This is a genomic window from Stenotrophomonas sp. STK17_22 (assembly GCF_051983905.1).
Taxonomy (GTDB): Bacteria; Pseudomonadota; Gammaproteobacteria; order Xanthomonadales; family Xanthomonadaceae; genus Stenotrophomonas; species Stenotrophomonas maltophilia_A.
In genome coordinates this window covers 2704101-2761184 of record NZ_CP197010.1, presented here as the reverse complement: position 1 = coordinate 2761184, position 57084 = coordinate 2704101, and the positions used below count along the sequence as shown (strand labels likewise).

The 57084-nt window shown below is 65.7% G+C and carries 47 protein-coding genes (2 of these 47 running past the window's edge); 19 read left to right on the top strand and 28 right to left on the bottom strand.

Annotated features, from left to right (window positions below; all coding sequences use genetic code 11):
- The 3 genes in view from ACSYS9_RS12865 to ACSYS9_RS12855 are tightly spaced (each overlapping or abutting the next) and all read right to left on the bottom strand, a layout consistent with a single transcriptional unit that may run on beyond the window.
- Positions 1-732 carry the 5' portion of an MFS transporter gene (locus tag ACSYS9_RS12865; protein ID WP_071228304.1) on the bottom strand. The gene continues 573 nt to the left of window position 1, outside the view, so 732 of the gene's 1305 nt are visible here — the first part of the coding sequence; its start codon is at positions 730-732; the stop codon falls past the left edge of the window.
- Positions 729-2957 (bottom strand): oligoalginate lyase, encoded by a 2229-nt coding sequence (locus ACSYS9_RS12860; protein ID WP_071228303.1) that lies wholly within the window; start codon positions 2955-2957, stop codon positions 729-731. Before ACSYS9_RS12860 ends, ACSYS9_RS12865 begins: the two co-directional genes overlap by 4 nt.
- Complete coding sequence (locus tag ACSYS9_RS12855) at positions 2954-4393, bottom strand: polysaccharide lyase 6 family protein (protein ID WP_071228302.1); 1440 nt, start codon at positions 4391-4393, stop codon at positions 2954-2956. The genes ACSYS9_RS12860 and ACSYS9_RS12855 overlap by 4 nt, the downstream gene beginning before the upstream one ends.
- A 241-nt stretch (positions 4394-4634) precedes the next feature.
- On the opposite strand from ACSYS9_RS12855, the gene ACSYS9_RS12850 reads away from it, so the two are divergent.
- From ACSYS9_RS12850 to ACSYS9_RS12840, 3 genes are all read left to right on the top strand, one after another.
- Positions 4635-7526: a TonB-dependent receptor gene (locus ACSYS9_RS12850; RefSeq protein ID WP_071228301.1), complete on the top strand. Its 2892-nt coding sequence runs from the start codon at positions 4635-4637 to the stop codon at positions 7524-7526.
- 102 nt (positions 7527-7628) lie between these two features.
- On the top strand, positions 7629-8372 hold the full coding sequence (locus ACSYS9_RS12845) for a FadR/GntR family transcriptional regulator (RefSeq protein WP_032127248.1): 744 nt from the start codon (positions 7629-7631) through the stop codon (positions 8370-8372).
- 178 nt (positions 8373-8550) lie between these two features.
- Positions 8551-9042 (top strand): hypothetical protein, encoded by a 492-nt coding sequence (locus ACSYS9_RS12840; RefSeq protein ID WP_071228300.1) that lies wholly within the window; start codon positions 8551-8553, stop codon positions 9040-9042.
- Positions 9043-9186: 144 nt separating this feature from the next.
- On the opposite strand, the gene ACSYS9_RS12835 is transcribed toward ACSYS9_RS12840, so the two are convergent.
- Positions 9187-10833 (bottom strand): fatty acid--CoA ligase, encoded by a 1647-nt coding sequence (locus ACSYS9_RS12835; RefSeq protein WP_071228299.1) that lies wholly within the window; start codon positions 10831-10833, stop codon positions 9187-9189.
- A gap of 129 nt (positions 10834-10962) precedes the next feature.
- Between ACSYS9_RS12835 and ACSYS9_RS12830 the strand changes: the two genes are divergently transcribed.
- Positions 10963-11637 carry a response regulator transcription factor gene (locus ACSYS9_RS12830; protein WP_032127250.1) on the top strand — a complete coding sequence of 225 codons (675 nt, stop codon included), beginning with the start codon at positions 10963-10965 and terminating at the stop codon, positions 11635-11637.
- Between the two features lie 4 nt (positions 11638-11641).
- Here the strand turns inward: ACSYS9_RS12830 and ACSYS9_RS12825 are convergent, their stop codons facing one another.
- From ACSYS9_RS12825 to ACSYS9_RS12810, 4 genes are read right to left on the bottom strand one after another with little or no spacing between them, the layout of a single operon-like run.
- Positions 11642-14971 carry a hybrid sensor histidine kinase/response regulator gene (locus ACSYS9_RS12825; RefSeq protein ID WP_071228298.1) on the bottom strand — a complete coding sequence of 1110 codons (3330 nt, stop codon included), beginning with the start codon at positions 14969-14971 and terminating at the stop codon, positions 11642-11644.
- Between the two features lie 36 nt (positions 14972-15007).
- Positions 15008-15484: a MaoC family dehydratase gene (locus ACSYS9_RS12820; protein WP_071228297.1), complete on the bottom strand. Its 477-nt coding sequence runs from the start codon at positions 15482-15484 to the stop codon at positions 15008-15010.
- Complete coding sequence (locus ACSYS9_RS12815) at positions 15481-16359, bottom strand: alpha/beta fold hydrolase (protein ID WP_049461116.1); 879 nt, start codon at positions 16357-16359, stop codon at positions 15481-15483. The genes ACSYS9_RS12820 and ACSYS9_RS12815 overlap by 4 nt, the downstream gene beginning before the upstream one ends.
- Before the next feature lie 32 nt (positions 16360-16391).
- Positions 16392-18554 (bottom strand): TonB-dependent receptor, encoded by a 2163-nt coding sequence (locus ACSYS9_RS12810; RefSeq protein WP_071228296.1) that lies wholly within the window; start codon positions 18552-18554, stop codon positions 16392-16394.
- Positions 18555-18775: 221 nt separating this feature from the next.
- Between ACSYS9_RS12810 and ACSYS9_RS12805 the strand changes: the two genes are divergently transcribed.
- On the top strand, positions 18776-19780 hold the full coding sequence (locus tag ACSYS9_RS12805; protein ID WP_071228295.1) for an extracellular catalytic domain type 1 short-chain-length polyhydroxyalkanoate depolymerase: 1005 nt from the start codon (positions 18776-18778) through the stop codon (positions 19778-19780).
- Between the two features lie 58 nt (positions 19781-19838).
- Here ACSYS9_RS12805 and ACSYS9_RS12800 read toward each other — a convergent pair whose 3' ends face one another.
- The 3 genes from ACSYS9_RS12800 to ACSYS9_RS12790 form a co-directional block, all read right to left on the bottom strand.
- Positions 19839-20693, bottom strand: a complete 855-nt coding sequence (locus tag ACSYS9_RS12800; RefSeq protein WP_071228294.1) for an AraC family transcriptional regulator — start codon at positions 20691-20693, stop codon at positions 19839-19841.
- Between the two features lie 45 nt (positions 20694-20738).
- Positions 20739-20861, bottom strand: coding sequence for a hypothetical protein (locus ACSYS9_RS12795; RefSeq protein WP_256200927.1), 123 nt, complete (start codon positions 20859-20861; stop codon positions 20739-20741).
- 138 nt (positions 20862-20999) lie between these two features.
- Complete coding sequence (locus ACSYS9_RS12790) at positions 21000-21974, bottom strand: hypothetical protein (RefSeq protein WP_256200926.1); 975 nt, start codon at positions 21972-21974, stop codon at positions 21000-21002.
- A 157-nt stretch (positions 21975-22131) separates the two neighbouring features.
- On the opposite strand from ACSYS9_RS12790, the gene ACSYS9_RS12785 reads away from it, so the two are divergent.
- The 3 genes from ACSYS9_RS12785 (at position 22132) to ACSYS9_RS12775 (ending at position 24923) form a co-directional block, all read left to right on the top strand.
- A complete protein-coding gene (locus ACSYS9_RS12785; protein WP_162292259.1) occupies positions 22132-22293 on the top strand; it encodes a hypothetical protein in 162 nt (53 codons plus the stop codon).
- 75 nt (positions 22294-22368) lie between these two features.
- Complete coding sequence (locus ACSYS9_RS12780; RefSeq protein ID WP_071228292.1) at positions 22369-23070, top strand: lasso peptide biosynthesis B2 protein; 702 nt, start codon at positions 22369-22371, stop codon at positions 23068-23070.
- A gap of 11 nt (positions 23071-23081) precedes the next feature.
- Entirely contained in the window at positions 23082-24923 is a 1842-nt protein-coding gene (locus ACSYS9_RS12775; RefSeq protein ID WP_071228291.1) for an asparagine synthase-related protein, read from the top strand.
- Here ACSYS9_RS12775 and ACSYS9_RS12770 read toward each other — a convergent pair.
- From ACSYS9_RS12770 to ACSYS9_RS12755, 4 genes are read right to left on the bottom strand one after another with little or no spacing between them, the layout of a single operon-like run.
- Positions 24920-25630 (bottom strand): ABC transporter ATP-binding protein, encoded by a 711-nt coding sequence (locus tag ACSYS9_RS12770; RefSeq protein ID WP_071228290.1) that lies wholly within the window; start codon positions 25628-25630, stop codon positions 24920-24922. The two genes, ACSYS9_RS12775 and ACSYS9_RS12770, sit on opposite strands and share 4 nt — an antisense overlap.
- Positions 25631-25642: 12 nt before the next feature.
- Positions 25643-26998, bottom strand: coding sequence for an ABC transporter permease subunit (locus ACSYS9_RS12765; protein WP_071228289.1), 1356 nt, complete (start codon positions 26996-26998; stop codon positions 25643-25645).
- The gene (locus tag ACSYS9_RS12760) at positions 26995-28458 is read right to left on the bottom strand and encodes a DUF3526 domain-containing protein (RefSeq protein ID WP_071228288.1); all 1464 of its coding nucleotides are present in this window, start codon (positions 28456-28458) and stop codon (positions 26995-26997) included. The genes ACSYS9_RS12765 and ACSYS9_RS12760 overlap by 4 nt, the downstream gene beginning before the upstream one ends.
- 6 nt (positions 28459-28464) lie before the next feature.
- The gene (locus tag ACSYS9_RS12755; RefSeq protein ID WP_256200925.1) at positions 28465-30855 is read right to left on the bottom strand and encodes a TonB-dependent receptor plug domain-containing protein; all 2391 of its coding nucleotides are present in this window, start codon (positions 30853-30855) and stop codon (positions 28465-28467) included.
- A gap of 113 nt (positions 30856-30968) precedes the next feature.
- On the opposite strand from ACSYS9_RS12755, the gene ACSYS9_RS12750 reads away from it, so the two are divergent.
- Both ACSYS9_RS12750 and ACSYS9_RS12745 read left to right on the top strand, forming a co-directional pair.
- Positions 30969-32621: an ABC transporter ATP-binding protein gene (locus ACSYS9_RS12750; RefSeq protein WP_071228286.1), complete on the top strand. Its 1653-nt coding sequence runs from the start codon at positions 30969-30971 to the stop codon at positions 32619-32621.
- 104 nt (positions 32622-32725) lie between these two features.
- The gene (locus ACSYS9_RS12745) at positions 32726-33877 is read left to right on the top strand and encodes a serine hydrolase domain-containing protein (protein WP_256200924.1); all 1152 of its coding nucleotides are present in this window, start codon (positions 32726-32728) and stop codon (positions 33875-33877) included.
- A gap of 26 nt (positions 33878-33903) precedes the next feature.
- Here ACSYS9_RS12745 and ACSYS9_RS12740 read toward each other — a convergent pair whose 3' ends face one another.
- Positions 33904-35151, bottom strand: a complete 1248-nt coding sequence (locus tag ACSYS9_RS12740) for an arsenic transporter (protein WP_071228284.1) — start codon at positions 35149-35151, stop codon at positions 33904-33906.
- 245 nt (positions 35152-35396) lie between these two features.
- Here ACSYS9_RS12740 and ACSYS9_RS12735 point away from each other — a divergent pair, with 245 nt between their 5' ends.
- The 3 genes from ACSYS9_RS12735 to ACSYS9_RS12725 all read left to right on the top strand — a co-directional run bounded on the left by ACSYS9_RS12735 (position 35397) and on the right by ACSYS9_RS12725 (position 37299).
- Positions 35397-35609, top strand: a complete 213-nt coding sequence (locus tag ACSYS9_RS12735) for a hypothetical protein (RefSeq protein WP_012511105.1) — start codon at positions 35397-35399, stop codon at positions 35607-35609.
- A 25-nt stretch (positions 35610-35634) separates the two neighbouring features.
- A complete protein-coding gene (locus ACSYS9_RS12730; RefSeq protein ID WP_256200923.1) occupies positions 35635-36156 on the top strand; it encodes a hypothetical protein in 522 nt (173 codons plus the stop codon).
- A gap of 114 nt (positions 36157-36270) precedes the next feature.
- Entirely contained in the window at positions 36271-37299 is a 1029-nt protein-coding gene (locus ACSYS9_RS12725; protein WP_049461146.1) for an SEL1-like repeat protein, read from the top strand.
- 55 nt (positions 37300-37354) lie between these two features.
- On the opposite strand, the gene ACSYS9_RS12720 is transcribed toward ACSYS9_RS12725, so the two are convergent.
- The 3 genes from ACSYS9_RS12720 to msuE are packed head-to-tail and all read right to left on the bottom strand — an operon-like array spanning position 37355 to position 40045.
- Positions 37355-38389 carry a methionine synthase gene (locus tag ACSYS9_RS12720; RefSeq protein WP_049422263.1) on the bottom strand — a complete coding sequence of 345 codons (1035 nt, stop codon included), beginning with the start codon at positions 38387-38389 and terminating at the stop codon, positions 37355-37357.
- Positions 38390-38427: 38 nt separating this feature from the next.
- Positions 38428-39405, bottom strand: a complete 978-nt coding sequence (locus ACSYS9_RS12715; protein ID WP_071228282.1) for a DUF1852 domain-containing protein — start codon at positions 39403-39405, stop codon at positions 38428-38430.
- A gap of 58 nt (positions 39406-39463) precedes the next feature.
- Positions 39464-40045 (bottom strand): FMN reductase, encoded by a 582-nt coding sequence (gene msuE, locus ACSYS9_RS12710; protein WP_071228281.1) that lies wholly within the window; start codon positions 40043-40045, stop codon positions 39464-39466.
- Positions 40046-40220: 175 nt separating this feature from the next.
- Here msuE and ACSYS9_RS12705 point away from each other — a divergent pair, with 175 nt between their 5' ends.
- Together ACSYS9_RS12705 and ACSYS9_RS12700 are read left to right on the top strand one after the other, a co-directional pair.
- Positions 40221-41135, top strand: coding sequence for a LysR family transcriptional regulator (locus ACSYS9_RS12705; RefSeq protein WP_071228280.1), 915 nt, complete (start codon positions 40221-40223; stop codon positions 41133-41135).
- Positions 41135-42004, top strand: a complete 870-nt coding sequence (locus ACSYS9_RS12700) for a methylenetetrahydrofolate reductase (protein ID WP_071228279.1) — start codon at positions 41135-41137, stop codon at positions 42002-42004. The genes ACSYS9_RS12705 and ACSYS9_RS12700 overlap by 1 nt, the downstream gene beginning before the upstream one ends.
- Here ACSYS9_RS12700 and ACSYS9_RS12695 read toward each other — a convergent pair.
- Positions 41986-43092, bottom strand: a complete 1107-nt coding sequence (locus ACSYS9_RS12695) for a serine hydrolase domain-containing protein (RefSeq protein WP_081352297.1) — start codon at positions 43090-43092, stop codon at positions 41986-41988. The genes ACSYS9_RS12700 and ACSYS9_RS12695 overlap by 19 nt on opposite strands.
- 238 nt (positions 43093-43330) lie before the next feature.
- Between ACSYS9_RS12695 and ACSYS9_RS12690 the strand changes: the two genes are divergently transcribed.
- The gene (locus ACSYS9_RS12690) at positions 43331-43858 is read left to right on the top strand and encodes a DUF6622 family protein (RefSeq protein ID WP_071228278.1); all 528 of its coding nucleotides are present in this window, start codon (positions 43331-43333) and stop codon (positions 43856-43858) included.
- Between the two features lie 75 nt (positions 43859-43933).
- On the opposite strand, the gene ACSYS9_RS12685 is transcribed toward ACSYS9_RS12690, so the two are convergent.
- The 4 genes from ACSYS9_RS12685 to ptsP all read right to left on the bottom strand — a co-directional run bounded on the left by ACSYS9_RS12685 (position 43934) and on the right by ptsP (position 50446).
- On the bottom strand, positions 43934-45187 hold the full coding sequence (locus tag ACSYS9_RS12685; protein WP_071228277.1) for a carbohydrate porin: 1254 nt from the start codon (positions 45185-45187) through the stop codon (positions 43934-43936).
- Positions 45188-45201: 14 nt separating this feature from the next.
- On the bottom strand, positions 45202-46908 hold the full coding sequence (locus ACSYS9_RS12680; RefSeq protein WP_440567961.1) for a PTS fructose transporter subunit IIC: 1707 nt from the start codon (positions 46906-46908) through the stop codon (positions 45202-45204).
- A gap of 74 nt (positions 46909-46982) precedes the next feature.
- Positions 46983-47939, bottom strand: a complete 957-nt coding sequence (pfkB, locus tag ACSYS9_RS12675) for a 1-phosphofructokinase (RefSeq protein WP_071228275.1) — start codon at positions 47937-47939, stop codon at positions 46983-46985.
- The gene (ptsP, locus tag ACSYS9_RS12670; protein ID WP_071228274.1) at positions 47936-50446 is read right to left on the bottom strand and encodes a phosphoenolpyruvate--protein phosphotransferase; all 2511 of its coding nucleotides are present in this window, start codon (positions 50444-50446) and stop codon (positions 47936-47938) included. Before ptsP ends, pfkB begins: the two co-directional genes overlap by 4 nt.
- A gap of 156 nt (positions 50447-50602) precedes the next feature.
- Between ptsP and ACSYS9_RS12665 the strand changes: the two genes are divergently transcribed.
- The 3 genes from ACSYS9_RS12665 (at position 50603) to ACSYS9_RS12655 (ending at position 53605) form a co-directional block, all read left to right on the top strand.
- A complete protein-coding gene (locus ACSYS9_RS12665) occupies positions 50603-51616 on the top strand; it encodes a LacI family DNA-binding transcriptional regulator (protein WP_071228273.1) in 1014 nt (337 codons plus the stop codon).
- Between the two features lie 32 nt (positions 51617-51648).
- Complete coding sequence (locus ACSYS9_RS12660; protein ID WP_081352296.1) at positions 51649-52056, top strand: Rap1a/Tai family immunity protein; 408 nt, start codon at positions 51649-51651, stop codon at positions 52054-52056.
- 244 nt (positions 52057-52300) lie between these two features.
- Positions 52301-53605: an NADH-quinone oxidoreductase subunit D gene (locus tag ACSYS9_RS12655; protein WP_071228352.1), complete on the top strand. Its 1305-nt coding sequence runs from the start codon at positions 52301-52303 to the stop codon at positions 53603-53605.
- Between the two features lie 9 nt (positions 53606-53614).
- Here the strand turns inward: ACSYS9_RS12655 and ACSYS9_RS12650 are convergent, their stop codons facing one another.
- The 4 genes from ACSYS9_RS12650 to ACSYS9_RS12635 form a co-directional block, all read right to left on the bottom strand.
- Positions 53615-54271, bottom strand: coding sequence for a TetR/AcrR family transcriptional regulator (locus ACSYS9_RS12650; RefSeq protein ID WP_071228271.1), 657 nt, complete (start codon positions 54269-54271; stop codon positions 53615-53617).
- Between the two features lie 56 nt (positions 54272-54327).
- Positions 54328-54903 carry a TetR/AcrR family transcriptional regulator gene (locus tag ACSYS9_RS12645; RefSeq protein WP_256200922.1) on the bottom strand — a complete coding sequence of 192 codons (576 nt, stop codon included), beginning with the start codon at positions 54901-54903 and terminating at the stop codon, positions 54328-54330.
- A gap of 76 nt (positions 54904-54979) precedes the next feature.
- Positions 54980-56509 (bottom strand): TolC family protein, encoded by a 1530-nt coding sequence (locus ACSYS9_RS12640; RefSeq protein WP_071228269.1) that lies wholly within the window; start codon positions 56507-56509, stop codon positions 54980-54982.
- A gap of 2 nt (positions 56510-56511) precedes the next feature.
- Positions 56512-57084, bottom strand: partial view of an efflux RND transporter permease subunit gene (locus ACSYS9_RS12635; protein WP_071228268.1) — the end only. Its footprint extends 2475 nt past the window's final position; only the last 573 of its 3048 coding nucleotides appear in the window; its start codon lies off the right edge, out of view; its stop codon occupies positions 56512-56514.

Below are 57084 nucleotides of genomic sequence, written 5' to 3'. Positions count from 1 at the left end.
CATGCCCCAGCTCTGGCGATGGGCCAGCAGCTCGCGCACGCTGGCTTTGGGCGCCGCCTCTGTCTGCTGCCGGGCCTGGTCTTGCTGGATCAGCCGGCGCTCGGCATCGCTCACCCACGGATGCTTGTCCGGCCCGGCGCGGTAGACAAACAGCCACGGCAGCAGCCACAGGAAGCCGATCGCACCGACCAGCACGAAGGTGCCGCGCCAGCCCAGCCACAGATAGAGGCCGGCGATGGCGGGTGCGGAGACGATCGCGCCGATCGACGCACCCGCGTTGAACACGCCCTGCGCCAACGCGCGTTCGCGCGCAGGGAACCACTCGGCATTGGCCTTGACCGCGCCGGGCCACGCACCCGCTTCGCTGATGCCGAGCATCGCCCTTACCAGGCTGAAGGAAAGCATCGAATGGGTGATCGAGTGCAGCGCGATCGAGATCGACCACACGCTGATCGACAGGGCGAAGCCCAGGCGCGTGCCGATCATGTCGAACAGGCGACCGAACAGGAACTGGCCGGCGGCGTAGAACAGCATGAACACCGTTACCAGCAGGGCATAGTCGTCCTTGGTCGCGCCTACTTCCCTGGCGATTTCCGGCCACATCACCGCCAGTGCATTGCGGTCGATGTAGTTGATGACCGTAGCGACGGCGATCAGGCCCACGATCAACCAGCGCACTGCTGAACGCACCGGCACCTTGCGCAGGTTGGCCACCACGGCAGGGCCGTTCATTTTCCGTCACCCTTGCTGCGGTCCATGCGTGCATGGCTGCCGCTCCAGCGGTAGGCATGGCCGTCCACGGTCACGCTGTGCTCGCCCTTGGCGCTGCTGTCGTCGGCCACGCCGAGGGCGATGCGTGCACCGCTGGCCAGGCGCAGTTCGATCACCTCTGCATCGCTGCCCCGGCTGCGCACGATGTCCTTGATGCGGCTGTCCGCGCCGTGCACGTACTCGGCGGTGCCGTTGTACTCGCCATGCGGCTCCAGCACACTGAAGAAGGTCACGTCCTTCTGGCCTTCCACGCGCTGCAGCAGGGCCGGTTCACGGCGCAGGTTGAACTCGGGATCGTTGGCACCACTTTCCACCAGCAGCGCCTGTGCCGGCGCACTGCTGCCGAAGCGGTAGGTGTAGAAGCGCCCATCCAGCAGCCACGCCAGCGAACGCGGTTCGCTGCCGGGCGTGCTGCGTGCATCCAGCCACAGGTGCTGGTAGCCGTTGTCCTTGCCCAGCACCGGGCGCTGGGTGGGGAAGTGTTCTGCCTCGAAGCCGGTGGTGACGATGTGGCCCTTGAAGTGCAGCGGCAGGTCGTAGCGCGCGGCCTTGTCGCCGTGCACCTGCAGTAGGTCCAGCACCACCGGCAGGCCCAGGTCGGGATGGCGCAGCAGCGCCTGGGTGCGGGTGAACACCACGCCGGGGTAGGCATCGCGCATGGTCGCCGAGGCAACCTGGGTATCGGCATCGGCCTGGAAGAAGCGCACCTGCGGGGCATGCTCCTCGCCGCGCTTCCAGTCGCCCTTGAAGTGGCTCTGTTCGTCCACCACCAGGGTGTTGTGGGCCACGGTCTGTTTGGCCCAGCTGCGGTTCTCGGCCAGGTAGATGCCCCCCCGCTTGGCTTCCACGTTGAGGAAGCGGGCAGCGCCGTAGTCAGTCACCACCGGATTGCCGTTGTCGTAGAACAGCCAGTTGAGTTTGTCGAAGTGGCCATGGCCCATGCCCTGCATCGTGTCCTTCTGCACCAGCGCCTGGCCGCGTTCGCCGTTCATGCGCAGGATCGCCAGGCCACCGCGGTCGCCGTCCGGGCCATCGCGCAGCAGCATCGGACGGTAATCGAAGGGCTTGGCCTTGTTGGCGGCCAGGGCTTGCGCCACCTGTAGTCCCTCGGGGGACAACAGCAGGCGTTTCTGCTGCTGGGCCACCGACAACAGGCGGTCGTCAGCGGTGCGCGCATAGGCAATGCCGATACCGGCCACCAGTTCCTCGGTATCGATGCCCTTGTCCAGGATGGCATCGTTGATCGGGAAGAACAGGCCGTCATAGCTGGACTGCACCAGCACATCCACGGCCTTCAGCAGCACGCCGTCGCGGCGCGCGAAGATCCTGCGCTGCGGTTCGTTGCGTTCGATGGCGTTGGCGAACAGCAGGAACGGTGCCAGTGCGTAGCGCTGGTAGTACGGGCCTTCCTCGTAATAGCCATCGGGCGAGAACAGCAGGTCGATCTGGCGAAGGAAGCCGAACTGATCGTTCTTCTGGCTGCCGCGCAACGATTTCTCCACCAGCTCAGGGTCGCGCAGCACGTAGCCGGTCATGCCAGTGGCGGCCACCGCCCAGGTGGCGTGGTTGTGGATCTGGTCGTAGTTCTTCGGCTCGCTGACGAGGAACTCGGCCATCGGCCGGAACACCTTCGATTCGATGGTGTCGCGGTCCTCGGCGGACAGCGCGTCGCGGATCGCGTCGTAGCCCTGGATGGCATTGACCAGCCACACCGAATCGTTGAGCACCTGCCAGAACACGCGGCCTGGAATCTGTCCGCGGCCTTCGGGGTGCGGGCCCAGGGTGGGGTAGAGCGTGGCGTACTGCAGCAGCATGTCGCGCGCGTAGTCGACATAGACCTTGTCGCCGGTCAGCCGGTACAGGGTGCCGGCCGCCATCAGGGCCTGGTAGTTGCGCTTGTGCTGTTCATGGGTGCGGCCGCCGCCCTTGTCCTTCGGTACCGGCACGTCGATGCCGGCCTTCATCATCTTCTTCAGCGATTTTTCCGTGCGCGCCTGTTCCTTGGCGAACCACGGGTAGCGGCCGCCTTCGCTGGCCATCCGCTGCCACTGCGCTGCGGTCACCAGCACCGGCGCGGTGTCGGCCTGCCTCGCTGCGGCAGCGGGGGCTGCGAACAGCGGCGCGGCCGGCAGCAGGGCAAAGGGGGTGGCCAGGGCCAGGGAGACGAACAGCGGCTGCAACCTCATCGATCAACTCCATTGCGGGTGCGTGACAGGGCAACTTCGCCCACCTTGGGATACCAGTCGACGCCGGCCGCCTCGCGCGCGGTCATCGCCAGGGCAGGATCGGCGCCCACGGCGGGCAGGCCGGGCGCGGCCACCCACAATCCGCTGGCAGCCTGCTGCAGGCTGACGCCACGCCCCTCTACGCCGCCCGGGAATACGGTGCTGGCTGCCGGTGACTGCACGTTGCCACTGAAGTCGATGCCGGCCAGCGAACTGGCGGCATTCGGCGGGTTCCTGCTGGTGCGGTTGACGATCAGGTTGGCGCTGAAGCGGCTGTTGCTGGCGGCGACCACGATGCCCTTGGCCTCATCATGGCCGACGCCGAAACTGATCTTCGCCACGTCCACGAAGGTATTGCGGCTGATCGTGGCATTCACCACCGGCGCATAGCCGGACAGCGGCGGATCGGCCTGCGCGTCCATCACCGCCAGCGCGGAACGGTTGCTGGAGCCGGCCAGTCGTTCGAAGTAATTGTTGCTGACGGTCTGGTCGGCATTGATGATGCGCACGCCGCCGGTGCCGGTCTTGTCGTCGCCCAGGAACACGTTGTCGATCACCCGGTTGCCGTTGCCATGGCGTAGCGTGAGCGCGCCGGCCGAACGGTAGAACACGTTGCCGCGGTAGGTATTGCCGCCGGACTTGTTGCTGATGATCTCGGTCTCGCCGTCGCAGCCTTCGAACCAGTTGTTCTCCACCGTACTGTTGGAATCGCTCAACGAAGTGTCGCTGGTGCCGACGCGGAGGGTTTCGCCGCCGTTGACGCCCAGCGCCGGGCGCGGTCCGAACCAGTTGTGGTCGATGCGGTGCTGGTTGTCCAGGCCCTGGGTGGCATCGCGCACCACCACTACCGTGGGCCCGGCGTTGGTCTTGCCGCGCAGCAGGCTGTGATCCAACCGGTTGTTGCTGCCATACAGCGATACCCAGTAGTCCTGGTCGCTGGCATCGGGGTTGGTGTAGTCATCGATCACCAGGCCGGTCACCCGGCTGTGGCGGGCCACCGCCTTGCTGGATTCGCGGAACGCCACCACCGCATCACCCGGCGTATAGCCGTTGCGGAACACCAGGTTGGACACCTGCAGGTAGCTACCCGCCAGGCGCAGGTCCGAACGTCCGCTGAGGACGACCTTGCCGGCGGTCTGCGCGCGCAACACGATCGGCGCGGCTGCCGTGCCCTGGCCTTTCAGCAGCAACCGCGCGTCGGTCCAGGTGCCGTCAGCCAACACGATCTCATCGCCGGGCTGCAGCGCCGAGGCGGCGGTAGTGAACTCAGCGACATCGTGGACGAGCCAGCTGGCTGCACTTGCCGCTGAAGTGGTCAGGCACATGGCTAGACCAGTGGTCAGGCAAAACAGTGATGGATAGTTGAGCGGATGTCGAGCAAGCGGACGAATGCGCATGAAATCCTTCCAGAGACGGCCGGGCCGTCGTTTCAGGGTGGGTCTGCATACCACTTCCGGGTCCGTTGTAAGCCAGCTTTCGCGCAAAGTCATGCTGCATGAGCACATTAAATTGCATTCAAATGGTATGGATGAAAGGCATTTGAACATTCGCATACCAATTGGTTGACATTTTCATGTCGCCGTGCCGAAGCTGCGTCCCACGCCTGGCATGCAGGCGATCCTTTGGGAGGAGGAAACCATGCGGCGACCCGCCGGAGCAGTGCACAGCATCTCGTTGTCCCCCACACCCCTGATCGTGGCGCTGCTTGCTGTGCTGGCGGGCATGCCCGCGGCCCAGGCGCAGTCCAGCAAGGACGCGTCAGGGCAGGATCCCACCACGCTGGACCAGGTGCAGGTCACCGGCATCCGCGAATCAATGCAGAGTTCGATCAACAAGAAGCGCGACGACACGGTCATCGCCGACGTGCTCTCGGCCGATGACATCGGCGACCTGCCGGCACCGTCGCTGGCCGATGCGATCGAGACCTTGACCGGCGCCGCCTCGACCCGCGACAAGACCGGCGCCTCGGAGATCTCCATCCGGGGCCTGGGCGCCTTCCTCAGCAGCACCAACTTCAATGGCCGCGAGATCACCAACGGCAGCGGCGACCGCTCGGTGAACTTCAACATGTTCCCGGCCGAGCTGATCAACACGGTGGCCATCTACAAGACCCAGCGCGCCGACATCATCGAAGGCGGCGTGGCCGGCACCATCGGCCTGGAAACAGTGCGCCCACTGGAGTACGGCAAGCGTGCAGCGCAGCTGGACCTGCGCGGCAGCTGGGCGGAGTACGACAGCAAGTACCGTGACAAGGACGGCATCGGCTATCGCGGCACCGCCAGCTACATCGATCAGTTCGAGTTCGGCAACGGGCAGAAGCTGGGCATTTCGCTGGGCTTCCAGCGCCTGGACGGCACCGATCCGGAAGAGAGCATTACCAGCGGTTCCACCTGGTATGCCTGCGATGGCACGCAGAACGTGGGCAATGCCAACTGCAACGAAGTGTCCGCGCAGGCCATCGCCAACGGCGCGCCGTACTACCTGGTGCCGAGCAGCCGCATCTACCGGCTCAAGCAGGAGCGCAACGACCGGCAGAGCGAGTTCGCCGCGCTGCAGTGGCGGCCCAATGACGTGGTCGAGCTGAATGTCGACTTCGAGCACACCGAGCGCAACTGGTATGAGAACCGCAGCGATCTGAGCCTGTCCAACGCACGACGCGGCATCACCCAGCGCGAGGTTGACGAAGACGGTATCGTGCGCCACCTGCAAGGCAGCACCTCGATTGATTCCACCTCCAACCGCTACTGGCGTGGCGAGGAATACACCGGGGGTGGCCTGAACCTGATCCTGCGCCCGACCCCGGCCTGGGAGCTGTCTACCGATCTTTCCTACTCGCACACCAATCGCCTCGACAGCGAGCGCATGACGCGCCTGCGCGCCAACCAGCGCGACGTCAACAATGCCGTCGTGCCCGGTATCAGCAGTGGTGCCACCGGCTACGTGGACTATGACTGGGACTGGCACGGCGAAGTGCCCAGTGTTGCCCTGGCGCCGAACTTCGACCCCAACAACTGGGACGCCTATACGGGGGCGGCGCGGGTGACCTCCAGCGCCACCGAGAATGACCACAGGATCAAGGCCGGCCGCTTCGATGCCAGCTTCATGCCGGAGTCCGGTTTCTTCACCCGCATCAAGGGCGGCGTGCGCGCCAGCCAGGCCGACTACCGCCTGCGCGACAACACCCTGGTAACCGACTACGACCAGCGCGTGGCGGCCGACAAAGCGAAGATCATCGCCGCCAACCAGGCCTGCCGTTCACCCTTCCCGCAGGATGACTTCATGGATGCCGCCAGCGGCAACACGATCTCCTCGTGGGCGTACTTCGATCCGAACTGCCTGTACCAGTCGTTCCGCGGCAGCCTCGACAGCGGGCTGGATCCGGGTTTCCAGGATCCGAACAATGTCGACATCACCGAGAAGACACGCGCGCTCTATCTGATGGGTGAGTTCAGCAGCACCCTGTTCGGCTTGCCGGTGACCGGCAACCTCGGCCTGCGCTGGGTCAAGACCGATGTTCGTTCTGAAGGCGTGCGTACCGGGCTGCGCATCGAGGACAACGGTGACGGGACGATCCGCCTGCAACCCACCGGCGAGTACAGCACGCAGGTGTTCAAGGCGGGCAACGACAAGCTGCTGCCCAGCCTCAACGCGGCCTTCGAGCTGCGCCCGGACGTGTTGCTGCGGGTCGGTGCATATCGCGCGATGTCACGGCCGGACATTGCCGCGCTGGGTGCCGGGCGCACCATCAACGTGAGCAGTGATGCCACCTACGGCAACCTGGCCGACGCGCTGGATGACATCAGCGCCAGCGGCAACCCCGCCGCTCAGCCGCTGATGTCCTGGAACGGCGACCTTTCCCTGGAGTGGTACCCGAACCCGGACACGATGCTGGCCGGCGCTGTGTACTGGAAGCAGTTCAACGGCGGCACCGCCACCGCACTGGTGCCGGAGACCTACACCATCGATGGCCAGAGCGTGACCGTGCCAGTGCGCCAGCAGGTGACCACCAACGAGGACAGTACGCTGACCGGTTTCGAGCTGACCGCCACCCATCGGCTGTCGTACCTGCCCAAGCCGTTCGACGGGCTGGGCTTCAAGGTCAGCTACAACTACGCCGATGCCGACTATCAGACCCAGGACTCGCGACTGGGCGAGCAGCTGGCCAGCGATGGCACGATCATTCCGGCCATCGTGCCACCGGCTGGCCTGAGTGGTTTCTCGCGGCACGTGCTGTCCGGCTCAATCTACTGGGACGTCGGGCGCTTCAACATCCAGGCCATCGGCAAGTTCCGCTCGCACTACTACCAGGACTTCACCGGCAACACCGCGCAGCAGAACCGCTACTACGATGACAACACCAGCGTGGACCTGCGCCTGCGCTACCGGGTGAACAAGCAGTTGTCGCTGTCGCTGGAGCTGATGAACCTGACCAACGAGCCGCGCGTGGCCTACCAGCCGCTTTATGGGAACTTCCGCGAAGTGGTGACCTACGGGCGGCGTGCGTATTTCGGTGTACGATACAAGTTCTGAACAGGGCGGCGCGGCCAGTGGTCGCGCCGTCGCTCCAACCGGACCCTTGCCGGCCGCGGTGGCAGGGCAGGGACCCGGAAGGAATCGCCAAGGGTCAGCCGCATGTCCGCCAACCGCCTTTACCAGACCATCGCTGCCAAGCTCCGCAAGCTGATCGAGGACGGCGAATTTCCGCCGGGCTCGCGGCTGCCGGGCGAGCGTGAGCTGGCCGAACGGTTCGGTGTCAGCCGGGTCACCATCCGCGAAGCCGAGATCGCACTGGAAGCGCAGGGCTGGATCGCCATCCGCATCGGCTCGGGCGTGCATGTGAAACCGCGCCCGACGCAGGCGTCCGGCGGGCTGCCGGATGTCAGCGCCTTCGACCTCACCGCCGCCCGCGCGGTATTCGAGGCCGAGGCCGCCGCTCTGGCTGCCAGCAATCTGGATGATGCCGGCATTGCCGAGCTGCAGGCGTTGGCCGAAGCGCTGTGCCGTCGCGACCTGAGTGACGCGGAAGCCGGCGAGTACGACCGCCGCTTCCACCTGGCCATCGCACGGCTTTCCGGCAACCCGGTGGTGGAATTCTTCGTGCAGCAGATCTGGCGCATGCGCAGCGAACTGCCGCGGGTGACCGAGGTCTATGCCCGGGTCTGCCATGATGATGGCGCCAGCCGTGCGGACGAGCACATGGCGATCTTCGAAGCCCTGCGCGCGCGTGATCCGGTGGCCGCGCGCAATGCGATGCGCCATCACTTCCAGCGCCTGTTCGAAGCCATGCTGCAGGCGACCGAAAGCCAGGCGCTGGAGGAGATCCGCCGCCGCACGCAGCAGGACCGCGAACGGTTCATGGCAACGACGCGGATCTGAGCGCCGCGTTCAACACAATCGGCGCTGCGACCTTCAGCAGGGCAGCTCGCGCTCGAAGCCTGATGGATATGAGAAATGGGCATGACTGCGCCGATGCCCAGCCTGTCCGCAATGCCTACACTGCCCGCGGGTCATAGACGGCCCGTTGAGAAAGCTGCATACGCACAAGGAGCAGGGTATGAAGTTCTCGCTGTTGGGCGCGGCGCTGCCATTGGTGCTGGCACTGAGTGGAGTCCCCGGTGGAAGCGTCAATGCAGGACCGATCGCGGGTACCACGACCGCCACTGTAGTTGCGAAGGCCACGTACGCGTCGGATTCGCTGGAAGCCGGCTACATCGTCGATTGGATCAAACGGAATTCGCCCGCCTACGCGCCGGCGTTGCAGACGGGCGAACTGGCCATCTCGCACAGCTATCAGTCTGCTGGCAGCCTGAAGCCGGCCGGTGCGGCGGGCCCGCCTGTTCCATTGCCTGCACGCGGTGTGGAGGGCGAGGTCATCTCGATCTCCAATACCTTGCCGAGCGGTGCTTCCGAGTCGTGGACATACCGATGGTCGAGTGGGGCGTGGAAGCTGATCAAGTACAGCTTTGATGCATGCCAGGGCCCGGCCGGCATCGGTGCGAAGGTGTCCGGCACGGAGACCGCTGCGAAGGGACCCTGCATCGACTGAGGGTGACCGGTCCTGGCAGAACTGAACCAGGTCTGCTGCAGAGCAGTGGTGCCCCGGGAGATCATCGTCCCGGGGCGCCGCTTCATACCTTGGCGTGCCCTGCATCGTGTCCTTCGAGCATAGACCTCGGCAATCGGGCGGAGATCACCCACGGCCCGAGCCAGTCGCTGGGTCATGCAACCCACGCAGCTTCTTCTTGTTGATCTTGCCCACGCTGGTCCGCTCGATCGATTCCACGAAACTGACCCGTTCCGGAATCGCATACCGTGAGATGTCCCCCGAGCGGCTTCGCGCAGCGACCAGTTCGATGATCTCCGCTTCGGTCACCTCACTGCCAGGCTGCCTGACCACCAGCGGCAACGGCCGCTCGCCCCATTTCGTGTCGGCGATGCCGATCACCGCGACTTCGCTGACCGCCGGATGCAGGGCGATGATGTCCTCCAGGGTGAGCGAGGAGATCCACTCACCGCCGGTCTTGATCACATCCTTGATCCGGTCGGTCACCCTCAGGTAGCCGCTTTCATCGATGTTGCCGATGTCCCCGGTATGCAGATAACCTCCCGCCCACAGTGCTGCAGATGCATCCGGGTTGTGCAGGTAGCCTTGGGTGAGCCAGGGTGCGCGCACCACGACCTCTCCGGTGGCGATGCCATCGTGGGCGACATCCTTCATGTCCGGATCGACGATGCGCAGGTCCACCAGCGGTACCGGTATGCCGGCCTTGGTGCGCAGCGACTGCACCTCATCGGCATCGGTCACGCTGTCCACGTCGATCTGGGCGATGGTGAGCAGAGGGCAGGTCTCGGACATGCCATAGCCGCCGAAGATGTCGATGCCCCGCGCCAGCGCACGCTGCGCCAGCGCACGCGGCAGGGCCGCACCGCCGATGATCACCTTCCAGCCTTCCAGGTCGGTCCGCGCCGCGTCCGCATGCTCCAGCAGCATGTGCAGGATGGTTGGCACGCAGTGCGAGAAGGTCACCTTCTCACGCGCGATCAAAGCCAGCAGTTTCGCAGGCAGGTAGCGCCCCGGATAGACCTGCCTGATGCCCATCGCCGTTGCCACGTAGGGCAGGCCCCACGCGTGCACATGGAACATCGGGGTCATGGGCATGTAGACATCGTCACGATGCAGGCGGCCTTGACGGGGTGCACCGCCAAGCGCGGCCATCGCCGCCAGCGAATGCAACACCAGCTGCCGGTGGCTGAAATACACGCCCTTGGGCAACCCGGTGGTTCCGGTGGTGTAGAACACCGTGGCACGGGCGTTCTCGTCGAAGTCCGGGAAGCGGACGATCGGCGTGGCATCGCGCAACCCCGCTTCGTACTCGGTGGCGAAGCCTGGCGGCAGCGGACCGCCTGCATCGTCCAGCAGGATGCGCGTGCGCAGGTCCGGCAGCTGCTCGTCGATGGCGTCCAGCAGCGGCAGGAACTCGCGGTTGGCCAGGATCACCCGCGCCCCGCTGTGGTTCAGCGTGTAGGCGATCTGCTCTGGGGCCAGGCGCACGTTCACCATCATCAGCACCGCACCGATCATCGGCACGGCGAAGTAGGCCTCCAGGTAGCGGTTGCTGTCCCAGTCCATCACCGCCACCGTGTCGCCGTGGCCGACTCCCAGCGAGGTCAACAGGCCGGCCAGCTGGCCGATGCGCGCCTGCAGGGTGCGGTAGTCGAATCGGACCTGGTCGCCGTAGACGATTTCCTGTTCAGGGCTCACCGCCAGCGGCATCAGCAGCAGCTGCTTGATCAGCAGTGGATAGGCATGGGCATCGGGAGTGGGAGCGGATGACATGGCATTTCCTCGTGGGCGGCGTTGCGGTCGCCGGCCTTCTCCGCACCACACTAGCAAGCCCTTCCTGCTGCACCAGCGTACCTAGGTACCTGTTCCCGCGCGCACCCGATTTGATAATCTCGCCAGGACATGCCCACCCTGCTCATCGCCGACGATCACCCCTTGTTCCGCGCGGCACTGCATCGCGCGGCGGAAGAGGCGGTCGCCGATCTGCAGATCAGCGAAGCTGATTCGCTGGACAGCGTGCTGGAGGTGATCGAGAACCAGTCGATCGATCTGATGCTGCTGGACCTGCACATGCCGGGCAACCACGGACTTGCCGGGCTGGCCACGATCCGTGCGTTGCAGCCGGGCCTGGCGATCATCATCGTCTCCGCCAACGAGGAGCCGCAGGTCATCCGGCGTGCCATCGACCTTGGCGCCGCGGGCTATCTGCCCAAGAGCTCGGGTTTGAACGAGCTGCAGTCCGCGCTGCAGTCCGTGCTGGAGGGCGAGCGCTGGATCCCGGCGCTGCTGCGCGAACCGGTGGCACGGGTGGCGACGTTCAGCAGGGATGCCGACCTGGCCGCACGCCTGGCCAGCCTGTCGGCACATCAGTACAAGGTGCTGGGCCTGGTGGCCGAGGGCCTGCTCAACAAGCAGATTGCCGACCGGCTGGGCGTACAGCTGCGCACGGTCAAGGCGCACATGACACGCATCATGGAGCGGCTGGGCGTGCGCAACCGCGCGCAGGCCATCCGCGTGCTGCACGAAATGGGATTGGCCGATCCGTCCCGGCAGATCGAAGAACTGCCTGAGCCCTGACCGGTCAGGGCGTGGTGCTGGCCGCCAGCAGGTGGTTGATCGCCCAGCGCAGCGCCAACGGTTTGAACGGCTTGTTGAGCAGGGACAGCCCAACGCCGCGCACCGCCTCGCGCGTATCGCTGCCGGCATCCGCACTGAGGATCACCGTCGGACGCGGCCCATGCATGCCTACCAGCCGCTTCCACAGCGCAACACCGGTATCGCCATCATCCAGGTGATAGTCGAACAACCACAGCGCCGCCTCGTGCGCTGACGGTCCGATGTCATCGGCTTGGCCTGCCGCGATGACATCGCAACCCCAGGAAAGCAGCAGCTGCCGCATCGCCTCCAATGCGTCCGGGTCGTTGTCGACCACCAGCACGCGGACTCCCTTGAGCGCGCTGCTGCCGGCCGCCGGCGGCGAGCTGCGCGGGGTCGCAGGGGGTGCTGCGCGTTGCACGCTGATCGAGAAGGCCGAGCCGTGCTCGGGCACGCTGCGCAGGTGCAGGGGTGCGTGCAGCAGGTCGGCGATGCGGTGCGCGATGGTCAAGCCCAGGCCCAGTCCCTGGCCGTTGCTGCGATCGACCCGGTGGAATTCCTCGAACACCACCGCCTGCTGCTCCGGAGCAATGCCGGGGCCGGTGTCATGCACACCGATCAGCAGTGCCTGTCCCTGGCGGCGCACACCGAGCAACACACCGCCATGGCGGGTGTAACGAATGGCATTGGCCAGGAAGTTCTGCAGCACCCGGCGCAGCAGCAGGGGGTCGCTATGGACCCAGGCCTGGCTCCGTACATGGCGGAACTGCAGGCCGCGCGCCGCCGCCAGTACCGCGAACTCCTGCGCGAGCGGATCCAGGACGGTAGACAGCGCGAAGGGGCGCGGATCGGCGACCAGTCCACCCGCCTCAAGCCGGGAGATATCCAGCAGCCCGGACAGCAGGTCGTCGGTGGAGTCCAGCGCACCACGGATCTGGCGCAGGAAACTGTCGAGGAACTCCGATTCGATGTGCTGCGACATCGCATCGGTCAGCAGCTGCGCCGCATGCAGTGGCTGGATCAGGTCGTGGCCGACCGCCGTCAGGAAGCGTGTCTTGGCAACGTTCGCGCGCTCGGCTTCGTGCACTGCCTGTTCCAGCCGTGCGGTGCGGTCCTGTACGCGGCGCTCCAGGGTTTCATTGCTGCGCTTGAGCGCTTCCTCGGCACGCCGGAAGGCGGTGACGTCGGTGAAGGTGGCCACGTAGCCACCGCCGGGCATTGGATTGCCACGGATCTCGACGATGGTGTTGTCGGGGAAGATCCGTTCGGACAGATGCGGCGTGCCACGCCGCATGTGTGCGGCGCGACGCTGCAGGGCCTTGTCGCGAGAGTCACCAGGGCCGTCGCCGATCTTCAGTTCGGCCAGCGCCCACGCTGTCAGATTGACCACCGGCTGCCCGACCTGCAGCAACTCGGGCGGAAACTTGAACAACGCGGCGTAGCGGCTGTTCCAGGCTACCAGCTGCAGCTGCGCGTCGACCACGCTGATGCCCTGGCTCATGTTTTCCAGCGCCGCTTCCAGCAGGCGCTGGTTGAAGCGCAGCGCCTGGGTGGCTTCGCCTACAGCACGGGTTACCGCATCCAAGGGCGCGGCACCGCCATCGCGAGCGGCCTCCACCAGCAGGCGCGCCATGCCCGCGCCGACCACGGCGCTCAGTTCGCGTTCGATGGTGATGACCCGGTCGTCGTCCAGCAGCTGTCCGGCATGCCCATCCATCAGTTGCCGGGCCCGCTCCTGGCCGAGGAAGCGTCCGGCCGTCCTGCGCAGCGAGGCTGCCGCCACCGCATCCCGTCGTCGCGGCAACGAGGGACGCACCGCGCGCGACACCAGCGCAACCGTCAGCAGGTTGACCGCCAGACTGGCGCCCATGCTGATGGCGATATGGCCCGACTGCAGGCGCAGCGAGACCACGGACAGCCAGTGCAGGTCATCGGGCCCCGAGGCGGGGGGCGTGGCAGGGATCACCATCGGCAGCAGCACCAGCCACAGCCAGGCCAACGACCCCAGCACGATGCCGGCGATGATGGCCGGAGAGGGCGTGCGCGGGCGATACACCGCCAGCAGGACCGCCGGCGCCAGCTGCGAGAGGGCGGTGAAGGACATCAGGCCGAAATCGCTGAGTGCCTCGGTGTCGCTCATCGCCCGGCTGTACAGCCACGACATCAGGAACACGGCGAGGATGCCGGCACGGCGGAAGGCCAGCACGCGTGGACGCAGGTCGGCCGCCGTGGCACCGCCGGCTATGCCGTCCAGCAACCGTGAGCCGAAGCCATGGTTGCCGAGCATGATCGACAGGGTCAGCCCGGACAGGATCATCATGCCGGTGGCGGCGCTCAGGCTGCCCAGATAGGCCAGCAAGGCCAGCAGGTGGTGGTCACCGGCCTGCGGCAGCGCCAGCACGTACAGGTCAGGCGACACCGATGCGGGCAGCTGCGCGGCACCGGCCAGCGCCATCGGCACCGACGGCAGCCCGATCAGCAGCAGGTAGACCGGGAACAACCAGCGTGCCGTCTTCAGGTCCGAGGTCTGGCGCAGTTCGACCACGCCGACATGGAACTGGTGCGGCAGGGTGAACGCGGAGATCGCGCCCAGCGCGACCATGGTCAGATAGTCCGGCATGATGGCCGGTGGCGGCAGCTGCGCCATCTTTTCCAACAGCGGCGTGTCCGCCTGGCGCACCGACAGCGCCGCATAGAGGCCAATGGCGAGCAGCGCCACCAGCTTCAACACCGACTCCAGCCCCAGGGCGACCACAATGCCACGATTGGGCTCGGTGGCCGATGCCTTGCGTGCACCGAACAGCAGGGTGAACGCGGCCATCGTCAGCGCGAACCAGAACGACATGTCCAGCTGCGCGGCAGCAGGCGCGAAACGATCGCCCAGCAGCGCGCCCAGACCCTGACTGACAGCCTTCAACTGCAGGGCGATGTAGGGAATGATGCCGAACAGTGCCACCAGGGTGATGGTGAAACCGAGGCCGCGATCGGCACGCAGTCGTGCGACGACCAGATCAGCGATGGTGGCACTGTTGTGCTGCTTGGCCAGCCGCCCCAGGCGGAGCAGGAACGGCAGGCCGAACGCAAAGATCAACGCCATGCCGGCCAGGGTGGGTGGAATCGGGAAGCCCCATTGCAGTCCCTGCGAGGCCGCGCCGTAGTAGGTCCACGCGGTGCAGTGCACGGCCAGCGACAGCGCATAGATGAGCGGCCATGCCTTCGAAAGCCGGTGCCCCCGGCGCTCACCCCACAGCGCCACGCCAAACAGCAGTGCGGTCCATGCAATGCAGGCGAAGAGGACGATGGAGGGCGTCAACATCGCTCCAGTGTAGGGAGAGAACCGGGCAGGGTGGTGCTAGGGGACGACCACGATCAGTGACAGCTGCTCAGCGACCAGTGCCAGCTCGCCATCGGCAACCCGCTCGACGGCCTTGCGCTGGGTCAGCAGCCACTGGCCGGGCTGGCGCGCGTCCAGTGACAGCAGCTGCGAGCGTACCCGCACCCCGGACCCGCTGGGTACCGGCGCCAGGAAGCGGACCTTGTTGAGGCCGTAGTTGAGCACATGGGCGATGCCGGGGAAGCCGGTGAGGGCGACCACATCGTCCTGCACGGTGAGCGAGAGCAGCAGGAAACCGTGCGCGATGGTCTGCCCGCCCGGCAGCTGCGTCTGCGCGCGGCCTGGATCGACGTGGATCCAGTTGTGGTCGCCGGTGGCGTCGGCAAAGGCATCGATGCGCGCCTGGTCCACGTGGGTCACGCCACTCACCCGCTCGCTGGCCGCCCACTGCTGCAACGCCTGCAGCGCGGGAGGCAGATTGCTCTCCGCACTCACGCCACACGCTCCAGCAAGGTCAGGATCGCGTCACGTGCCTCTGGCTCGGACAGCATCGGAGCGTGTCCCACATCCGGCACTTCCACCAGGCGGGCACTTTCCGAGGTGGCCGCCATCTGCCGCGCGACATCGGCCGGCAGGATGTCGGACAGCGCACCGCGCACCACCAGTACCGGCACCCGTGCGGTAAGCCCACGAACCGCACGCCACAGCACTGGCCGCAGCAACCACAGCAGCCAGGGACGTGTCGTCCGGATCACGGCCGGATCGTAATCCAGCTCCAGCAGTCCATCGCTGCGCGGGCGGAAGGTGCGCACCGCCATCTGCCGCCAGTCGTCGGTACTGAAGCGAGGGAACGCGGCCTTGCCGATGGATTCCACGTAAGCGGTGGCCTGCACCAGGTCCATCGGCGGCACCGGCTTGCCGGCGTACTTGCCGATCCGTGCCAGCGCCTCACGCGGCACCTTGGGGCCGGCATCGTTGAGCACCGCGCCCGCGATCCGCTCGGGCGCGCGCGAGGCGAGGGTGATGGTCACCAGCACGCCCAGCGAGGTGCCGACGAATACCGCCTTGGCGATGTTCTGCGAGCGCAGCAGCGCAACCATGTCATCCGCATAGGCACGCGGGTTGTAGCTGGACGGGTCATATGCGCGTTCCGACCCTGCGCGACCGCGCAGGTCGACCGCGATCACGCGCCAGCCCTCGGCGGTAAGCACATCGGCAAGCGCATCGAAATCAGCGCCATTGCGGGTCAGCCCGGGAATGCAGACCACCGTGCCACGCGCTGCCTGCCCCGCATCGGGTGCATGGTCGCGCGCGTGCAGGCGCAACCCATCATTGCTGTTCCAGTACAGGTCGTCGTAAGACTGCGTCATGCATAAGCTTCCTGGAGATCGTAACGGATGCGCTAGAAATCGTAACGGACGCTGAGGCTATATTGGCGTGGCGGACCATAGAAGCCAATCAGCGTGCCGACCGCCGGGATGTTGTAGCCGGTGGTGCGGTATTCCTTGTCGGCCAGGTTGGTGCCCTGCAGCGAGAAGGTCCACGCATCATCCAGGCGCCAGATGACGCCGGCATTGACCAGCCCGTAACCCTGCTGGCTGATCACCGGGCTGAGATCAGTGGTCGGCCACACTTCGCTCTGGTAGCTGTAGCTCACCCGTGCCGACAGGTTGCTGCCGTTGGCCAGGTCGGTGCGGTACTCCACGTTGAACGCGCCCGAGAACTCCGGCGCGTTGGTGAACTTCATCTGCTTGGCGACATTGACGCCACGATCCATGTACTCGTCGTACTTGGTGTCCAGCCAGGCCAGGTTGCCGGAGATCAGCCAGTGCTGGCTGGGCAGATACTGGTACTCGACCTCCAGGCCCTTGACGGTACCCGCGCCGGCATTGGTGAAATCGCCGAAGAAGGAATCGTCGATGCCATCACCATTGGTATCCAGGCCAGTGAAGACCGATAGCTGGATGTCCTTGTACTTGTTGTAGAAGGCCGACAGATTGAGGAACAGGCGCTGGTCGAGGAAGGCCATCTTGCTGCCGACCTCGTAGCTGTCCACGGTCTCGTCGTCGAACGGCTCGGCCGAGCGCGGCACGGCCACCGCGTTGGCGCGGATGTTGTAGCCACCGGACTTGAAGCCACGCGTGGCCAGGCCGTAGACCATGATGTCCGGAGTGATCTGGTAGTCCAGCGAGACCTTGGGCGAGACGTTCTTGAAGTTGGTCTTCTTGTCGAAGTCCGCGGTCACTGCCACCGGGCGGCTGAAGGCCGGGTCGGCGTACAGGCGGTTCAGCACGATCGCGCGCTTGTCCTCGTCGGTGTAACGGGCGCCTACATCCAGCTTGAGTTTGCTGGTCAGGTCGAAGGTCCAGTCCGCGTACAGCGCGATGCTGTCGGTCAACACCTTGCCCTGGTTGTCGGCGAACTGCGCACTGAAGTAGTTGTTCTGGATCTGGCCGCCCGCCTCGCCACTGAACTGGTACAGGCCGACCACACCGCGCACCCGGCCGCCGGCATCGTAGTTCAATTGCACTTCGTTGCTGACCTGGTCGTCGTGATAGGTGCCACCCACGTCGGCCAGCTTGACCGGCGCGGTATCGAAGTCGATGTTGGCCTCGCTGTCCGATTCACGCTTGGCGACCACGTACTTCAGCGCAATGTCCTCGTTCGGCCGCCAGTTCACCGTGGCCGAGGCACCCTTGCTCTCCACGTTGTTGAGGTTGCGCATGCCCGAGCGGATGTCATAGCGGCTGTCCATCGGCGGGTATGCGCGCAGGAACGGATTGGGCGCCAGCATCTTCGAACCGCGCATGCCGGACTGATCGTCGATCCAGTCCAGTGCGAACTGCACGTCGAAGTCATCGCCCGCGTACGCGCCCAGGTTCAGGCGTGCCGCGTTGATCTGCTTGTCACTGACCGGCTGGCCGTTGAAGGTGTTCTCGCCAAACCCGTCGTGGTTCATGCTGGCCACCGCCACGCGGGCGCGCAGGCCACTGTCGGCAACACCAATCGGGCCGCCGATGGCCGCTTTTGCATCCAGCTGGCTGTAGTTGCCCACGGTGATCTGGGCGAAGCCCTCGGTCTGGGTGGGCAGGCCGCGCGAGATGTACTTGATCGCGCCGCCGATGGTGTTCTTGCCGTAGAGCGTGCCCTGCGGGCCGCGCAGCACCTCGATGCGCGAGACATCGAACACATCCAGCAGCGCACCCTGCGGGCGTGCGATGTAGACGTCATCCAGGTAGATGCCTACACCCGGATCGGCGCCCCAGGTGGGATCGGACTGGCCGATGCCGCGGATGTAGGCGGTGACCGTGCTGCTGGCGCCGCGCGCCGCGTAGATGGTCAGGTTGGGCACCTGCGCGTCCAGGTCGCTGATGTCCTGGACATTCATCTTGTCCAGCGCCTCGGAGGTAAATGCGGTGACGGCAACCGGCACTTCCTGCAGGGTTTCCTCACGCTTGCGCGCGGTGACCTTGATGCTGTCCAGGTTGGTCGGCGAAGCGGATCTGCCTGCCGTCGGTGATTCCTGTGCCAGTACCGGCCCCGTGGCCAGCAGCGCGCCGATCATGAGACTCAAACAATTCCGTTTCATTCGGTCCTCCCCCAGGCATGAGCGTGCGGATGGCCCATTGCCACCCCTGCAGCCAAGGCTAGCGGTGTCATCGGCCAGCAGCGAGTGGACCTAGGTCCAGTCGGCAGCGGCCGGTGGATGCGGATACTGGGCGCGCCCCCAGCCGGAAGCGGTCCCCGGTACTCCTTCATCCACGACTCACGCACGAGGATCTGGTCATGAAATCCGGAATCGATTCGATCAAGGTGGTACTGCTGGTGTTGTGCAGCTGGCTGGCGATGGCGGGCAGCGCGGTTGCCGCTGGCCCGGCCGGGCATTGGGATATCGGCCTGTACGGCAATCTGTTCGGCGCCCGCGAGTACCAGGTATGGGTGCCGGCCGGCTATGACGACAGCCGGCCGCTGCCGCTGCTGCTGGTGCTGCATGGCTGTGTGACCGGGCCGAACCTGATGGGCGAGGCGTCAGGCTTCAATGATGTGGCCGACACGGAGGGGTTCATCGTGGTCTACCCCCGGCAGAACGTCACCTCCAATCCGGCCCGCTGCTGGAACTGGCAGCTGCCGATCAACCAGGCCCGCGACAGCGGCGAAGCATCGATCTTGGCCGGCATCGTGGACATGGTGAAAGCGGGCTACAGCGTGGATCCGCACCGGGTCTATGTCACCGGCATTTCCGCGGGCGGCGCGATGACCTCGATCATGCTGGCCTGCTATTCGGATGTGTTCGCTGCCGGCGCCATCCATTCCGGTGGCATGTTCAAGGGTGCGACCACGATTTCCGGTAGCGCCTATGCGTTGCTGGCCGGCAGCATCTATTCGCCGGACAGCAATGGCCGTCTGGCCTGGCAGTGTTCGGGCTCGCCGTCACCGCGTCCGATCCCGGTGCTGGTGTTCCATGGCAGCGCCGATCTCACCGTCAATCCGGTGAACGGCCAGCAGGCCGTGCGCCAGTTCCTGCAGACCAATGATCTGGCCGACGACGGCCTGGACAACGACTCGGTGAAGTACCTGCCGACCAGCACCTACCAGGGGCAGGTGCCGGGTGGGCGCGCTTACACCGTGGACACCTATGCCTATGGTGGCAGGACGCTGGTGCAGCACTACGTGGTGCAGGGCATGGGGCATGCCTGGAGCGGCAGCCAGTCCGGCCTGCCGTTCACCGACCCGAAGGGACCGGATGCCACGCTGATCACGTGGTTGTTCCTGAAGGATCAGCAGCGCTGAGTGATCGCTGCGCCCGGGCGCAGCCTGGGCGTGCCCTTGCCAGCTGCCGGGCGCACGATCAACCGCAGGCGGGCCACGCCCGCGGTTGATCGCCTGCGTCGGGCGCCTGCAGCCAGGCCCCGCGTTCGGCGAGGAAGCGCTTGGGCGGGGCGCCGACCGCCTTGCGGAACATGGTCACGAAGGCGCCAGCGCTGTCGTAGCCAAGGTCATCGGCAATGGACTGCACCGTCCTGCCCCTTGCCAGCATCGGCAGGGCAACCATCACATGCATCTGCCGCCGCCAGCGCCTCACGCTCAATCCGGTTTCAGCGTAGAACAGGCGGGACATGTTGCGCTCGCTCATTCCAATCCGGCCGGCCCACAGGTCGAGCGTTGCGCGCTCGGCCGGTGCAGCCAGCATGGCATTGGCCAGGGTGCGCAGTCGCGGCTCGGAAGGCATGGGCAGGTGAAGCCACTCCGGCGGCGCCGCAGCAAGCTCATCCAGCAGCACGGTCATCAGCCGGGCATGGGCGCTGCCGTCCTCGTACTGCAGCGGCAGGCGTGCGGTGCGTTGCAGCAGGGCATGCATGAACGGGGTGATCGCCATCGCGAAGCAGTGGGCTGGCAATCCCGGAACCGCCTCGGGATCAATGAACACGACGAACCCATGGGGTTTTCCGCTGCTGCTGGCGCGGTGGGTCAACCCGCCGGGAATCCAGATCGCCCCCTGCGGCGGCACCACCCACAGGCCGGCTGGCGACTCTAGCGTGATCAGGCCATGCGTGGCCACCAGCAGCTGCGCTTTCCGATGCGAATGAAAGTCCATTTCCCACGCATCCGGGATCGGGTCCAGTTCGAACACCATGACCGTCTGCGCGACCCGATCCGGGTAATCGGCGCCCACGTCATTGCGCCCGGCAACCGCCTTGGTCACGCCTGCACCTGCGCAACCCTGGTCGGCCGGGCGCCACAGCGTGCCTCACTCCTCATCACGGGCCTGCCCGGGTTCATGTCGGTGCCAGACGCAGATGAATCCCATCAGGACGTGAATGATGGGCAGACTGCTGTGTGTTGCTTCAGTGGCGGGGGCGGTGTCATTCATGCGGGCATCCTCTGGAACCGAGGAGGGGAAGCGTATTCGGCGGGCCGGAGACCGTCATTCGACAGTTCCGCCAGGTGATTCACCAATCCGGCCATCTCTGTCGACGTGGCCCCAGGGAAGGGAGGGTTCGGCCCAGGATTACAGCGCCGGAACCGCGATCCTCTGCAGGTCGAGCGTGGCCCGCAGGGCGTAGTGCTTGCGGGTGACCGGCACGACGCAGGTCAGGCGGGGATCGACATAGTCCTTGAACAGCGGCGGACGCGGGGAAGACAGGTAGAACCCGCGATCCTGCTTGACCGCCGCCGGCAGCAGAACCTCGCTGAGGTCGCTGTCGGAGGCATCGGTGACGAGGCAGGGCGCATGGCGGAACCCGAGCCGGCGCAGCAGGTACAGGCGATGGGAGCCATTGGTCAGCACCATGCGCCTGCCGAACCGGGTGGCGCTGATCAGGTTGTCACTGAAACCCAGATAGATGACGACGGCGTGGCTGGCTGCGCCGAACGGCTCGTAGTCGGCGATGGCAGCCGGATCGAGGGTCGCCACATCGAGGAAGCGCAGGTCGTTCGAGGTGGACGCGAAGGTGTAGCTGCCATCGGACTGGGTGAAGCGCACTTCCGGATGTGCATGGCTGCCGCTGCGCGCGACAAGCTGCATGACCTCCTGCGCGCTGGGCGAGGCGGTCAGGGATGCCGCCAACTGATCGATGTGACGCAGGTTGATGCACTCCTGGAAGATCACCAGTCGATCGATCTCGACCATCTGCCAACTGCGTGGCAGAACACTCGTCATCCGGTGCATCGAGGGTTGTCGCAGCGCCTGCTCAGCCAGCGGCAGCATCTCATCCGGCAACGCATGGACATTGATGGCTTCGGCCTCACCGGCTTCCTCCTGCTGTAACTTGGGCACCTCGGCACGTGCCGTCCGCCATTCCTCCACCAGCGCAGCCTCGTCGAAGCGTCCCGGTGGGCAACGCTCCCGTACAAAGCGGATGAACTTCGGCAGGGGAAACATCCCCTTCAGCAGAAGCGTGGGATCCAGGCCGTCGTCTCTGATCTCGCTGCTCATCCCTCTCGCCTCTCGTAGGTCATATCGACAACGGGCCACTGGCGTCATTCGTCACGCCAAAATAATATGTTATATCGTAACATTTGGGTGCCTTGGCGGCAATCGCCCTGCAATGTCGCGGCGATGGTGGCTTGGCTGCTCCGTATCCAATGCAACGCGATCCAACGCAATGCGCGGGTACATCCACTGACGATAGGAGATGTTCATGAACGAGCTGATTGAGCTGGGTGTAGTAGCAGGACAGCAGAACCCTGAGGATCAGGGCATGGGTGGCGAACTGATCGAGCTGGGCTCGGTGGTTTCGGAAACGAAGGCGCACAACCACGGCACGTTGTGGGATGGCGTGTTCCCGACCACGTCGCCCTGATCTACCGCGCAATGTCGCATCTGCGGTGCATGCCCTGCATGCACCGCTTCTCCGGTTCCGGCGCAGGAGCGCATGATGGAGCAGGCTGCCGCCCCGTATTTCCTGTCAAAGCACGCCCACGTCTGTGTCACCGGCGATGCGATGGTGATTCTGGACCAGGCCACGGGAAAGTATCTTTCCCTTGAAAAACGCGGCGCCGCAGGCCTTGGCAAGCTCGTTCTCGATTGGCCCCTCCAGTCCGATGACGCAAGCACGCCAAGGCTTCTGCAGGCCTTGATCGACCGCCGCCTGATCACCGCGGATCCGCAGCAGGGGAAATCCGCTGCCAGCCCTGCTATTGCGCTGCCTCGGTACTGGGCGCGCGAAGGCGCGCCGCGAGGCCGTCCGCCCATCATGGCGCGCGACCTGCGTCGATTCATCGCCTCGTGCGCCTATGCCGCCTGCAGCAGAACGTTCCTTCCTTTCAGTTCCACGGTGTCGGCCGTGCGCCGTCGGGCGGATCGCGGCCACAGCCGGCCGGTAAGCGCTGAAGAACTGGCCCTGCGGGTGCGGGTGTTCGACTGGCTTCGACCCCTGGCCTTCAGGAAAACCGATGAGTGCTTTCTCTACTGCCTGGCGATGCGCGGATTCCTGTCGAACTACGGCATCGTTCCGGCCTGGGTGTTCGCCGTCAGAACCCAGCCGTTCGCCGCGCATTGCTGGCTGCAGTATGGCGATCAGGTGCTGACCGACATTCCCTTCAACCTGCGCCGGATGGTTCCCATCCTGGTGCTGTAACGAAACCTGCCATGTACCGATACCTCGCCGTGCTCTGGAACACCCACTCGGAATCCGCGACAGCGCAGGCGGAACGGATCGTGGAAAGGATCGGCGCCAGGCTGCCCGGCATCGCCTGCGTGATGAACGGCAATGGCGCAGCGATCCATGCGCAGAGTGACAACCACGGCTATTTCGAATGCCGCCGTGCGAACTCCCTGGTAGTACTCGGCAAGCTGTTCCACAAGGATTTCGGCGCAGGCACCGTGCCTGGGTGCGCTAACCTGGATGCCGAAACAGCGGACGACGCCTGCAGCAGCCAGGGCCGCAGCATCGTAGAACACTACTGGGGCCGCTACGTGGCGTTCGGCTTCCAGCAGGAAACGTCGAGCTGGTTCGTCCTGCGCGATCCCACTGCGGAGATCCCGTGCTATATGACCACGGTGGGCCAGTTGACGCTGGTCTTCTCCAACATGGAAGACTGCCTGATGCTGGGTCTGCGCGAATTCAGCGTTGACTGGTCCTTCCTGTCGTACTCGCTGCTGTACCCGTTTCGTGATGGCCTGCAGACCGGCTTCGAGGAGGTCACGGCGGTCGAAGCGGGTGAAGCGGTTTCAATCCGCGATGGAGAGCCGGTGGGCCGGCACTGCCAGTGGGACGTGGTGCGGCTGGCCCGCGACGCGCCGATCGAAGATCTTCAGGAAGCCGTGTCGCTGGCGCGTTCCACGCTGCTGGGCTGCATCGGTGCACTGGCCAGCCCGCACCGGCGCATCCAGCTGCAGCTGTCGGGCGGGCTGGATTCCTCGATCATCCTGGCCGGCCTGTTGCAGGCGCCGTCGGCACCGGAGGTGACGTGTGTCCACCACTACGATGATGGCATCGGTGCCGACGAACGGCTGTTCGCGCGGATGGCAGTGCAAGGGGCCAGTGATTCCTCGGGCAGGCGTTGCGAGTACATCGAGTATCGAAGGCAACCTCACTGCGCGCTGGAAGAGATCATGACCTTCCCGCGTACAGCCCGGCCGGCGCATTGTTCCGGCTATCTTCTCCACCGCCGTGAAGTGGCCTTCGACGGTGACACCGTGCAGTTCACCGGCGTTGGCGGTGATGCGGTGTTCCTGCGTTTCAAGGGCAATGCCGCTGCGATCGACTACGCCTGGCGGCGCGGCATCGACCGGGATTTCTTCCGCGTCGCCTTCGAAACCGCGCAGTCCGGCGATTCACTGTACGGCGTGCTGAAGGATGCGATGGTCCATGGTCTGCTCAAGCGGCCAGGCAGCATCAATGGCCGTTGGGGCAAACCCTGCCCATGGGTGCGGGTGGGCCGCGCCGAACAGGATGGCCTGCAGCCGGCCTGGTTGCGGCACGCGCAGGCGCAGGGGCATCACGTATCACCCTACAAGCTGGCCCATATCGGCCGCATGGTGTTTCCGACCAGCGTCCTTGATCCCTTCGAAGGTGCAGGCCACTGGCATGGCGTATCGCCGATCAGTGCGCAGCCGCTTGTCGAACTGTTCGCGCGCATTCCGCTGCACCTGCTCATCGCGGACGCGGAAGACCGCACCATCGCGCGGCGTGCAATGAAAGGCCTGTTGCCGGAGGTGCTGCTGTCGCGGAAGGTGAAATCCTATCTGGATGATCATTCCGTGGCGGTCACCCAGGGGCACCAGCAGTTCATCAGGAATCTGCTGGTTGACGGTATGCTGGCCAGGCGCGGCTATCTCGACAGCGCGCTGGCCGATGCGGGCATCCAGCAGGTCGGCCCGGACCACTCGTCGCAGGTGCTCGGCATCTTCGGCCCGCAGATCAACATCGAAGCATGGCTGCGGCGCTGGTCCGGCCAACGTGGCGCGCAGGCGGCCGCCGTGGCCTAGGCGCTGCGGCTCATTTCTTCCAGGTACAGGCTCTCAAGATCGTTCGCGGTGATCGTGCTGGCATCCAGTGTCCTGCGCAGGCGGCCGGCCCGCATCAGGCCGATCGTGGTCGCCACCTCACGGGCACGGAACAGATCGTGGGTGGCCATCAGGATCGCCGTGCCGCGATCGCGTTCCCGCACGATCAACTCATGGAATTCGGCTGACGCCGTAGGGTCCAGGCCCGAGGTGGGTTCATCCAGCAACAGAGCCCTGGCTTCCTTGACGATGGCCAGTGCGATGCCGACCTTCTGCCGCATGCCCTTGGAATAGAGGCCCACGCGTCGCCCGAATGCGTCGGTCGCCAGACCAGCGGACCTGAGTGCGTCCTTCAACCGCGCTGGCGAGCGTTCCTCGACACCGGCCAGGCGGGCGAAGTAGTCCAGATTCTCGTAGCCGGTCAGCTCGTCGTACAGCGCCACGGTCTCGGGGATGTACAGCAGCCGCCGGCGTACCTCCCGCGGCTGCTGGTGCGCACTGAAACCGTCCACTTCGGCCGCACCGGAGGTGGGTTTCAGAAAGCCAAGGAACAGCTTGATGGTGGTCGACTTGCCGGCGCCGTTGGCGCCCAGCAGGCAGAAGATCTCGCCGGGCTTCACCTTGAAGCTGACGTCATCCAGCGCCCGATGTGCACCGTGTTCCATGACCAGGCTTTTTGCAGACAGCATGTGGACGTCTCCTCAGGGCGTTGCCAGCCGGCTGCGCAATGCACCGGCTGCAAGCAGGACAAGCAGGGTGGCAATGATCAGTGCGGCGAGATCGGCGAGGACACCACGTTGGGCGACGCCGGCTGTTTCGTGGAACTGGAAGCGGGGCAGGGTGTCGTACTCTTCGAAGGTCTGCGGCGCGTCACGATCCAGATAGGCCTTGTGCAACAGCCGCCGCGCCTGCCAGAAGGAGTGGACCTGCCCCTGGAAGTCGAGCGCGCGGTCGGCATCCGAGCCTGCGATGCGGTCGAGCGCGTCCTGTGTCGCGACGGCCGGCAGCAGCAGCCGCACCTTGTCCAGAACCTGGCGATGTGCGGCCTCGGCCTGCGCATGCGAGGCGATCAGGCGTTCCAGTTCCCGGTCAGCTGCAACCCGATCGGCGTAGGCCTGGCGCACAGTGTCGGAGATGACGGGGGACGGCGAATTCACTGGCGCCGACGTCGCATGCTCGCGCCGCTGGCGCGTGGCGATGTCGGACTGCATCGCCTTTACTTCGGTGGCGAACTGCATCTGTGACGGCGGCGGCGCGATCAGATTCACCGTGGCTAGCGCCAGCGACGGCGCCATGACCACGATCAGCAGCCACAGCGCGCCGGCGGCGATGGCCGCCTCGGTGGTGCGCCGGGCAAGGCAGCCGATCAGCAGTGCAAGGGCCAGCCAGAACGCGCCGTACAGGAGGACGGTCAGGGCCAGCATGGCCAGGCCCGCAGGACTGCGCGCGCCGGCCCCGATCGTCACCGCCAGGAGGATGGCCAGTGCGGGCAGCAGCACCATCAGGCCACGGGCCAGCACCTTGACCACCAGCAGACGCGTTGCCGACACCGGCTGTGACAGCACCAGCGCCGCGATGCCGCGCTCGCGCTCACGTGACCACAGATCGTGGGTGGCCACGAGAATGACCAGCGGCAGCAGGAAGACGATGACGAAGGCGAGGTCGAACCGTCCCGCAGCCCGTGCCGCTGGATTGCCGATGTCGGCCCAGACGTGCTTGAGCAGCAGGGTCGGATCGCCCAGCGCGACCACATCGGCGGTGTAGGGGTAGGCGTCTGCCTGGCCGATCGACAGCGTTGCCATGGCGGCGGGCGCCAGCACCGGCTGGGCGCGGGGCAGCACCGAGGGCGCCTTGCCGACGAATGCCCGGCTGCGTTCCTTCGTCTGTTGTTCTTCCTGCTTGATCAGGGCGATGGCCGCCTCGCGCTGGTCCACCCATGCGCGGCCGTTCCACGCGGCGTAGGCACCCAGCCCGAGCAGCAGGACAAGCAGCACCGGCAGCGCTCGATCGCGCAGCAATCGGCGGATCTCATAGCGGGCAATCGACACAACGTTCATGGCGATCTCCCCAGCTTCCGAGCGGAGATGAGCACCACCACGCAACCCAGCATCAGCCAGACCAGCAGAATGACGAGATTTCCGCGCTGCGCGGTAGCGGTACCGGCCAGGGTCTGTTGCGGCGGCCGGTAGTGCACTGAACGGGTGATGCCGGCGATGTCGGCCACATGCTTCCCGCCTTGTGGTGCCTTGTGCAGTTTCACTTCCTGGTTGAGTGCCTGGATCAACCGATAACGGTAGTCCTCCACGCCGCGCAGGAACGCCAGATGCGCCGGAAAATCCGTGCCGGCGAAGGCGCGCGACCAGGACTGCAGCGCCAGCGTCGGCGAGGCAAGGCCAAACAGGCGCTGGGTGGCGTCCTGCTGCTGGTAGGTGGCATGCAGGCGATCGAAATGGCGGTTGTAGACGCGCGTCGAGTTGGCCTCGGCAAACTCCAGCGCCACGCCGCGGAAGGCCAGCGGCAGGTCGTCAACGCTGTCGACCCGGTAGCGCGCCATCAACGTCGTGCGCAGGGCATCAAGGCGTTTGTCGGCCGGGTCATGGCCATCCGCGCCGTTCTCCGCTTCTTCGGTCACGCCGGTCCTGAACGCCGGTGCCGAAGGGGTCGGGTACAGGGATTCGGCAACCGCAGGCGCCACCCTCGGCAGCAGCAGTGTGGACACCACCCAGAAGCCGAGCAGCACGACCAGTGACGTCCGTGCCGAGCCGGCAAGTGCCGACACCCCCACGGTAAGTGCACAGAACACCAGCAGATAGAGCAGGTAGGCGGCCGCCAGTGCGAGCAGGGCGGCAAGATCCGTGGCGTCGCCGTACTGGATGGACAGCCCCGGAAGACTGATCAGCAGCATGGCCAGCACCAGCAGCAGCGAGGCGGCCGCCAGGGCAATCAGGCGTCCACAGATCAGTACGCCGGCCGAGGCGCCGGTGCCGAGTTCCTGGCGCAGCGTCTCGCGGGCCACATCGCCGGACAGTGTGGCGAACCCGGCGAGGATGATCAGCAGCGGCGCCACCACCTGCAGCGCCCACGCCGCAGAGAAACCCTCGAAACGGCTGAGTGCGGTGCCACCATCCACGGCACGGTGCCGGGCCGGGTTCTGCGCGTGGCCCTCGATGAACACCGAGCTTCCCAGGTAGTCCGTCAGCCCCGGGTCCAGTGCAGCCAGTGGCCGCACAGGGGCAGCAATGGCACGCCCCACATGTGCGGCGCTATGCGGGTCGATTGTGCCCTGGCTGTCCCAGAGCCGCGCCTCTTCCTCGCTCATTGCCTGGCGCTCCTGCGCCTGTAGGGTCAGGCGTGCAGCACCACTGAGCACCGATGCTCCCGCAATCAGCAACAGGGCAAGGGCGAGCCACAGCACCCGCCGCTCGCGCCACATCAACGTGAGCTGGGTTGCCGCAACAGCAAACGCCTGCTGGATGGCCATGACGGACCGGGACAGGGCAGGGGCTTCGGCGCGCATGGCGGCTTACCAGCGGTGGGTCAGCGACATGGACAGGAAGCGGCCCAGCGCTGTCGCATTGGTGGGGTCGTAGCCGGTGTTGATGCTGTTGACGATGAACGGCGGATCCCGGTCGAGCAGGTTCTGCACGTTGAACGCAAGCGAGGTGCCACGCTGCGGGTCCGCCGATGCACCGAAGTGGTAGGCGAGGTTCAGATCTACGGTCGTCCAGGAGCTGACGTGGGGCCGGGCGACATTGGCGGGGTCGCGATAACTGTCCACGTAGTTCACGAAGATCCCCGCCGCGGCCTGCTGCCGGCTCAGCGCGATGCCACCGCGCATCTTGAGGTCCACCGGGTAGTAAACCGAATTCACCGCATCCACCTCGGGCGACGTACTGGTCACGCGCCGCTTCGACTCGATGATGTACTGCCCGGCCAGGTTCAGCCCGATGTGGGTCTGGCCGGCATCGAAGCCATACGATCCGCTGAAGTCGACACCACGCTGCCGGGTGAAGGCGTTGTTGCGGAAGCGGTTGTCGAGGATCACCTGGCTGTTGGTTTCGTCCATGCCTGGCGGCAACGCATACGGCCCCACGCGCGAGACGAACAGGCCCAGCCCCGATACGCCCAGCTGGCGTGCCTGCTGGATCTGCTGCTGCGTGGGATTGGTGGTCAGGATGTCTGCGTAAGGTGCGGTGGACTGCAGGAACAGCGACGGGAAGCTGCCGCCGAAGCCGCTGCCGATACGGTCGGCGTATTCGATGTGGTAGTAGCTCGCATCAATCTTGAGCCCCGGCAGCGACGGCGGCGCGAACGAGAAACCGCCGGTCCAGGTCTTGGCCCGTTCGGGGCCCAGATCGGGATTGCCATTGGAGAGCATCATCAGGATGGTGTTGCCATTGGCTGCACTCGGGTTGGGCACGTTCGCCACCACCACGGTGTTGTTCAACTGCATGTCCTGGTACACCGGCGCCCGGTAGGAGCGGCCGTAGCTGGTACGGAGCGAAAGCCCCTGGGTCGCCTCCCACAGCAGGCCGAACTTGGGGTTCAGCGTGGAACCGAAATCGCTGTAGTCGTCATAGCGCGCTGCGGCGGTCAGGGACAGGCTGCGCACGCCCGGCAGATCCTTCAGCAGCGGAACGTTGAGCTCGGCAAAAGCGGACCTCACGGTACGCTGCAGGTCGAGCGGCTTTTCCAGGCCGCGGTGATCGATCAGTTCATAGCCATCGCGGCGGTAGCCCGCGCCGAATGCCGCGCGAACCCCACCGGCGGGCAGGCTGAACAGCTCACCGTCGGCGACCAGGTCCAGGTAACGCGATTCGGAGTTGGTATTGGTGGGTGGCGCGGTACTGGCCGAGCTGCCGGTGATGGTGGTGCGCTGATAGGACACATCGCTCCTGCCGAACCCCGAATCCAAGCGCGCCTGCCACTGACGCGGAAGGTCCAGTGTCAGGCCGGCGAACAGGTCGAACTGGCGCGTGTGCGGGAACAACCGGGTTTCGTCGGCCGTGCCGGAAATGGTGGTGTCCATCTCGCGCTTGGCGAACGAGCCGGTCACGTTCAGGGTCAGCACATCGCTGAGCTGCTGCACGCCGTCCACGTACAGGCTGTGGCGCTTCGAACCGGGGTAGAGGTCGTACGGCTTGACCCGCACGTTCTTCGAGAAATCCTTGTCCACCGCCGGCAGGTTGCTCTGCTTCAGGAACTCGTAGCTGGCCAGCACATGGCCACCATCCCACGACCAGCCTGCCGACTGCGAGGCCTGGTATTCCTCCATGCCGCCGGTGGTCACGGCGCCGTAACGCACAGCGGTCTCATACCCGGTGAAGTCGCGGCGCAGGATGATGTTGACCACACCGCCGACCGCATCGGTGCCATAGATGGCCGAGGCACCATCGGTGAGGATCTCAACGCGTTCCACCGCACTCAGCGGTATCAGCGAGACATCCACGTACTGGTAGCGGTTCGACGAGGTCACGCGATGGCCGTTGATCAGGGTCAACGTGGTGCCGGTTCCCAGGCCGCGCAGGCTGATGGCGGTGCCCTGGCCGAAGTTGTTGCCGGTATCGCGGTCGACGCCAAGGTTGGCGACGTTGGCACCATTGGCGCCACCGCCGAAGTTCTGCGGCAGTTTCTCGAACAGCTGCTGCACGGTGGCCACGCCGGTGCGGTCGATGGCCTCCTTGTCGATCACGATGATCGGCGAGGCGCCTCCGCCAATGGCATCGCGGATGTTGCTGCCGACCACCAGCACCTTGTCCAGGGTGGCGGTCGGCGCCTCGGGCGCTGCGCCTGCGGCCCGCGAGCGCCGGGCATCGCCGGGGTTCTGGGCGATCGCAGGCACGCTGGCCAACAGTGCAGCGGCAATGCTGAGGGCCATGAGCGCGCGTGGCATGGCAGCGGATACGTTCGTCATTCCCCGGTCCATCGATCCCATCCGAAAGTGGCCTGCGACGTGGCGACGTCGCTCCTAAATAGATATGTTATATCATAGCCTTCTGGGGTTGAGTCCACGCCGGAACCAGGCCAATGAAGAAGACTGCTGTTCCGCCGCCCGTCGCTGAAATCCTGGGCGCGTACTGGAAGGCTGACCGCAGGCTGCTGCTGCTCATCGCCGGCAGTGTCGTGCTGTCCAGCCTGGCCAATGTTGCGGCGCCCTATCTTTTCTCACGCCTGATCGACCGTCTGCCCATCGACGGGGTCGGCGCTCTCGCGGGCGGCTTCCTGCTTTATGCGGTCATGCTTGGCGCTGGCAGCGCCCTGCAGAACACCGTGCAGTACCTGTCGTTCCTCAGTGGCGAGAATCTCGGCTTCATCACCAGTACCCGCTACTTCGCCCGTCTGCTGAAGAAGACCAACAGCTTCTTCCTGGAGTACAACGCCGCCGAGCTGCAGGTTGCAGGGGAGAAAGGCCGTGGCGCGCTGAAGATCGTGGTGCAGCTGGGGCTGGTGGCCTTCATTCCCAGCGCGCTGCAGATCCTGCTGACGCTGATAACGCTTGGTGCGTTGATCAACCTGCAGGTGGTGGCCATCGTGCTGGCCTACGGCACGGTAGCCGTCACGCTTTCCGCCATCGCTACCCGGCGCGCACGCATCCATCGCGAAGCTGCGGTCGAGGCCGGCCAGCAGAACGCGCGCTTCGTCGGCAATGCCATGAATGCCATGGAGACGCTGCGCCAGTTCGGCGGCAGCGCCTGGATGGTGCAGCGCTTCGAGCAGAAGGCCCAGGAGGTGCGCGACAGCTGGCGCGCCTACGTACTGCAGCGGATCGGCTTCATTGCGCTGCTGGGCATCGGCCTGGCGGTCGAGTTCATCGTTACCTTCCATCTGTTGCTGCCGCGCTACCAGAGCGGCGGTCTGAGCGTCGGCGACATCGTCCTGTTCAATCTGCTGCTGCTCCAGCTCAACATGCCGTTCGAGATGATCGCCCGTTCGATCGATGACGTCGCGCGCTCGTGGAGCATGCTGGCTCCGCTTTCCACCTTGTGGGCGGCGCCCGAGGAGCAGCAGGTGGCCGATGCCCAGCGCTTCGCCGGGGAAAGCGGTGGCCTGGAGTTCCAGCAGGTCAGCCACCGCTATGGCAACGGTCGCGGGGTAAGCGATGTGTCCTTCGAGGCCGAACGTGGCGGCATCAATTTCCTGATCGGGCCGACCGGGGCAGGGAAGTCGACGCTGTTCAAGCTCGCCCTGAAATCGATCGATCCCCAGCGTGGCCGGATCCTGGTCGATGGGCTTGACCTGTCCCGGATCGACCGTGCGGCCTGGCATGCCGCTGTCGCGGTGGTTCCGCAGGATGTCATCCTGCTCAACGAAAGCCTGGCCGACAACATCCTGTTGGGGCGCGCACGCGATGATGATCGGCTGCAGCGTGCCGCACGCAAGTCTGCGATCCTGCCGTTGATCGAGGCGCTGCCCGAGGGCCTTGAAACCACCGTGGGCGAGCGGGGCCTGAAGTTGTCCGGTGGGGAACGCCAACGCATCGCGATTGCCCGTGCCCTGTATGGCGAGCCGGCGATCCTGTTTCTGGACGAGGCAAGCTCCGCGCTGGATGAGGCCACCGAACGCGAGATCATGGACCATATCCGCGCACTGGCGAACGATGTAACCGTGGTGGCCATCACCCATCGGCGAGGCATCGTGAGCCCGACTGACCGGGTGATTGATCTCGGGGGCGATGCTTAGGGCCAGGAGGCGCTCCGCAGCCAGCGTGTTCGTCTCGACAATCGGCTATCGTGAGCGCTCTTTCCTGATCGCCCTTCAAGCGCCAACGCATGGAAGCCACTTCGATGACCGTTCGAAACAGACGTTGGTTTCATGCCTTCGTCGTGTCCGTCGTACTCCTTGGTACCGGATGCACGGGTGGGAAGTCGCCATCGAAGGAACCGGGAGCAGAGATCGACGAGGTCGCGCAGACCCTGATCGAGCAGCCCTTGCTGCACTCGGCCTCCATTGGCGTGGTGTACCGGGGCAGGACCTTCATCCGCCATCGCGGCGACATGGTGGCCGGTACAGCCGGCGCGCCGACCGATGCCACGCTCTATGAGATCGGCTCACTGAGCAAGACGCTGGCCGGCACCTTGATGGCCAATGCGGTGCTGGAAGGCAGGGTGGGCCTGGAGGATGACGTTCGCACCTACCTGCAGGGCGACTATCCCAACCTGCAGTACCAGGGCCAACCCATCCGCGTCCGCCACCTGCTGTCGCACACCAGTGGCCTGCCGAACATGCTGCCGGAGCGCGCGAACACGGTACTGGAGGACTTTACCGATCACCGCACGCCGGGCGAGCTCAATGCGCTCTACGCGCACTACGGCAAGCCGGATTTCCTACGGGACCTGCACGCTGTGCAGATCCCGCGGATGCCAGGCAAGGAATACGCCTACTCCAGCGCAGGGGCCGAGCTGGCGGCGCATGTTCTGGAGGTGGCCTACAAGACCGACTACGCGTCACTGCTGCGTGGCTTCTTCAACGACTCCGCGGCGATGACCAGCCTCCGGATCAGGCTGGATGATGCCGAAGCGTCGCGGTTGGCGGCCGGCTATCACAGCGACAATCCCGTACCGACCACGCCGATGCCACAGTTGCCATGGGGCGCTTCCGGCAACGTCAAAGCAACCGTCCCGGACATGGTGAAGTACCTTCGGTTCCAACTGGCCAATGGGCCGGTGGTAAAGGAATCGCATCGCGCCCTGGCCAGATTCGACGACGAGTTCAGCATCGGCTACTTCTGGAACATCGTCGCCGGCGATCGCCAGAAGGGCGTCTACTATGCCCACCACGGTGGCGTACCGCGCTCACAGTGCTACATCTACATCATGCCCGAGCACGATCTGGGCATCTTCGTGATCACCAACCAGAGTGGCGACCAGACCGCGCATGCCATGGAAGCGGCGATCGATGCCCTGGTCGGGAAGATTGCTGCAGGCAAGACCCCATAGTCCGGGTGGCGCCCGGCAGCCCCCGGCTAGAGCAGCAACAGTGCCCCGATCAGCGCAGGCGGCATCACCAGCGCGCCGACGCGCAGGAAGTCGAGCGCGCTGACATGCTCGCCCTCGCGGCGCAGCGCCACCAGCCACAGCATCGTGGCCAACGAGCCGGTCACCGACAGGTTGGGGCCCAGGTCCACGCCGACCAGCAATGCGGCGCGGGTCTGTGCCGGCAGGTCGGCCATCTGGCCCAGCGAGCCTGCGGCGAGGCCGACCGGCAGATTGTTGGCCACGTTGCTCAGCAACGCCGCCGCGCCACCGGCCAGCCAGCTGGCCTGGTGCGGTGATGCCTGCGCCACGGCCTGCAGCGCGCTGGCCGCCGTCTGGATGACACCGGTCTGTGCTACCGCTTCCACCAGCACGAACAGGCCGGCCACCAGCGGCAGTACGCCCCATGACACATGGCGCAGCAGCGGCAACGGACTGCGCCGCTGGCGCATCGCCACCACTGCCACGCTCAGCGTGCCTGCGCAGAACGTGGCCAGGCCGAGCGGGCCGTTCAGTGCGGACGTCACCAGCAGCACGGTGCCGGTGAGCAACACGCCCAGCGCGCTCAGCCGGCCACCTTCGGTCAGCGGGCGATGCGCCGGCGCCGCCACCAGCGGCTGCGCGATCTCGCGCCGATGCACCCAGCGCAGCACCAGATAGGTGGCGCCGATCGCGGCCAGTGACGGCAACGCGAACTGTGCCAGCCACTGCATCAAGGGCGGCATGTGCTGGCCGTACACCACCAGGTTGGCCGGGTTGGAAATGGGCAGCACGAAGCTGGCCGCATTGGCGATGAACGCACAGACGAACAGATAGGGCAGGGGGTTGGCACGGGCCGCCTTGCAGGCTGCGTAGACCGCCGGGGTCAGCACCACCGCCGTGGCATCGTTGGAAAGGAACACGGTCACCAGCGTGCCGACCAGGAACACCAGGTCGAACAGGCGTCGTCCCGAACCACCCGCATGGCGGACCGCGTACAGCGCCAGCCAGTCGAACAGGCCCTCGCGCCGGGCCAGCTCGGCCAGTACCATCATGCCGACCAGGAACAGATAGACATCGCGGCCCTCGGCCACCGCGTGCAAGGTCGTGCCGAACGACATCGCTCCCAGCAGTGGAAGCAGAAGGGCAGCCCCCAGTGCCCACACGTACTCCGGAATGCGGAATGGCCGGAACAGCAGGCCTACGGTGGCAACGGCCACGGCCGCCCAGATGAGGAAAGAGGAGTAGGAAACGAGCATCGGGCGGGGTGTCTCAGCGGCGCCGACGCGTACCTCACGGGAGCGCGCCCGCTGCAATCACGGCAGTTCGGGGAAGGCGGCATCATACTCCGTGAGCCGCGCCCGAGCTGTGGAGCCCAGCCCATGCTCGTCTGCTTGCCGCGCGCCCCCGGCACCCACGCTCCGCGAACGTTTTCTTCGGGCGCTCTTCACCGTCGCTCCTCTTAGAGTGAAGGCCACTCAAAGTGTCACGCATGGAATCAACGATGTCCGAATACCGGGACTGGATCTTCAATGCCAACGGCCGAACCCTGGTGGCCCGGGTGGAGCTGGATGGCGACGGCGGCGGCACCATCAACCGCTACCAGTTGACTCCGGGTCCCGCGCAGTCCGGGCTGTGCATCAAGGTAGCCTCGCAGGCCGAAGCCGCAAAGAAACTCGAAACCGAGGTGGAGAAGCTGCTCGGCCCAGAGTGGTGAAGAGGGCTTCGCTACGGCAGAAGCGTTGAGAGGTCGCCAGCGCAAATCCGCAATCTCATTCCATGCGACGGCCGACCGTATTCTTCGGGCCATGCATTCACCCTCCAGCCCTCCCGATTTCATGACCGCTACCCGGCCCTCCGGCTGGGTGCAGAGCGGTGACCGCTGGGACCTGTGGTGGAACGGCCGCTGTGTGGCCAACGTCGTGCCGCATGCCGTGCTCGGCGTCCGCCTGTTCCTCGCCGCGCGGAAATCACCCCAGCCCAAGGTCGTGGCCGCCGTGAATGCTCGCCAGGCCAAGCGCTACGCCGAGCGATGGTGTGCCGCCCGGCTTTGCCCGCAGTTGCGGTTGCGCGATGCGGTGGCGCGGCTGGTAGATACCGGTGCTCCATCACCTCCGGCGCCTACGCGGGAGCAGCGGCAGCAGGCCCGCCGCCTGGCCGAGGCCGGGTCGCGTGAGATGGGCCGGATCAAGGAGGCGCTGGCGCTGAGACGGACCCCTGCGATGTCGCGAGCGCAGGAGCAGGCACGCCCGCTACCCAGATAGAACCTCGGCCACGTGGTCCTGCGCGCACCTATAATGCCGCCCCCAGCCTCGATCACTTGCTGATCGAGGCACCTGCCGGGTCTACCTGCGGCATCCATCTGGAGTTGATCAAGAATGCAGACGTTCACGGAAGAATGGATTGGCGCCCTGCGGCGCGTCGCACTCTGTGCGGGACTGGCTGCTCTGGCCTGCAGCACGCCTGCGCTTGGCAATGACAACGCAGCCGAGCGGGATCGCGTGATGGCTGCGGCGAAGACCGGCAACGCGGAAGCCCAGAATGAACTTGGGGACAGGTATCTGCGCGGCGCAGGCGTCGACAGGGACGCAGCGAAGGCAGCGGACTGGTACCGCAAGGCGGCCGATCAGGGCTATGCGCCGGCACAGTCCATGCTGGGTGTGCTGTATCTGCGAGGCAATGGCGTGCCGAAGGATTCCGCTCAGGCCCTGCACTGGGTACGCAAGGCTGCCGATCAGGGCAATGCGGACGCACAGTCCGATCTCGGGATCATGTACCTGCAGGGCCTGGGCCCGCAGCAGGATGATGCCCAGGCTGTCCTGTGGCTCCGCCGAGCCGCTGAACTCGGCTCGCCGGCCGGGCAGTACAGCCTTGCCAATCTCTATCAGAAGGGACGCGCCGGCCTCACGAAAGACGAGGCCCAGGCCATGCAGTGGTATGCCAGGGCAGCCGTGCAGGAGCTCGGCCTAGCGGGAGTCAAGGAGGCCCGTCTGGAGCTGTGCCTGAATCGCAAGGAGAACGAGGTGTGGTGTGCCGAGATGGACACGCCCGGCGCATTTGGCCCGGTTGAAGCACTCACAGCGGCTGCCGATGGCGGTGATGTGGAGGCGCAGACCAGGCTCGCCCTGATGTATGCCAAGGGTATCAGCGTAGAGAAGGATGAGGCCCGATCCGCCGACCTGTATCGCAAGGCGGCAATGGCGGGCTACGCGCCTGCACAGGCCGAGCTGGGATACCTGTACTCCATCGGGCGTGGGGTGCCCAAGGACCAGGATGAGGATATCTACTGGACCTGTGAGGCTGCAGCGCAGGGAAACCGCAGGGCGATCCGCAATCTGGCCATCAAGCAGACCTACGATCTGTTCGATCCGAAGCAGTGCCCCGAGCGGCGCGCGCGCAAGCGCTGAGTGCCGATGCGTCCGGACCCCGCACAGAGGTCCGGACGCTGATCTCTTTCAGCGACTACGCCGAGAGCTCCTCGCGCACGATCCTGGCCCCTTCGCTGAGCGCACGCAGCTTGCCCCGTGCCACGTCACGGGCCAGCGGCGCCATGCCGCAGTTGGTGCTCGGGTAGAGCTTGTCGGCATCCACGAACTGCAGCGCCTTGCGCAGGGTGTTGGCCACTTCCTCAGCCGTCTCCACCGTGCTGGAAGCCACGTCGATGGCGCCCACCATCACCTTCTTGCCGCGCACCAGCTCGATCAGATCGATCGGCACGTGCGAGTTGTGGCATTCCAGCGAGATGATGTCGAGGTTGGAGGTCTGCAGCTTCGGGAACGACTCTTCATACTGGCGCCATTCCGAGCCCAGCGTCTGCTTCCAGTCGGTGTTGGCCTTGATGCCGTAGCCGTAGCAGATATGCACGGCAGTCTCGCACTTCAGTCCTTCGATCGCACGCTCCAGTGCGGCCACGCCCCAGTCGTTCACTTCGTCGAAGAACACGTTGAAGGCGGGCTCGTCGAACTGGATGATGTCGACGCCAGCGGCTTCCAGCTCCCTCGCTTCCTCGTTGAGGATCTTCGCGAATTCCCAGGCCAGCTTCTCTCGGCTCTTGTAGTGCGCGTCGTACAGGGTGTCGATCATGGTCATCGGGCCGGGCAGGGCCCACTTGATCGGCTGCGTGGTCTGCCGGCGCAGGAACTTCGCATCCTCCACGAACACCGGCTTGGGGCGGCTCACGGCGCCGACCACGGTCGGCACGCTGGCGTCGTAGCGGTTGCGGATGCGCACGGTTTCGCGCTTCTCGAAATCGACGCCGTTGAGGTGCTCGATGAACGTGGTAACGAAGTGCTGCCGGGTCTGCTCACCGTCGCTGACGATATCGATGCCGGCGTGCTGCTGTTCCTGCAGGGACAGGCGCAGGGCATCCTGCTTGCCTTCGGTCAGTCCTTCATCCTGCAGCTTCCAGGGCGACCAGAGCTTTTCGGGCTCTGCCAGCCAGGAGGGCTTGGGCAGGCTGCCGGCGGTGGAGGTGGGGAGCAGTTTCTTCGTCGACATTGCGTTCTGTGTCCTGGGGCGAATGGAGAATCGGTGGATCAGCGGGCAGCCCACTGCTCAAGCACGGCGCGATACGGCTTGATGAAGTGCTCTTCGGTGAATTTGCCCTGCTTGACCGCCAGCTGGCTGCGCTCTTCGCGGTCGTAGACGATGCGGGTGGAGGAGTAGTCCTGGTGCTTCAGGCTGGGCTGGTAGACCTTGCCGGCCACGGAATTGGCGTTGTAGATCTCCGGCCGGTAGATCTTCTGGAATGCCTCCATCGTGCTGATGGTGCCGATCAGTTCCAGGTTCGAGTAGTCGCCCAGCAGGTCGCCCTGGAAGTAGAACGCCAGCGGCGCGACGCTGCCCGGCGGCATGAAATAGCGCACCTGCAGGCCCATCTTGTCGAAGTACTGGTCGGTGGGGGAGAACTCGCCCTGGCGATACTCCACGCCCAGGATGGGATGGTGGTTCTCGGTACGATGGTAGGTCTTGCTGCTGGAGACGCTGATGCAGATTACCGGCCCCTTGCTGAAATTGGCGCGGTAGGCCTCCGATTCCAGGAAGTGCTGGAACAGCTTGCCGTGAAGATCACCGAAGCCTTCCGGAATGCCGAAGGTGGCCTTTCCCTCGTTGCTGGCCGGCAGTACCACGCTGAAGTCGTAGTCGCGCACATAGGACGAGAAGTTGTTGCCGACGATGCCCTCGGTGCGCGCGCCGGTGTGCGTGTCGACGATGGTCGGGCGCAGCACTTCGATCAGCGGGAACGGATCGCTGCCGTCGGCTCCATCGATGTGCATCTCCACCGAGATGATGTCCAGCTCGACGGCGTAGCGGTCCGCACTCGGGTTGTCCCAGTGCGCCAGATCGTTGAAGCGGTTGTTGATCATGCTGATCGTGTTGCGCAGGTTCTCCCGGCGGGACTCGCCGCGAGCCAGGTTGGCGAAGTTGGTGGTGATGCGCGTGCCGTCAGCGGGCTGGTAGTCCTCGTTGAAAGGGATGCGCGTGATGCTGAAGGTGAAGTTCTCGGTCGTCATGGGCGGCGTTCCGGGTTGCGGAGGTGACATCCGAATGCGGGTCGCTGGCATTCGGCATTCAAAGGACTGCAGCGGTCTCGGCAGTGGCAGGCGCTATGCGATGGGACAGGGCAAGCAGGGGCATCGCCCGCTGCACCGCCAGCCGTGCGCGCTGGATCAGAGCGTCGTTGTGCACGCGGCCCTCGGCGAAATCGCGGTCGGTGGCGTAGACGCCGAGGGGCAGGGTGCGCGCCTGGAAGAAGCTGAAGAGCGGCCGCAGCTGATGATCGATCACCAGTGCGTGCCGCTCGCTGCCGCCGGTGGCGGCCAGCAGGATGGGGGTGTCGACCAGCGCATCCTGGTGGATGAAATCGAAGAAGTGCTTGAACAGGCCGGTGTACGAACCGCGGTAGACCGGCGTGGCCACCACCAGTACGTCTGCCTGTTCAACGGCCACCAGCTGCCGCTCCACAGCCTCGGGCAGCTGCGAGCGCCACAGCGCACCGGCCAGCTGCGGCGCCAGTTCGCCCAGCTCGATCAGGTGCGGCTCGCAGGCAACGTCCTCGCCGATCAGGTCCAGCAGGTGCTCGGCCAGGGTTGCAGCCCTGGAGGGGCGCTGCAGTCCGCCGGAAACGGCGACGATACGGAGGGAGCGGGTCATCTGTTCGCTTTCAGCAGGGGAGGGGCTCCTTCGGGCAATCTGCGGGGGCGCAGTCCTGCAGGCCGGCGAGGTGACCGGGCTGGCAGGCAACCGAAGGCATGACCCGATCCTAGTCATGCCCTTCCATGACGTAAAATGGTATTACTTCACCAATCCATGAGCGGCATTCATCGTCATGTTGGAACGGATCCACCTCAGCATCGTGCAGCAGGTCGAGCAGCAGGGCTCGCTGACCGCTGCCGCCGGCGTGCTCAACCTGACCCAGTCAGCCCTGAGCCACAGCATGAAGAAGCTGGAGCAGCAGCTCGGCACCGATGTCTGGCTGCGCGAAGGCCGCAGCCTGCGTCTGACCCAGGCCGGGCAGTACCTGCTGGCGGTAGCCAACCGGGTGCTGCCGCAGCTGGACCTGGCCGAAGAGCGGCTGGGCCAGTTCGCCCAGGGCGAGCGCGGCGCGCTACGCATCGGCATGGAATGCCACCCGTGCTACCAGTGGCTGCTTAAGATCGTCTCGCCCTACCTGGCGGCGTGGCCGGACGTGGATGTGGACGTCAAGCAGAAGTTCCAGTTTGGTGGCATCGGCGCGCTGTTCGGCTACGAGATCGACCTGCTGGTCACGCCCGATCCACTGCTGAAGCCGGGCCTGAAGTTCGTGCCCGTGTTCGACTACGAGCAGGTGCTGGTGGTGGCCAAGGGCCACGCCCTGGCCAAGGTGGACCACGTAAAGCCGCGCCAGCTCGGCCAGGAAGTGCTGATCAGCTATCCGGTTCCGTTCGAGCGCCTGGATATCTACAACCAGTTCCTGCTGCCGGCCGGCATTACGCCGCGGCGCCACAAGACCATCGAAACCACCGACATCATGATGCAGATGGTGGCCAGCGGCCGTGGCGTGGCCGCCATGCCGCGCTGGCTGGTGGAGGAATATGCCGCACGCATGGACGTGGTGCCGGTGCGCCTGGGGGCGAAGGGCATTCCCAAGCAGATCTACCTGGGCGCGCGCGAGGCCGATACCGGTATCGACTACCTGCAGGCCTTCGTCGAACTGGCGCGTAACAGCACGCCGATTGCCGGCAATGTGGGCGGAGCGCGTTGATGCCGGCCGGTACCTCATCGCAGGCGGACGCCTTCATCAACGCCTTTTCATTGGAAGTCAGCGCGAAGGCCATGCCGGCACTGCGCGCCGAGGCGGCCCGCATCCGGCGCGGCACGGTCATCTCCATTCCCTGGCTGGCCAGCGAGGACGACGATGCACGCCTGGCCGCCGCACGCACGGTGCGCGAGCTCGGCTTCGAGCCGATGCCGCATCTCTCTGCCCGCCGCATCGGGTCGCGTGCGGCGCTTGCGTGGTTCCTGGAACGCGCCGCCAGCGAAGCGGGGGTAGAGAAGTGCCTGCTGATCGCCGGTGACCTGGCCACACCCGCCGGGCCGTTTGCCGACAGTGCTTCAATCATCCAGACCGGTCTTCTGGAGCACTCCGGGATCAAGGTCGTTGGTATCGGCGGGCACCCGGAAGGCCACCCGGTGATGAGCGCTGACGATCGCTGGGAGGTGCTTGGGCGTAAATGCCAGGCCATCGAAGCGCGCGGCATGGCCCCCTTGGTCGTCACCCAGTTCGCCTTCGATGCCGATATCGTGCTGGCCTGGCTGGATGCGCTGCGCGCCCGTGGCATCACGGTTCCGGTACTGGTGGGCGTGCCGGGCCCGGCCAGCATTGCGCGGCTGGCGCGCTACGCCGCGATGTGCGGCGTGGGTGCCAGTGCATCGATGCTGGCGCGGTACGGCATCTCGATCGGCCGGCTGCTGGGAACGGCAGGGCCGGAGGTGTTCATGGATCGCCTGCTGAGTGGGCTGACGGACGCCCATGGCCCGGTCAGCCCGCACTTGTTCCTGTTCGGCGGTATCGCGCCATCGCTGGAGTGGGTGGAGCAGTATCGGCGGAGCATTTACAGCAGCGGCGGCTGAAAATCCGGGCAGCGGCGCATCCCAAGATCGAGGCGCTCTGCAATGCGCTGGGGATTGATGTCTCCGGCACGATTGATCAGGACCACGACCGTTCTTCGTTGCGCAGGAACGTGCCGCAAGTACCCAGTAAAGCCTGCGGTTCCGCCTCCGTGACCGACTACATTGCCGTCATCGGCAACCTGCCAGCCGGCCCCCCAGCCCGCCTTGCTTCCGTTGGAAAGAACCGTGTCGCACCACATGCGCCTCAGCGCACCATCAGGTAGCAGCCGACCCTGGTCCAATGCCACAGCAAGGCGTGCCATGTCATCGATGCTCGCCAACAGGCTGCCGGCCGCCCACGCCGAACCCGCAGCAGTGGGCGGTGGGTCGTGCCACTGGCCATCCTGGAATAGATGCCCCTGGGCAATCCGGCGCCGATCCTCTGAGCGGCGCGGTCCCGCGTCGCGCATGCCTAGCGGCGACAGGATCTCTTCCTGGAGAACGTTCCAGTAATCCATGCGGGTTGCATGTTCGATGGCCAGACCGAGCAGAATGTAGTTCGTATTGGAATAGGCATGCCGCGTACCTGGCGCAAACTCCAGCGGCATCTGCTCCACCCCTGCCAACAGTTCACGGGGTTGCGGACTCGTCGGCATCAATCGCAGGAAGTTGTCTTCATTCAAATAATTGGGAATGCCGGAGGTATGGCTCAGCAGCCGCAGCAGTGAAGTGGATGCCCACTCTGAAGGCAGTCCCTCCACATACAGGCCGATGGGCGCCGTGACGTCGAGCAACTGTCGCTGCTGGAGCCGGAATACCAGCAGCGCCGTGAACACCTTGGTAATCGATCCCAGCTCGAACATGGTATGGCGATCAATCGGTGAGGGCCGGGTGTCGGTGCGTCGGCCCGCCGTGGCTAGCGCGGCGATGCGCCCATGATCTACCAGAACGGCCGCCAGGCCAGGCTGCTGCTCGGCCCGCAGCAGCGCGGCCAGCGAACTGCAGCTGCCTGAAGTACGCCGGCTCGCCAGTGCAGACCGGGCAGACAGGCCGCAGCCGGCAGCCAGTAGTGCTGCACACAGGTGGCGCCGGACAGGATCGTTGCGCATGGCGTATCAGCTCGCAGCGGCATTGTGGCAATGGTATCGCGGGTCGAGCAGGCCGAGCGGATGAGGCGGGTGTCCCGGGTGGGTCCGCACTGTGGCTGTTGGCAGCGTGGCACGCCGCCACATCACCTACGAAGGCTGACAGCTGTCACTGGCTGCAACCTTGGGGGAAGCGAATAGTGAGCGCCAAGGCGAGGGCGCCTCGCCACCACTCAGCCACCACTCACCAAGGCGACCGCTCATGAACATGCTCCAGCAACTCACCTCGCAGACGCCGATCTGGGTCTGGCTGCTCCTGGCGTTTCTGGTCACGCGTGGCCTCGCGGCTATGAAACCGGGTGAGACTTCGTTGCAGAGGCTGGCGATCGTGCCCGTCCTGTTCGCTGTGTGGGGCGCGTGGTCGATCAGTCATCGCTTCGGTGCGTCGCCGACCGCCTGGGGCGAGTGGTTGGCCGGCATCGGCACCGGTGCGGCACTGGGATGGCTGCTGCTGGGCCACGTGAAGCTGACCCTGGATGGCGCTACCGGAAAGCTCTGGCGCAGCGCGGACTTCAGCCTGCTGCCGCTGCTGCTGATCACCTTCCTGGTCAAGTACGGCTTCGAAGTCGCATTTGCGGTGTCGCCGTCGCTGACCGCCAACGCCGGCTTCAGCGCCGCCTACCTGCTGCTGGCAGGCGGATTCACCGGCCTCTTCATCGGCAAGTACTGCCGCTATCTGGCCTCGTTGCGACTGGGTGAGGCAGGTAAAGGGGTTGGGGTGGCAGGCTGAAACCAGCTCCGTCGTGACGCGTCACATTAATAGCCCCAGAGGGTAGTGCCGGCCGGTGGCCGGCACCCCTTGTCCCTACAGACTCCAATCAACCCGCATGCCCGCAATCAACGCATTCGGCAGGTCCCGCTGGCGGGCAGGTTCGTTGAACTGGTCCGGATGCACGATGTAGTGCAGGTTCGGTGCGATCCGGAGCTGCGGGGTGAGCTGGATGCCATAGCTCAGTTCCATCATGACCTGGCTCCCGTGCGGCGTGCCGCTACCGCCGGCCGCGGCGCGGGCAAGGCGCAGGTTCTCCAAGGCGATGCTGCTGTATTTCTGCTGGGTCACAACGAAAGCGATGCTGTCCTGCGGCCGGCTGGTGAACGTGCCTTTCTGCACCATGCCAGCCTGCAGGAAATGATCCTCGATCAACTGGCCGGAGGTGCCCTTGAGCGCCGCACCGAACAGGGTCAGGCCGCGGCCGCCACCATCACTGGTGAGCTGTTGCTCGAAGCGGGCGAACGCACCGGATCGGCCGCGACGGGACGCATAGTCCTGCCCGCTGAGCAGCGCCGGGCTGCCGTTGGCATCGCGCAGCGGATCCAGATAGGTCGAGTTGTCCTGCCAGCCACCGAGTTCGTAGCGGGCTTTCAGTCGTGCCGAAGCAGGGCTGCGCCAACCGAGCGTGTAGGGCACGATCCAGCCGGTGGCCTGGTGGGTACTCCATTTCAGGCCGTGCTGGCCGTCCTCGGCCTGGCTGGGGTCGACCTGGTAGGCGCCGACGCGCACATAGACATCGGGCGTCACCCAGGCCGTGGCATCGGCCATCCAGCTCGATACCGGCCACCAGGTGAAATTACTGGTGCGGAATACGTAGGTCGGGTTGCCACAGGCCGAATTGCCCTGGAAGTACTGGCACAGCTCCGAACCGAGGTGATGGAGGTTGGCGACGCTGCGCCCCGCTTCCAGCACCAGTCGGTCGTTCAGCAGTTTCTGTTCAAGCGTCAGGTTGGCCAGGCGCGTGCCCTGGCCGCCGTAGATTTCCTGCACCGAGGTGCTGTTGCCAGTGCTGCTGTTGGCCAGGTTGGTGCCATGGCGGTTGATACCGTAGGCCTTGATCGTCGCGCCCCGCCAGCCAAACGCAGCATCCAGGTTCACGTCGGCGCCGAACATCAGCTGTCCGGCATACGCCGTGCCGCTGCGCTTGCCGCCGTCGAGCGTGGCAGCTGCTTCACCGGTGTACGCCAGCTTGGGGGTGAAGACGTCGCTCGTGCCGGCGGCTGCGGCCACGGACGGCAGGGCCAGCAGGATCGCTACCGGCAACAGGCGGCGGGAAGAGCAGATCATGGGCGAGGTTCCTTTTACAGGGTGTGAGCCGTGACCGGCTTCTTGAGGACGCGCAGCGCGACCGCGGTGACGGCCACGCCGGCCACCAGCGCCAGCAGGTAGATGCCAAGGTGGGTGACCGCATTCGGGATCGGCAGCACGAACACTCCGCCGTGCGGCACCTTCAGCTCGACGCCTGCGGCCATCGAGATCGCACCGGCCACGGCAGAGCCAAGGATCAGCGCTGGAATGGTGCGCAGCGGATCGCGTGCGGCGTAGGGGATCGCACCCTCGGTCACGAAGCTGAGGCCAAGCACGCCCGCGGCACCGGCCGTGCCGCGCTCCTCGGCAGTGAAGCGGTTGCTGAACAACCATGTTGCCAACGCGATGCCCAGCGGCGGCGTCATGCCGCCGATCATCGTCGCAGCCATCGGCGTATAGACCTGGCTGGAAATCAGTGCGGTGGAGAATGCATAGGAGGCCTTGTTGACCGGCCCGCCCATGTCCACCGCCATCATTCCGCCCAGCAGCAGGCCCAGCAGGATCGCACTGCTGCCCTGCATGCCGCGCAGCCAGTCGGTCAACCAGGCCAGCAACCCGGCGACCGGCGTGCCGATCACATACATCATCAACAGGCCGACCAGCAACGTGCCAAGCACCGGCAGGATCAGCACCGGCTTGAGGCCTTCCAGGCTGCGCGGCAGGCGCAGCGCGCGATTGATCCAGTGCACACCGTAACCGGCGATGAAGCCGGCCAGGATGCCGCCGATGAAGCCCGCATCCATGTTGACTGCCACCAGCCCGCCGATCATGCCCGGCGCGATACCCGGGCGATCGGCGATGGAGTAGGCGATGTAACCGGCCAGCGCCGGCACCATCAGCATGAAGCCGGACTTGGCGCCGATCTGGAACAGCGACCAGGCCAGCGTGCCCTTGTGTGCATCGTCGAAGGCATAGATGCCGCCGAGCGCGAACGCCAGTGCGATCAGCAGGCCACCGGCAGTGACGAACGGCAGCATGAACGACACGCCGGTCATCAGGTGCTTGTAGGGACCGGTGACCTTGGCCTTTTCGGTGGTGCGGCCTGAAGCCGCCGTACCCGCCTGCACGCTGGCCTCGGCCAGCGCCTTGCGGATCAGGTTCTGGCCGTCATTGATCGCCGGCTTGGTGCCGCTCTTGAACAGGCGTTTGCCAGCAAAGCGTGACAGATCGACTTCGCGGTCGGCGGCGATCAGCACCAGGTCGGCGGCAGCGACTTCTTCGTCGCTCAATGCGTCCTGCGCGCCGACCGAGCCCTGGGTTTCCACCCGGATCGCGTGGCCCAATGCCTTGGCGGCTTGCTGCAGGCCTTCGGCCGCCATGAACGTGTGGGCGATGCCGGTCGGGCAGGAGGTAACGGCGACGATGTGCTTGCTGGCGTCCGCGGCGGGCGCGGTTCCGGACGTCGCGGCAAGCTGCGCCAGCACGGCAAGCGGGTCGTCCAGCACCTCACCGAGGCTGGCGCGTACGATCTGGGCGCTGCCGAAGCGCGCGGCATCCGCCTCGCCGTCACCCACCAGCAGCAGCTGCGTTGCGGCGGCGGCCTGCGTGGCGGGCAGTGCCCCGGTCACGCCCTGGTCGCTGCGGATTTCGATCGCCAGTTCAGCGCCTTGCTGGCGGGCGGCGCGGCGCAGCGCTTCGGCGGCAAGAACCGCCTCGATGCTGCGTTCGCCTGCGGCGATGACTACGGTGGAAGCTTGCATGGGCACTCCTGGAATTCTTCGGGTTCGTCCTTGCGGGAGGGGGCGGGCCAGCCGCAGCTCCCTCTGCAGGGGTTTCAATCCAACCGCTCGATCAGTACGTCGCCGGTCCACGCGCGCACCTGCGTCGGGTCCAGTCGTCGCGCGTCGCCGCTCTCCAGCCGGCTCATCGAGAACGCCGTCGCCAATCGGGCGCAACCCGTCAGATCCAGGGAGGGCTCCAGCAAGGCGGCGGCGATGCCGGCGACCATGGCATCGCCAGCACCGACCGTGCTGCCGCGTGCCAGTCGCGGCGGTCGCGCGATCAGGGCGCCGCTGCGATCAATGAATAACGCGCCGTCGGCGCCCATCGAGATCGCCACAAGCGCAACTCCGCGTTCAACCAAGGCGTGGCCTGCGGCCCGCAGGGCGCTGCGATCCGGCAGCGGCGTACCGGTCCAGGCCTCCAGTTCGTGGCGGTTGGGCTTGATCGCGTAGGGCAGTGCGCCCTGTGCGCCGCTCAACGCGGCGGCAAGTGCGTCGCCACTGGTATCGAGCAGTACGCGCGCACCGGCGGCGCTCGCCTGCGCCTGCAGTCTCGCCCATGCATCGGCTGGCAGCCCGGACGGCAGGCTGCCGGACAGCACCACCGGCAGGTCTGGCTGGAGCAGGGCGTCGAGTCGGCGCGATACCGCGTCCAGATCGGCATCACGCAGTGACAGGCCGGGCAGGTTGATGTCGGTGGTCTCGCCGTTGGCCTCTTCGACCAGCTTGATGTTGGTGCGGGTGCGGCCCGCAATGCGCAGGCAAGCGTCTGCGATGCAGCGCTCGGCGAACAGTGCGCTGAACACGCCGTCGTTGCCTTCGCCGAGCACGCCCAGCGCGGTGGTCGGCACACCCCAATCGGCCAGGCAGGCGGCCACGTTGATGCCCTTGCCGCCGGCGTCGTCGCGGGAGCTGCGGGCACGATGCACATGGCCCGGTTGCAGGTGCGCCAGTCGCACGGTCTGGTCGATCGCCGGATTCAGAGTGATGGTGACGGCGCGGGCGCTCATGCGCGCGCTCCATCAAGGGCGCGCACCTGCTCGGCGGTTTCGCAGTCCAGCGCGGTAGTGGCCAGCGCTTGCAGATCGGTCATCGCGTTGCCACGCAGGCGTGCCTTCACGGCCGGGATGTCGTTCGGGGTCATCGACAGTTCGTCCACGCCCAGGCCGGCCAGCAGCATTGCGCCGAAGGGATCACCCGCCAGGCCACCGCAGACGCCAACCCAGCGCCCATGCAGGCGTGCACCTTCCACCGTGGCGCGGATCGCGCGCAGCACAGCCGGGTGCAGGCTATCGGCCTCGGCGGCGAGTTCCGGGTTCTGGCGGTCGATCGCCAGCACGTACTGGGTCAGGTCGTTGGTGCCGATCGAGAAGAAGTCGGCATGGCGCGCCAGCACATCGCTCTGGGCTGCTGCGGCAGGGACTTCAATCATGATCCCGATCGGCACTTCGGGTGCGTCGAGCTCGGCGCGCAACCGTTCGCAGATGGCGCGCAGTGCGATCAGCTCGGGCACCGAGGTGATCATCGGAAACATGATGGACAGGCGTGCGCCGTCCTTCGCCGCGCGATACAACGCACGCAGCTGTGGTTCCAGCAGGTCGGGGCGGCGCAGCAGCAGGCGCGCGCCACGCACGCCGAGGAACGGATTTTCCTCGCGTGGCAGCTCCAGGTGAGCGACCTGCTTGTCGCCACCGATATCGAGCGCACGCACGATCAGCGGGCGGCCGTCGAGTGCCTTGGCCATCGCCACGTACGTGGCGTACTGCTCATCCTCGCTGGGCGTGCTCCCGCGCTCGAGGAACAGGAATTCGGTGCGCATCAGGCCGACGCCTTCCGCGCCCTGCTCCAGTGCCAGCGGCACCTGCTCGGGAAGGTTGACGTTGGCGCCGATGTCGATGCGGTGTCCGTCAGGGGTCTGTGCCGGCTGCGCGCGTTGCGCCGCTTCACGCTCGCGGATCTGCTGCTGTTCGGCGATCCACGCACGTGCCGAGGCGAGATCGGCCTCGGACGGCGACAGATAGAGGCGCCCGCTGCTGCCATCGATGATCGCCTCGCTCCCCGCGCTGATCGTCAGCAGCTCCGCGCCAGCGGCGACCAGCGCCGGCAGGCCCAACGTGCGCGAGAGGATCGCGGTGTGCGAGGTCGGCCCGCCCAGCGCGGTGGCGAGGCCAAGCACGCGACCGGTATCGAGGTTGGCCGTGTCGGACGGCGACAGATCAGCAGCGAGCAGGATGCAAGGATGTGCAGGCAGGTCGGCAAGGCCGCCACCCGCCGCGGACGGATCAAGCTGTGCCAGTACGCGCCGGCCCACGTCACGCAGGTCGGCGGCGCGCCCGGCCAGCACCGGGTTGCCCAGTGCCGCCAGGCCGGAGGCAATCTGCTCGATGGCCTGGTGCCAGGACCATGCAACGCCATGGCCTTCGACCATCAGCTGGCAGGTACGGGTAATCAGATCGGTGTCGTCGAGCAGCGCGGCCTGCGCCTTGAAGATTGCCGCATCCGAGGCGCCGAGCCGGCGCTGGGTGTCGTCCTGCAGTGCAGCCAGCTGCTGGCGGGTGCGGCTGAGCGCCTCCTGCAGGCGTGCGCCGCCTTCGCCGAGCGGGGTGGGGCGGTCAGCAACGTCGGCATGCGTGCTGGCCAGCACATGCACCGGGCCGATCGCCAAGCCTGGGCTGGCGCCGATGCCGACGATCGCCGCCTGGGCGTCGGGCGGATTCCAGCCCGCAACCGGCGCGGCCTTGCGCTGCGCCGCGCGCTCGGCATCGGCCCTTTCCTGTGCCACCAGCCCGTCCATGACCTTGCGCAGCGCGGCCAGCAAGGCAGGGGCATCGGCGCCCTCAGCAGACACGCTGACCGCGTCGCCATGGCGCAACCCGAGCTGCAGCAGCGCCACCAGGCTCTTGGCATCGGCAGCCTGATCGCCCGCTCGGACCTGTGCGCGGGCCGCGAAGCCGCGCGCTGTTTCGGCCCAGCGCGTGGCCGGGCGTGCGTGCAGCCCGTTGGGATAGGCGATGGTCCAGTCGAAACGGTCGGCCAGGTCAGTCACCGGCACAGTGGGGGCCGTGGTCGCAACATCGCCGGTCAGCGCGCTGATGATCTCGCTCGCATCTGCCGTGGTGAACAGGCGTTGCAGCGTTGCGTCATCCTGGATCAGTCGGGTCAGCCGGCGCAGCAGGGTGATGTGGGTATCGGACTGGGCGGCAATGCCGACCACCAAGCGAGTGACCTGGCCCGGATTCCACTCCACGCCTTGCGGGAACTGCAGCACGGCAATGCCATCGCGGCGCACCAGGTGACGGTCCTCGCCCAGCCCGTGCGGAATGGCCACGCCATGGCCGAGGAAGGTGTTCGCCAACGCCTCGCGACGCCCCATGCTGGCCTCGTAAGCCGGCGCAACGCAGCCGGCGGCGACCAGCATCTGCGCCACCTGGGTGATGGCGTCGGCCTTGTCGAGCGCCCGCGCATCCAGGCGGATTAATTCCCGGCTGACGGGGGCTGGAGAGGTCAAGGGCTGCAAGGCGGGCTCCGGGAAGGGGGTGCTATGGCGTATTGGGAACGTTCCCACACATCATTTCAATGTGCACTGCACAAAAAGCCAATAGTCCTTTGGCGTTAGCATTGTCCTGAATGGCCATCCGGCCTCGAACAGCGACAGTTTCCGGGAACGGTTCCAATGAGCATCAGCATCAACGACGTCGCGCGCGTGGCGGGGGTCTCCAAGTCCACGGTGTCGCGCGTGCTCGGCGGCGGCCCGGTCAGCGAGGCCGTGCGTGGCCGGGTGGAGGCGGCGATCCGCCAGACCGGCTATCACCCCAACCTGCAGGCACGGCGCCTGCGTGCCCGGCACACCGGCATCATCGGGCTGATCGTGGCGGACATCCGCAACCCGTTCTTCACGGCGCTGATCCGAGCGGTGGAGGAGATGGCTTATCGTGAAGGCCTGCGCGTCACCCTCTGCAACACCGACGAGGACCCCGAGCGCGAAGCGCTGTATCTGCAGTTGATGCACGAGGAGCGCATCAGCGGACTGATCTTCGCGCCCACCCGGACCACGGTGGGGCGGCTGGAGCGGCTCGCACTGGACTATCCGACGGTGCTGGTGGACCGCGCCGCACCCGGCGGGTCGATCGACAGCGTGGTGCTCGACAATCCGGCCGCGATGGCGGGCCTGGTCGAGCATCTGGTCGCGCGTGGCTATCGCCGCATCGGCGGCCTGTTCGGCAGCACCAGCACCACGGCAGCCGAGCGTCGCGACGGCTATCTCGCTGCGATGCGTACACATGGGCTTCAGCCGGATTACCGCGAGGTTGAGCCCACGGCTGAAGCGGCCATTGCAACGGTCGATCAGTGGCTGGCCGGCCCATCGCGGCCGGAGGCGCTGGTCGCCAGCAACAGCCTGCTGCTCATGGGAGCGTTGAAGGCCGCCCGCAGTGCAGGCCTGGCAATTCCGGACGCGCTGGCGCTGGCGGGCTTTGACAACGAACGCTGGACCGAACTGGTCGAACCGGGCATCACCGTGATCGAACAGCCGGTCGAAGAGATGGGGCGCGCAGCGATGTCGCTGTTGCTTGAGCGCCTGCGCGCGCCGGAGCTGCCGGTACGCCGGCTGGTGATGACGGGCCGGTGCGTGGTGAGGGGATCAACTGCATGGAATCCAGAAGGACGACAACCAAGGTCCAAGGCATGAGAGGACATCAAGGCCGACAGGCGGGTCGTCGCATGATTCGGCTGCTTATGCTTGGAGCCTGCTTCCTGACCGGATCCTTGCTTGCGGAGACATCACCACCGAAGCGCACCTGGCTTGTGAGCGGCGCGGAGCTGATCACGCTACTGCAGGGAAAAGGGGCTGACGGATTCTGTACCAGCGAACAGTGCCGGAGTCTGTCCATCGCCCGTGCCAATGCCTACATCCAGGGTGCTGCCGATACCAGTCGTGGCCAGTGGTGCGGCCAAGGCCAGATCCTTCCACATGAACTGGCCGATCGTGTCACCTCCCATCTTCAGCAATTGCCCCAGGAGCGCTTGCAACAGAATGCTTCTTCGCTGGTTGTGGAAGGCCTGCGAACAGCGTTTCCTTGCGAACGCCGGGCATTGCACGGTGGCATCGGACAGTCCAGGGAAAATTGACCCAGCCTCGTTGAAGTGATTTGCCAGGCTTGTTCCCCCCGCAACAGGGGGTTGGCAGCAAGCGCCGCCGTCGAGAAAATCCGCGTTTTGACTGCAGATTGCTTCGGCTCGGGAACAATCCCAGCGCTCCACATTCCAGACCAAGCAGTCCATAACCGGCCTTCCACGTCGAAGTAGCATCGACGCTTGGAGCATTGAGCACTTCCGCTGAATGCGTTCGGACTACGGAAGCTATTGGATGAACATGAAGCGGACGACGGCGGGCGGCCCCGCTCCCGTGCGCGGTGATCGGCGGGATACCGAGATCCGGAACTACGTGATGAACCTCGGCCCCCAACATCCTGCGGCACATGGGGTACTGCGCCTTGTGCTTGAGATGGATGGCGAGACCGTTGTGCGCGCGGATCCGCATGTGGGCCTGCTGCACCGGGGTACCGAGAAGCTGGCGGAGTCCAAGCCCTTCAACCAGTCCATCGGCTACATGGATCGGCTGGACTACGTATCCATGATGTGCAATGAACACGCCTACGTACGTGCGATTGAAACCCTTCTGGGAATCGAGGCACCCATCAGGGCACAGTACATCCGCACGATGTTCGATGAGATCACCCGTATCCTCAATCACCTCATGAACATCGGAACGGGCGCGCTGGACCTGGGCGCCATGGCCGTGATGCTCTATGCATTCCGGGAACGCGAAGAGCTGATGGACTGCTACGAGGCGGTATCCGGCGCTCGAATGCATGCCACGTATTACCGGCCCGGCGGTGTGTACCGTGATCTGCCTGACCAGATGCCGAAGTACAAGGAGTCACGCTGGAAGAAGGGGAAGGAGCTGCGGCGGCTGAACGCCGCGAGAGAAGGGTCGCTGCTCGATTTCATCGAGAATTTCACCCGCGAATTCCCAAACCGCATTGATGAGTACGAAGCCCTGCTCACCGACAACAGAATCTGGAAGCAGCGCACGGTGGGCATTGGCGTTGTGACCCCGCAGCAGGCCATGGACTGGGGCATGACCGGGGTGATGCTGAGAGGCTCGGGCGTGGCGTGGGACCTGAGGAAGAAGCGCCCCTACGCGAAGTACGATGCCGTTGACTTCGACATTCCGGTCGGCAGCGCCGGTGACTGCTATGACCGCTACCTGTGCCGTGTCGCGGAGATGCGGCAGTCCAACCGCATCATCCGGCAATGTATCGACTGGCTTCGCGCCAACCCCGGCCCGGTGATGGTCCAGAACTTCAAGGTGGCGCCGCCGTCCCGGCAGGAGATGAAGTCCGACATGGAAGCGCTGATCCATCACTTCAAGCTCTTCAGCGAAGGCTACCAGGTGCCGGCAGGTGAGACCTACGCAGCGGTCGAGGCGCCCAAGGGCGAGTTCGGTTGCTACCTGATCTCCGATGGCGCCAACAAGCCGTTCCGGGTGCACCTGCGTGCTCCCGGCTTCGCTCATCTCTCTTCTCTGGATGAAATCGTCAGGGGCCACATGCTGGCGGATGTCGTCGCCATGATTGGCACCTACGACATTGTGTTCGGCGAAGTGGATCGATGAGGAACCGGCTCAGCCCACACATGGGCTGAGCCACGTTCCGGCGGCCGCGAAGGGAACAGCCATGTGCAGCCTGAGCAGGTCTTCCACGGTGCGTGCCCCGCCCATCTCCAGGTCGAGGATGCCGGGCTCCAGGATTGATCCCAGCAGAACACCGACCACGATCGCATGAAGGCTGCGCGCCGCAGCGGCTGTATCAACGCCCTCACGGAGCTGGCCCAGTGCTCCTGCACGCTGGTATACAAGCTCCAGCATGCGGACCTCCGGCATCGCGCACGCCGCGAGCACGTCGCCTATGCCGCCCAGCTCATGTGATGCACCAGAGCGCAGCAGAAGCTCAACCGTTCGGCGAACGCGTGGGGTGCGGCGCGTGTGATCAAAGACCCTGACCAGGTCCGCAAACAGAAGCTTGAACGGGTCACTGCACTGCCGGATGGCGGCTTCCCGCAGTCCTTCGGGTGCATCTGGCCGCCCTCGCGCGGAAAGTTCACCCAGCAGGTTCTGACGGGACCCGAAGTGCCAGTAGATCGCGCCGCGCGAATGGCCGCACTCGGTGGCGATCAGCTCCAGCGTGGCGCCGGCGGGCCCATGGCGCAGCAGGCACACCAGTGCGGCATCGAGGATCCTCTCGCGCGTGGCCTGTGCGTCCTCCCTGGTTCTTCTAGCCATGGCACGGTTGCATCCCTGCTGTTCGATGAGCGCGCGGTCGCGCGTCCTGATCGTCCTTAGACAAGGCGATGGGACGGACCATGGCCACAGCGCTGCACCGGGATCTGCGGCGTTTGAATGTCGATCTTCGGCTCATTGGCGGGGGCAGGGCAGGACAGTGAGCCAAGCCACAGACCATCGGCGGCGAGACGCGCAGACTTCAGCGCGGGATCGTCCGCCTCGGACGGCTCGGTGGCCAGCTTCTTCTTCATCCACTCGATCCACTGCGACGCGGATGCCTGGGTCAGGTCCAGGCGGATGATCAGGGCCGAGAGCATTGCAACGTCGTGCCGCCTGCAGCCCTCGACCACCGATTCCACGTAGGCGTTGGTGAATGCGCCGGAGCGGAGCCCGTTGGCACGCATTCTCCGTTCCACATCCTGATTGAAGTTCTGCAGCCAGCACGAGAAAGTGGCGTCGATGAGATCCTGCTTGCAGTAGAAGTGATGGAACATCGCGCCACGGCTGACGCCCGAGCATTCGAGAATCTCACTGACGGTCACCGAAGACCGACCATTGCGGACGATAAGCGCTGCCGTTTCGCGGATGAGTATGCCGGGCACACGCACGGACGAACTGTGGGTAGCGTTCAAGAGAGCTTTCCTCATGTAGCGGGCGACGAACGATCCGCCAGGCCGGTACGGCCTGGCGGGTTGCCGTTCGAGCCAGTCAGTGATGCGCCGCAGATGCTTCGCTTTCGGCGCTCTTCCGGGAAGCGATGGGCCTGCCGATTTCAATCTCAGGGTCCCCCTTCTCGGGCTGCCATGCCCCCAGCGCCAGCTGCACCTGCACGTGGGCCATCAGCAGCCCGGCCTGTGCCGCCGCAAGCTCTCTGCGCGCCTTTTCGTGCAGCGCCTGCTGCTGCAGGCCGGCATCCTTCGGTTCGATTCCGGCGTCCACGCGGGAAGAGGCATAGGCCGAAGATCTGCTGCTGAGTGCCTCGGCATTTACCGCCTGCTGCATCCTGATCTGGGAACTCGTCCACGCATGCAGGGAGTCCTCACTCTCCTTCAGCGCCGTCAGCACGGTCTGCTCGAAGGCATGCCAGTTCTGATCACTGCCGGCGCGAGCGGCTTCCTCCCTGGCCTTCTTCCGGCCAAAGCTCAGCCACTCCCACTGAAGCTCCGGGCCGGCCGAGAAGCGCTTTGCACTGGAATCGCCCAGCGAACCGAACGGTGCAAGGATGCCGCCGAAGACATTCAGCGTGAGGCGCGGAAGGTGCGCACGCTCGGCGAGTACGACGTTGCCAAGGCTTGCTCGCAGTAGGGCATCGGCCTTGGCGACGTCCGGCCGCCGCGCCAGGAGGTCGGTCGGCTGCGCAAGCGATGCAAGGCCCGGCGGGGCCGGCAGTGGAGCCGGGGCCAGCAACGCCTCCCAGGTGTCGTCCCGCGCGGCCGGCGAGCGGCCCGCAAGAACCGCCAATGCGGCCCTGTCCGCCTGCAGCCGGGTAACGGTTGCCGCCTCCTGCGCCACCAGCTCGGCATGTTCGGATTCGACCGCAAGCGCCTCCCTGCGATCGACCAGCCCGGCCGCATACCGGGCCTTCACACGCACAACGCGCGCCTTGCTCAGCTCAACCTCCCGCTCAAGAGAGGACAGGTTGATCTGGTCCATCCTGAGCAGGAAGTAGTTCTTCGCAACCTCGGCCTGGAGCACTGCGGCAGCTGATCTCGCGTCAGCCGCCGCCGCATCGGCCTTGCGATCGGCCATGGCTGCGGCGGTGCCAATGCGCCCAAACAGATCCAGCTCCCAGGAGAACATCTGTCCGGCGGACAGCAGTCTCTGGGAAGGGGGGCGGGGAAGATCCTGGCGATAGGGATCCGCTTCGATCTGGGCGGACTGCATGGCTTCGGCCTTGACCTGCAGCGCACCGCTCGGCAGATAGTCCTTGCGCGCTGCGCCTGCCAGTGCGCGCGCTTCCACCACGGCGGCAAGGGCAGACTTCAGGTCATGATTCCCGCGCATGGCCAGGCTGACCAGCGCATCCAGGTTGGGGTCGGAGAAGTCCTTCCACCATTGCCTGTTGGGCGTCCCGGGCAGGACATCCGCATCCAGCGCCGCCGGCGTGGGGGCCTGGCCCACATGATGCCGGGCTGCGGCGTCAGGGATCTCGGTCCTGGGAGCCACAGAGGCGCAGCCAGAAGACAGGGCTACAAGCACAGCAATCGACAGGCAGGCAACTCGATTTCCAATAGACATGATCATGCCTCCTCGGCCGGGTGAATGCGGTAGAGCGCGGCATACAGCGCTGGAATGAGACCCAGCGTGATCAGCGTTCCAAGGGCAAGGCCGCCGATCATCACGATCGACATGCTGGTCCACATGGAACCGCCAAACAGCAGCAGCGGGACAAGGCCGAGAATGCAGACCATCTTGGTCATGACGATGGGGCGCAGACGCTTGGCCGCAGCCTCTTCAATGGCCTGGAGAGGAGGCAAGCCATCGCGCTGGCCTTCGTCGATCGCATCGATGAGCAGAATCGCGTTGTTGACGATGATGCCGGCAAGTGCGAGCAGCCCCAGTGTTCCGATGAAGGTCAGGCTGGTGCCACTCAGCTTGAGTGCCAAGGTCGCGCCGATGACCACGAACGGAATGCTCGCTAGGACGATCAGGCTCTTGCGGATGCTCTCGAACTGCCATACGAACAACAGGAACATGGCAGCAAGGCAGAGCGGGAGCAGCTTTTCGATGCCTTCGTTGGCGCTCTTGCTCTCTTCGATCTCGCCACCGAGTTCGACCCGCACGCCCTGCTTGCGGAATTCGGAAAGAAGTGG

Excerpts from the sequence above, each read along its gene's own strand:
- ACSYS9_RS12795 (WP_256200927.1), bottom strand. The coding sequence starts at position 20,861 with ATGAATGACACCGCCCCCGCCACTGAAGCAACACACAGCAGTCTGCCC.
- msuE (WP_071228281.1), bottom strand. The coding sequence starts at position 40,045 with ATGACCCGCTCCCTCCGTATCGTCGCCGTTTCCGGCGGACTGCAGCGC.
- ACSYS9_RS12740 (WP_071228284.1), bottom strand. The coding sequence starts at position 35,151 with ATGCTCGTTTCCTACTCCTCTTTCCTCATCTGGGCGGCCGTGGCCGTT.
- ACSYS9_RS12660 (WP_081352296.1), top strand. The coding sequence starts at position 51,649 with ATGATTCGGCTGCTTATGCTTGGAGCCTGCTTCCTGACCGGATCCTTG.
- ACSYS9_RS12840 (WP_071228300.1), top strand. The coding sequence starts at position 8,551 with ATGAAGTTCTCGCTGTTGGGCGCGGCGCTGCCATTGGTGCTGGCACTG.
- ACSYS9_RS12790 (WP_256200926.1), bottom strand. The coding sequence starts at position 21,974 with ATGACGCCAGTGGCCCGTTGTCGATATGACCTACGAGAGGCGAGAGGG.
- ACSYS9_RS12690 (WP_071228278.1), top strand. The coding sequence starts at position 43,331 with ATGAACATGCTCCAGCAACTCACCTCGCAGACGCCGATCTGGGTCTGG.
- ACSYS9_RS12770 (WP_071228290.1), bottom strand. The coding sequence starts at position 25,630 with ATGCTGTCTGCAAAAAGCCTGGTCATGGAACACGGTGCACATCGGGCG.
- ACSYS9_RS12685 (WP_071228277.1), bottom strand. The coding sequence starts at position 45,187 with ATGATCTGCTCTTCCCGCCGCCTGTTGCCGGTAGCGATCCTGCTGGCC.
- ACSYS9_RS12725 (WP_049461146.1), top strand. The coding sequence starts at position 36,271 with ATGCAGACGTTCACGGAAGAATGGATTGGCGCCCTGCGGCGCGTCGCA.
- ACSYS9_RS12785 (WP_162292259.1), top strand. The coding sequence starts at position 22,132 with ATGAACGAGCTGATTGAGCTGGGTGTAGTAGCAGGACAGCAGAACCCT.
- ACSYS9_RS12775 (WP_071228291.1), top strand. The coding sequence starts at position 23,082 with ATGTACCGATACCTCGCCGTGCTCTGGAACACCCACTCGGAATCCGCG.
- ACSYS9_RS12640 (WP_071228269.1), bottom strand. The coding sequence starts at position 56,509 with ATGTCTATTGGAAATCGAGTTGCCTGCCTGTCGATTGCTGTGCTTGTA.
- ACSYS9_RS12745 (WP_256200924.1), top strand. The coding sequence starts at position 32,726 with ATGACCGTTCGAAACAGACGTTGGTTTCATGCCTTCGTCGTGTCCGTC.
- ACSYS9_RS12750 (WP_071228286.1), top strand. The coding sequence starts at position 30,969 with ATGAAGAAGACTGCTGTTCCGCCGCCCGTCGCTGAAATCCTGGGCGCG.
- ACSYS9_RS12760 (WP_071228288.1), bottom strand. The coding sequence starts at position 28,458 with ATGCGCGCCGAAGCCCCTGCCCTGTCCCGGTCCGTCATGGCCATCCAG.
- ACSYS9_RS12805 (WP_071228295.1), top strand. The coding sequence starts at position 18,776 with ATGAAATCCGGAATCGATTCGATCAAGGTGGTACTGCTGGTGTTGTGC.
- ACSYS9_RS12715 (WP_071228282.1), bottom strand. The coding sequence starts at position 39,405 with ATGACGACCGAGAACTTCACCTTCAGCATCACGCGCATCCCTTTCAAC.
- ACSYS9_RS12665 (WP_071228273.1), top strand. The coding sequence starts at position 50,603 with ATGAGCATCAGCATCAACGACGTCGCGCGCGTGGCGGGGGTCTCCAAG.
- ACSYS9_RS12700 (WP_071228279.1), top strand. The coding sequence starts at position 41,135 with ATGCCGGCCGGTACCTCATCGCAGGCGGACGCCTTCATCAACGCCTTT.
- ACSYS9_RS12695 (WP_081352297.1), bottom strand. The coding sequence starts at position 43,092 with ATGCGCAACGATCCTGTCCGGCGCCACCTGTGTGCAGCACTACTGGCT.
- ACSYS9_RS12705 (WP_071228280.1), top strand. The coding sequence starts at position 40,221 with ATGTTGGAACGGATCCACCTCAGCATCGTGCAGCAGGTCGAGCAGCAG.
- ACSYS9_RS12830 (WP_032127250.1), top strand. The coding sequence starts at position 10,963 with ATGCCCACCCTGCTCATCGCCGACGATCACCCCTTGTTCCGCGCGGCA.
- ACSYS9_RS12780 (WP_071228292.1), top strand. The coding sequence starts at position 22,369 with ATGGAGCAGGCTGCCGCCCCGTATTTCCTGTCAAAGCACGCCCACGTC.
- ACSYS9_RS12815 (WP_049461116.1), bottom strand. The coding sequence starts at position 16,359 with ATGACGCAGTCTTACGACGACCTGTACTGGAACAGCAATGATGGGTTG.
- ACSYS9_RS12755 (WP_256200925.1), bottom strand. The coding sequence starts at position 30,855 with ATGACGAACGTATCCGCTGCCATGCCACGCGCGCTCATGGCCCTCAGC.
- ACSYS9_RS12765 (WP_071228289.1), bottom strand. The coding sequence starts at position 26,998 with ATGAACGTTGTGTCGATTGCCCGCTATGAGATCCGCCGATTGCTGCGC.
- ACSYS9_RS12720 (WP_049422263.1), bottom strand. The coding sequence starts at position 38,389 with ATGTCGACGAAGAAACTGCTCCCCACCTCCACCGCCGGCAGCCTGCCC.
- ACSYS9_RS12850 (WP_071228301.1), top strand. The coding sequence starts at position 4,635 with ATGCGGCGACCCGCCGGAGCAGTGCACAGCATCTCGTTGTCCCCCACA.
- ACSYS9_RS12810 (WP_071228296.1), bottom strand. The coding sequence starts at position 18,554 with ATGATCGGCGCGCTGCTGGCCACGGGGCCGGTACTGGCACAGGAATCA.
- ACSYS9_RS12680 (WP_440567961.1), bottom strand. The coding sequence starts at position 46,908 with ATGCAAGCTTCCACCGTAGTCATCGCCGCAGGCGAACGCAGCATCGAG.
- ACSYS9_RS12735 (WP_012511105.1), top strand. The coding sequence starts at position 35,397 with ATGTCCGAATACCGGGACTGGATCTTCAATGCCAACGGCCGAACCCTG.
- ACSYS9_RS12855 (WP_071228302.1), bottom strand. The coding sequence starts at position 4,393 with ATGCGCATTCGTCCGCTTGCTCGACATCCGCTCAACTATCCATCACTG.
- ACSYS9_RS12655 (WP_071228352.1), top strand. The coding sequence starts at position 52,301 with ATGAAGCGGACGACGGCGGGCGGCCCCGCTCCCGTGCGCGGTGATCGG.
- ACSYS9_RS12825 (WP_071228298.1), bottom strand. The coding sequence starts at position 14,971 with ATGTTGACGCCCTCCATCGTCCTCTTCGCCTGCATTGCATGGACCGCA.
- pfkB (WP_071228275.1), bottom strand. The coding sequence starts at position 47,939 with ATGAGCGCCCGCGCCGTCACCATCACTCTGAATCCGGCGATCGACCAG.
- ACSYS9_RS12650 (WP_071228271.1), bottom strand. The coding sequence starts at position 54,271 with ATGGCTAGAAGAACCAGGGAGGACGCACAGGCCACGCGCGAGAGGATC.
- ACSYS9_RS12835 (WP_071228299.1), bottom strand. The coding sequence starts at position 10,833 with ATGTCATCCGCTCCCACTCCCGATGCCCATGCCTATCCACTGCTGATC.
- ACSYS9_RS12845 (WP_032127248.1), top strand. The coding sequence starts at position 7,629 with ATGTCCGCCAACCGCCTTTACCAGACCATCGCTGCCAAGCTCCGCAAG.
- ACSYS9_RS12860 (WP_071228303.1), bottom strand. The coding sequence starts at position 2,957 with ATGAGGTTGCAGCCGCTGTTCGTCTCCCTGGCCCTGGCCACCCCCTTT.